Here is a 56,439-nt window from a genome sequence, read left to right as displayed (position 1 = left end):
TTCTCCATTTGATGCGTCAAGGTCCAGGTCATATTCCATATCATCGTTTCTGACATCAATCTCATATTTATATCCATTGGCTTCTCTCTCCAACTCCACACTCTCCACAACACCCTCATATTCTGCGAGCGCCTTGTCTTTGGCTTCTTCCACTGTAATAAGATCTGACTTCTCAGCCGGAGCGGGATCTGCCGAACTAAATCCGCCTGTCATCGCACCTGCACCAATCGCTCCACCTAAAATCACTGCGCTTGCCACTGTTCCTACTACTACTTTTTTCATACTTAACGCCTCCTGAAAATTTATTTTGTTTGTTCTTACCCCTATATTAGCCAGGCAAGATGAGAAGAAAGCTTGAGTAAGATTAGAAATTGATGAGAATATATGAGAAAATAAGATTCTAATAATTTCCACAATACAGTTTCATTCTTGTCATAAAGGGAATACAATTTGAAAAAAGAAGTTATATATTTTACGAGTAGCGGAGAGGACTTATAAAATGCTGAGAGATCAAGATTTACATACATTTTTATGTAATAAAGCAGAATCATTAACTGAAGAATGGTACGAATCGTTAGATAAGAGTAGAGACGGGGTATACGGATCGACTAATCCGGAGGCTATTCAAAAGATTAAGAGTCAGAACAGAGATTTTCACCTCCGTTTTTGTCACATTTTCAAACCGGACAATGAAGATTATTTTGAAGGTTTCCGGGATTGGATTGAAAGTATTGCTATAGATGAAGCCCATCAGACTACTCCTCTTGAAGATATCATTAGTGAGTTTTTCAGAACGCAGCAGCAATATATGAAAGTTATTGAAGAATTTGTCCTTAAATCTTCAGAAGAAACCTCTTACCAGCAAGTTATGGCATGGACTAATAAGGTTGTAGACTCCATTAATCAGATTATCCTGGAGTTTACTGTTCAGCATTCTAAAGCTGCAGAGCTGAGATTGCATGCACAACAGGAAATGATCATCGAAATGAGCGCTCCTGTTATTTCATTAACAAAAGAAATAGGGTTTCTGCCGCTAGTTGGTGAGATTAATACACACAGAGCACAAGTGGTTTTTGGAAAAACACTGACTCAAAGTGCCAACCAGCAGTTGAAAAAGTTATTTGTGGATTTATCAGGGGTTCCAATTATTGATACGATGGTTGCCCAGCAAATCTTTCAATTAATCAGCGGTTTGAAGCTGATTGGTGTACAGACGGCCCTGTCTGGCATCAGCCCGCAAATCGCACAGACAGCTGTTCAATTAGGATTGAACTTTAAAGATATTGAGATATACAGTACACTTTCACAAGCAATGAAGGCAGAAGAATTCAGCGGTCAATAATTCAAAAGGTCCGGAACCTCCCAATATGGAGGTTCCGGACCTTTTCTTATATTGTTCATTCACCATAATGGCTCCTGCTCATTCGATAGCCTGATTGTGTAAGGAATATAAAAAATATAAGCGATGATAAAAAGTACGACGAGCGTTATGGAAAGTATACTACTCACACCCAGCGACTCTAAAAGCGGCCGGACGAAGACAATGATAAACAGCGGGATCAGGTAAATGATATATATAGTCTTGCTCGACTTCGTTGAGACGTACTGCTTAGCACCGCAGTTCGGACATTTCTTGCTAGAAGCAAAACCAATCTTCATTGTTTCAAAAAAGCTCCATTTGTAATGACAGTTTTCACAGTTTGGCATGGATTGTCCCTCCAGACTTTTTAAAACCGTAATCTACTCAAAGGTGACTTCATCCAAAAACGCTACAGTCTCATATCCTTCCAGAAAACCTTCCAATGACTCGACCGACTCTTCATCAAGCTGATAAGTACGTGTACCTTCAGGAATCAGGCTCTGTATATATCCTTCACCCTGTTCAGTAATCCAAAGATGGTAATCAAGATTTTCTTCATCCTGTCTTAATGTATATCGTAAAAGAGGCGGCGTATTGATCACTGTACCCTGCTCAAGCACTTCAGCGCTTTCAGTCGCACTGACAAACGTGTCTATGTCACGCTCTTCCTTAATGAATTCTTCATTTCCAACTGGCTCGCTCTCATCCCAAAAGCGCAGCGTTACATCATTTGTGTTCTCAAGATCAGGATTTGAGCAGGCACTTAGTAATAGCAACACCAGCATAACAGTCAGCTTTTTCATTTACGTATCTCCCCCTCCAACCAAAAGTAAACGTTTTCATATTTTATCTAAGATTACCATAGTGGAATGATCAATATAAAGTGATTGTGCGTAGAGGACCCACCGCTTCTTATTTCATAAAGGTGATGTCTGATAGCAGAGAAAATGGCTGTTCTTGAAATAGAAGGACCATAAAACGTTGATGAAAGGAGATTTACAATTGGATTTTAAAATAGTTAAGCAATAAGTTTTTTGTCCTAAACACGTATAATAAATGTTTTTTGGTACGGGAGCTATATCAAAAAAATCATTCTTTTAAAAGTAAGAAACGTTTTTTTAACTGATCAGTTTTTTGTAGAGTTTGAAAAGTTCACTCTTGATCCAAAAGCGATCACAATAATTGCTACTAATCCTATGATGTTAATAATTGTTCTAATGGCTTCACTATCAACAAATAGATTAATAACAAATGAACCTGCTATTACAAATAAAAGAAGAAAAAATACACTTTTTTTCATAATTACCTCCTATTAAAACTTAAAGTATTTCACACAATTAGTCGTGAGGGGTCCACCTCGAGGTTACAATCCTATTATAAGGTAAATGTTATATTAAATGTATGATATATTAATGCAAAGATTCTCATATCTACAAAGAAGGAGCGAAACAAATAGGTGGCTTTAGTCTTCATTGCTATACCGTTACTCGGTGTATGTTGGTATGTCAATCTGATCATTACTTTAAAACGTTTAAAGCATAATCAGGATATTCATAATTACACAATCATCGGAGGATTGCTTACGTTTGCCTTTATATGCGCAGGAATGCTTGGAATCGCCAGCCTTCATTAAAAATTATAAAACATAGGGAGGTCACATGAAAAGACTCGCTATCATTACAGTCGGTAAAACACACAGTGGTAAAACTACTTTTGCAAGACAGCTTGAACAAAAGCTGACTAACTCTTTCGTGATGGATCAGGATACACATGCTGAATTTCTGAATACATATTATAAAAAGCTTCAGCCAAAGAAAGGTCCGAACATTTTAAAGCATGCTTTAACGAAATTAATCGTTGATTATGCAAAAGAATATACAGGATTTCATTTCATCGTGAGCAATTCAAATCGTGCTAAAAGTACAAGACAGTACTTGCTGAAAGAGATCTATCATAAGGAAGCGTTCACCCGGATCCTTGTTCACTTTGACCTTTCAGATGACATTCTGTATGAACGGGTAGAGAATAGCACGCGTGATACACATATATTCAGAGGACCCTATAAGACTTTTAAAGATGTGCTGATCAGACAGGAAAAAGAATCGGAACTGCCGGATATCGTAGACCCCGTTGAAGGTGAAGCCGACTACTTATTGATGGTCAAAGAGCCGGCTGATGTGGATCGTGTAATTGAAAAGATCGTGACTTTAGTAGAAGCATAACTAAAAAGTGGAGGATGATTACATTGATAAGAGTCCTGATTGGCTTGGTTGTGGGCATCGTCATTTCATTGCTTCTTTTCGATTACAATGGAAGTCAGTATCAGTTGAAGGGGGTGGGTGAAAGTGAATATAGACAGGTCAGTGAATTCGATTTTAACTTTCTCTTTCATTCACTTATCACGACCTCCCTTTGTATTGCCGGAACATTTTTGATCAGTAAGGTTTTTCAGCGGAGATCTTAACAGGAATAGCACCAGTTCGGTTACTCTGCTAAACCACAAGAATATAAGGGATGTTTTTTATGAAACTCTTCAGAGATATGTCAGAAAGCGAAGTGAAAAATTCAACACGCGGTTCAGTCTTTGGTTTCTATGTTTTTCTGTTCTTGCTTGCTTTGAATAATTTTTATTATTTGATTTTTGATGAGAATTTAATGACGTCGTTTTCAATATTTACGATAGGGATCATTCTGACGTTTGGTTATGAGTTTATTTTAAATAGAAGAAATACGAAGAAAACACAACAACAGCACAAAGAGTAGTTGTACGATCATTTAAAACTTATCTTTTGGGGACATGCACAGTCAATTCACGTTTAATTGATTGTGCATGTCCCCTTTTGTCTCACCAGACAGACCCACAAAATTTTTGACAAATATATTTTTTTGATTTATTGTATCTATATGAACATATGATCATATAGATATTATATGGAGGTAAGATCATGGATAAAAAAGATCATCATTTCTTATCAGATGAAACGGTTGAGGAAGCTTCGAGAACGTTTAAAGTACTTGCTGATCCCACCCGTATCAAAATACTGTATCTGTTGTCTCAGGAGGAGTGCTCTGTCACGCATATGACTGAAGTATTGAACATGTCTCAGTCTGCCGTATCGCATCAGCTGAGGACATTAAGAGGACTCAGGTTAGTAAAATCAAGACGGGAAGGGAATCATTTTTATTATAGTTGCAGCGATCAGCATGTAATTAACACGCTGAATCAGGTAATTACGCATATTGATTGTGAGTAAGGAGGTTACAAGGTGGCACATTCACATGACCACGGACATTTTGAAGAGTTGAGAGAAGGTAACAAAAAAGGACTGCTGATTGCATTATCCATTACAACATTTATCATGCTGCTTGAGTTTTTTGGCGGTTTACTGACTAACAGTCTGGCTCTATTAGCTGACTCAGGACACATGCTCAGTGACGCCAGTTCTCTTTTATTGAGTCTTGTTGCAATCTGGTTTGCCACGAAGAAAGCATCTGACAATAAAACGTATGGATTTTACCGCTTTGAGATTTTAGCAGCGCTGTTTAACGGTGTCACATTGTTTGTAATTTCAGGATTTATTTTAGTAGAGGCTTATGAACGGTTTCTTGAACCGCCAACTGTTGCGAGTGGTACGATGATGGGCATCGCGTTGATTGGTCTTCTGGCCAATTTATTGAGTGCATGGTTTTTAATGCGCAAAGGTGACGTTAAGGATAACGTCAATCTTCGCAGTGCCTACCTGCATGTGATTGGTGACGCACTTGGTTCTGTTGGGGCGATTGCAGCCGGTATCGTTATGCTGGTGTTTGACTGGTACCTGGCGGATCCGCTCATCTCAGTACTTGTCTCTCTGCTGATTCTGAAAAGCGCCTGGGGCATACTGAAGCAATCTGTTCATATCCTGATGGAAGGTGCCCCTTCTACCGTAGATACAGGAAAGTTAAAAGCTTCATTACAGAACATTGACGGCGTGATTGATGTTCATGACTTTCATATCTGGACGATCACTTCCGGATTGGATTCTTTCAGCTGTCACCTGACGATTCGTGATGAAGCGGATGAACAGCTGATTCTTCAACAGGCAATAGAGTTGATTCAGGAAAACCACCAGATCAGCCATTCGACGATTCAGGTTGAAAAATCAGGATTGTGTCATGGTGAGTTGCTGGTGTGAATAAGGTTGAAGATGCACAGTTTAGGTCATTGATTCCTTAATGATCAATCCTGTGCATCTCTTTTAGGTTCTATTAAGTAATTAACTTCTCAAACTAACAAAGAAAATGCTTCTTTACATTTCCCCCCGATCAAGTAATATGAAAGTATACAACATCTGTCAAACCACACAAGGTCATACAGCTATTACCTATAAATGAATTGTAAGGAGCGTTGCGAATGGCTGAAGTAAAGGAAAGTTCATTTATGCAAGAGGATGATAAAAAACCGAGGGTGAAAGTGGAACGAAAACCTGGCGAACCGACGCCTGCCTTTAAGGGAGCAAGCTGGGCAGCACTTGCAATCGGGCTGACTGCTTATCTGATCGGCCTTTTTAATGCAGCGATGGAGCTGAATGAAAAAGGTTACTATTTTGCTGTTTTAGTATTCGGCTTGTATGCAGCCGTTTCCTTGCAAAAGGCTGTCCGCGATAAGGAAGAGGACATTCCGGTTTCAGGGATTTATTACGGGCTCAGCTGGCTGGCTGTGATCATTGCAATCCTGCTGATGGCGATTGGCCTCTATAATGCAGGCAGTATTATTCTGAGCGAAAAAGGCTTTTACGGTATGGCTTTCGTACTCAGCCTGTTTGCTGCGATTACGATTCAGAAAAATATTCGTGATACGCAGCAGGCAAAGGACCGGGATTAATACTGAAAACTAATGTATTTTGCAAACCTTTTTTGGCGTTAATAGCTTCATCATATACGACTGCATTTTTAATGTGTTTTTAGCATGGCTGTGTTAAAACTGAGCATATAATAAAAAAGATCAGGTACGCGAACACCTGATCAATGCAGCTGACATCCGTTTGAAGAGCTGTTGGCCAGTTGGAAGGATAACTAAAAGAGTAACCATCTCATCTACTTTGGCCGTAGCGGAGGGTGGTTACTTTTTTGTATTGACGACAATTGCGATGATTGTCACCATTGCCGTTAAGCACGTGACTAAGAATATACCAAATTGAAGGAGCATATTCACGGCATCGAATTTTATTTCAATCTCTCTTCCAAATCCTCAACCAGCATTCCATACACAACACTGTCTGTCCATTCACCCTTGTTCCAGTAATCCTGAACAAAATGCGCTTCTTTCCTCATGCTTACCCGCTCACATAACCTGCCGGACGCCTCGTTTCTGGCATCAAGCGTCGCCTGAATGCGATGCACTTTATAGTCAATAAAAAGCTTCTGAAGTAGTCCTTTTAAAGCCTCAGTTGCAAACCCTTTACCTGAGGACTCCTGTGAAAATGTGTAGCCAACTTCTACGGTATCTTTCATTCCGGTATACCATACAGATAGATCCCCAATGACCCTGCCTTCATTCACGATCGCCAAACTTAATGCTTGGTCCTGTGTCAGCGAATGATTTGTAAGCTTTTTATTAAACTTTTCCTGCTTATTATCGTGTGTCCATGGTTCATGCAGAAGATATCTGCACGTTTCCTGATCACTGTAAATATTGAATACATCGTCCAGATCTTCATTCATAAATGGACGGATGGTCAATCGTTCTGTGTTAAATTCCACGTCTGTCCTCCTGCTTCATTCATCATAAAATGTCATATGCGGCTTTTCCTCTTTGTAATATCTCAAACGATCTTCCAGTGTTCCTGTATGAAATTCAAACTTATGCCCATCCGGATCCGTAAAGTAGATAGATTGCTTATCCCGCTCATCTCTTTCACGCCCGGATAAAATATTGACGTTGTGACTCATCAGATGATGATACAAATCATCTAATTCTTTTTCATCTACTGAAAAAGCAGTATGCGTCTAAGACTGTTTGATCTCTTCACGCGGAATATCCGCTTCCTCATTCAATGCAAGCCAAATTCCATTCAAATCAAAATAAGCTGTGCTTCTGCCCTTGACCAGAAGCTTTGCACCAAACACTTTTTGATAGAAATCAATTGATTTTTCAAGATCAGAGACTGAAAATAAAAGATGATTGATTCCTTTGATAGTCATCCGCTCACTCCAGAACTTATTTATCTTTCCACTTTTCTTTGAATTCCTCATAAACGGCAGACCAGTGATAAGGCTGTACTTCTGCCAGCGTTTTGAATGTTAAGCTTTGCGCTGGAATTGTCACTGCTACTTTCACTGCCGGGCCCCAGTAAAATAGTCTTTCCTGACAGATGCCGCAGGGGGAAAGAATTTTAAACGCTGATTCCCCGTCATCCCGGACTACACAGATCGAGTGTGTAACTTTTCTATTTAACTTATGAGCTTCTAAAATCGCACCTGTTTCTATACAGAGATTAGTCGAATCATTGATAATCTCCGGCGCCACACTGGTTAAGATCGTACCGTCGTCCAATCTGACCGCAGCAGCACCGCCCCAGCCTTCAGGATATCTTTCTTTTAGTACTTGAATTACTTCATCGTATAACGTCTGTTCAATGCTCAAGTGAATGCTCCTTTTCTATTGATAAAACCGACAACAATGATTAGCTGTGCTTTAGAAGCTTATAGTAAAAAACAGTCGGGTCCAGGCTTCCCTCAGCAGACATCGCATATAACGGTATTTCTCCGGCACAGGTGTAACCCATAGACAGATACAGCTGGTTGGATAGATCCCCTTTTCGAGTATCAAGAACAATGAGTGATCGATTACGTTTGAGGGCAGCTTCTTCAGCTTTGATCATTAACTTACGGCCGATCCCTTTGCCCTGGTAATCGGGGTGGACCATTAACTTTACAAGCTCAGCCCGATGAAGACCATTTGACTTTGTGCACAAATCCAACTGAACTGTCCCCACAATTGTCTGATCCATTTCAGCGATCATCAGTATGGTATCCGACTCGGAAAGCTGTTGCCAATATTGATTAGCTTCACGATCACCGAATGGAGGAATAAAGCCAATGGATGCCCCCTGTTTGACAACTTCAACAAGTAAGGATGATAGCTGGTTTATGGAGGTCTTGGTGACGGTGACTTCAGTGATGATCAAAGCATTTTTCAATTTAACCACCTCTTTATAATAGATGCTTAAGGTCCTTTGAAAAGTCGGCTTGATGCGATATAGTCAATCATTTCATTCGCTCAGCCGCTTCATCAGTTACGATTCCCTCACCAAATGAAAGGTCTTGATATTGTGTAACCCCATATTTCTTATATATGATTCTCATTTCTTTTATATCGTTTTCAGCAAAGCCTTTTGTTTTATCTACACGGATCACCAGGTGGATATCGTTCTCTGGCTGGAACCCATTTACCTCCACCAACTCCTCTTTTTCAACCGCTTGCTCACCCAGCATACCAATTTTTCCCTTCGTTGCGATAAAAGCTGCAGCCTGATCAGTATCAGCGATGGTTCCGTCTCTTTTGATCAATTCTATACGCTCTAACGTTGGTGTTCCAGTCCCTTCCCATTGCATTTCGTACCCGAGATAGATGGGACTGGTTTGATCAAGAAGTTCCTGACTGGCTGATGAATGACTCCCCAGCGTGAACGCTCCGCTGTTGCTGAAATAGTCAAATAGAAGCCACGCACTGATAGCAAGAATCAGCACAATAGATGTCATGGCAAGGGGTTTTTTCATAGTGTCGGTCTCCTTAATTTCTACGCTATTTAAATTCAGAGGCAATCTATCTAAAGATTACATAACTGTTTTTACCGGGCCAGCGTATAGGTTGTAGCCCCCCAATGGCTGGAACTTGTTCTTCTTGCACCATTCCATCCAGCTTTCTTAAGCTCTTTTCCAATCATCATGTTAAAAAAACCATGACCAACCAGTGTTACTTTATTCTTCTCATGAGCACATTCCATCAGCACCTTGGAAGCTTTTTCAGCTCTTCTTTTTGCATGTTGCAGAGATTCGCACTCATATGAATAACCACAAAACCATAACATCCTAAACATTACTGTCCATAGATTTGCATTCAATTTCAAACGACACAGAATGAAAAATGGAGCTGGCAATTCCACTTCACGAAATAAAGGATCTGGCATTACCAGTACTTCAGGGTTTAAAAGCTTTGCTGATTCAATGGCTCTTTTCAGATCACTTGTAAAAATAACCTCCGATGCATTGAATTGATTCAATGTATCAGAAGGATAAGTTTTTTCCTCAAGCACGCCGTGGTCGTTATATCGCTTCACCCATTCCTTAAACTCCAGGGCAGTTATCACCTTTTTTTCATTCCACAAAGACTTGCCGTGTCTAATCAATGTAATGTTCATTCTACCCTCCATTTATATTGAATATTAACTATTATCAGATTTTAAAAGATAAGACGTTAACTAATGCGCAATCTCAGGTCCCTTTATACGTTCACTATTGCTGCATATTGTTAACTTCATGGAAAAAACTCTATACAACTTCTCTAAATTATTCGAGCGGGAAAGGGTTGGTAGGAATTAAGCTTGTTGTATAAATGGCCTGGTTTACTTTTTCTTAATGCTGCTAATTTGAGCCTATCATTATAACAACTAATAATTACCTTTTATGTCTCACTTTCTTTTATCTTAAATTTAAAGGATATAAATAACAACATCCAAAAAATAAATCCTAATATAAATGGCGACATACTAAGAAAAGTTTTATAGAAAGCAGCCTCTATCGTCTCGTGCTTATCAAAAAAGATATTGGAAATGAAAACTAAAATGACCCCCAGCAGATTAATAAGCACAAAAATGCTGGATAATATTTTCATTTGATCGTACCCCCCTATTCTTTTCAAACCGCACGCAATCGATCGGATTTCTCTATCCCGGATTTGATCTTTTTGTTAGGCTTTGTCAAAGTTTAATGTTGATATTTTATAAAAATTGGAAACACTAGATTTATAAAATTCCGTTTTTTTATGTCTTATTCAACTAAAACCCACTATAATTTAACATCAGGTTCATTATTCTTCTTTATAGTAGTGACTACAATAACATTCACCAATACTCCCAATCCAAGGAAACCTGAGTAATAAATACTTTGTATTGCTGGTCCGAAACCTTTTTCAATTACATCAATTGCGGAAAGTAAAAGAGGCAAGAAAAAGGCTAAAATGGCTAAGAGTATTAGCGTAAGTATTGGTATATACCTTTTTGAGTAGCTAATTCTCATTGTCCAGTAAATTGAAATTACTATTATGGACAACGGCAAAATAAACGAGAAAATCAAATTCAAAACTGACGTACTCAAATAATCCCTCCTTAAAAAAGTGCATTTCATAAAATAACATCTTAAAATCAAATTAATTCTAAACCCTCTTGCTATCAGACGAAATCCTTCAAATATACGTTTCGCTTAAATCGATTAACCTGCCCTTTAGTTGAATAAAGAAACAACCTTCAGACAGCAAAATTAGCAATCTAAGTGCATCATATATTTCCAAATTTAGGATTAAATTAACTTTTATTATCACATCATTCATTGTGACTTCATGTCACTGATGATGGATACTCTCTAACACTTGAAACCACGCAGGATAATTGTTCAGATACTTGGTTGCCACTCCGTTAATTCGCTGTATCCAGCCTTTAGTTGTTGACATTTTGGATGTGATAAAGCCCCTTGGAGCGAATTTTCCCTTCAGATTTGAACCGATAAATACCCATCCCTTTTTCAGCAGCATAGGTTTTAAAGGCACGCCAAGCATCGGGGCATAATACATTCTCGTTGGAAAGTTTAGGACCAATGGCTTTGTCTAACTGCTCTTTTGTCAATCGACCTATTCCTTGCACTTGAGAGAAGATCATCTTTTTACGATCTCTTGCGGCCAATACACATACCTGCTCGTTGCTTATACCACGTTTCTTTGCGGAACCGCCTCGTTTGCGGGACTTTTTATCCTTAATCTTTCTTTGTCCTTTTTCAGAGTAAAGGAAATATGTCTCATCCATTTCAACGATACCTTGGAAACTTTATAGTTTTATTTGCTTTAATGCCGTTAGGAGCTTGTGCCTCCAATAAGATAATGTGATGTGAGTAAAGTCACCAATCAAATTGGCTGATTTACGAAGCGAATAACCTTCTATCATATATTCAATAAACTTCATCCAACGATTAAGATGACGGGTTCGATATAATGCCGTATTGGTGAGGTCAGTGAAAGTCATTCTACAAGATTTAAAGCGATAACGCTGTTTCTTCACTTCACCACCATCGACTATTGTAGAATACTTCCCAAACCGAACAATATGTTCTAATTTACACTTAGGACAACGATAGCCATCTTTATTTTTACGTTCCGAGATCTCCTATAGAACGCTTCCTTTTGAGGATGACGCAGTAAGAGCATCGATTAAATATTCTCGTAATCGATGTTTTTCTGCTGGGCTAAGTTTTTGAATGGATTTAAGGATATCGGTTGTTCTCACGGTCATCACCAACTCATATTTGATGGCTATATTACAGAACATTCGTTCCAAATACACAAACATCAACACCATAATTTAACAGAGCTTTTGTTTAAAACAATTCTCTGCCCGATATAAGCGGATAAATTTGGATTTAATCTAAGTATATCACATGCCAGTCACATCAAATATCCAGCCAGTCCTCCACACAAACGACCCTTTGAGCCGTTGCATCTAATCTTACTTTTTTACCAATCGCAATCGGATGCATCGGATGCGTGTGACTGATATCGAATTCCGCCAAAATCGGCAGCTCCCGTCCGTCCAGCTGCTCCATCAGAAGATCTAATGGACGTTTATTGGTGCCCAGATCATCGTATTGTTCATGTTTGCCGAGAATGATCCCGCCTACCTGATCAAAAACACCGTGTAATTTCAGCATGGCAAAATTCTTCTCAACGATAGAAGCAGTTTTCGTACTGTCTTCAATCAGCAGAATGTCTCCCTCTTTAACCTCCGGAAAATAAGGCGTTCCGATAAAGCCGTACATCGCGTTTAGATTCCCGCCGATTAAGCAGCCTTCAGCTATTCCCTCATGGCCCGTTACCAATTGATTTTCTATCAGCTTTTTTTCTGTCGTTTTCTCAAGCCAGTTTACATGCTCATCAGACCAGTAAGCAGGAATCGGGATGTCATACGGAGCCTGGTATTGCCCGGAGAAATAGTCTTCAAAATATTGATAGGTATCAAGCACAAGCGGTTCAAATTCTCCAAAGGAAGGAATGAGTGCCGGACCATAATAGGTGGTGATACCAGTTTTCGCATACAGCGCCAGCAACACAGCCGTTGCATCAGAGTAGCCTACAATGATTTTAGGGCTGGTACGGAACGCTTCATAATCCAGATAAGGCAGCATACTGTTTGAATTGGTTCCGCCAATCGTGGACATAATCATTTTAATATCCTTATTTCTTAACAGCTGATTGAATTCTTCCGCCCGCTCTTTCGGCGTACCTGAACGATATGCATCTGATTTGCCTGTCAGCGCTCCTTCAATGATCGTGTAGCCCTTTTCCTGCAGAAATGTTTTCGCGCGTTGAAATCTCTTATGTGCTGTAACTGTTCCAGGGGCTGACGGACTGAATATCCCGATCTGATCCCCTTTTTCCAAACGGTTATGCATATGACTCAAACTCCCTTATCACATAGTCTATATGTAGAAAATGAAGCCCGAATATGTTCATATCATGCGTTGCCACCAGTTCCCCGTTTCTTTCTTCTATCACAAAATACTCATGCAGCGGCAGTTTCAAGATGTACTTTCCGATTGCCAGATACGTCCCTGCATCCCCATGCCCATCACTGGTTAAGGAAAGTCGTCCATTTTCAGCAGACAGCTGCAGGATACCGTGCATTGAGGAAAATGGTAAAGGCAGCGCAATATTCATAAATGTTTCCTGACCTGACTTGTGATGAGAGTAAATGGCTGTAAATACCGTACCTTCTCCAATCATCCGCTTCCACACTCTCGGCTTGGCCCGTCCATCAAGCTGTTCATCCACCACCAGGATTTCTCCAGTCATTTCAACCTTTGAGGATGAATAAGGGAGATTAAGCTGGCCGATGGATCGGCTGATTAACTGCCACACCCATGCGAACGGGAGGAACCAGCCTGACCATTTTACAGAGGCGAATAGTTGAAATCTTTCAGTGTGTTCATAGAAATTAATGACTTGTGCAGACACTTCTTCTGGATTGACATACATGTTCATTTGATCGACCAGTCCCCTGTGAGGCGCTCCAGTCTCTTGAAGCTTCCCGCGGATTCGGCTGACAGGAAAATTGTAAGGCCGCTGCGTTGACTCAGGCACTTTTAACGCCCATCCAACAACAGTCAACGTACCAAACAGCAGACAGTTCAGAAACCCATGGACATCGAGCATATCCGGAATGTTCACGATCACCTGCCCTGATAGATTGCCATATGCATATGCGAGTGACCATAGAATCGTGATACATAGTGTAAGAAAAGGAATCCAGACGATTATCCTCTGAATCCCATGAAACTTCAGACGGAACAAATAATAGGTCAGCGCATAGATCGCCAGTACATAAAGCGAGACTGAAATGATTTCAACTGTGCGGGAGAATGTGATCCCAATAGCAACCGTAACTGGTCCCGTAGCAATCACAAGCGCACAGATCTGATACAGCTTTGTGATTTGAATCCGTCCGACCAGACCAACTGATACACTTAGCATGAAAGCAGAATAGTGGAAGTGAATCGCCGTCAGCCAAGTCAGCATCTCGCTGAATCCTGTGTTAATTCCGCTGACAGAAGCAAGAAACCATCCACCGCCAATCGCGAGATAGATCATGCCAAGATCAATGAGCCACTCAGGCAGGTTGGTGAATCCGCGGTTTAAAAAGCGCTCAAACCCTTTCCAGGCAACCCAGCATGTGACCAGAAAATAGATCGCTGCACAAATCACAGCTGCAAGATAAGGCAGATCCAGACTGATCAGTGTGACAGCCAGCATCCCAACAGCAATGATCACTTTTTCAAACGGACGAAGCTTTACAATCATATGTAATAGTGACGGCACAAAAATCAGCTGTGCAGCCGTCAGATAATAGTAGTAGTCAGCCTGTTTATTCATGGCGAGGCTGAAACAAAAAAGCAGAAGGCCAGTCAAAATCAGAGGGTTAATGAACGCTTTCTTTAAATTCTCCTGCATACATCATCACCCTCCCAAGTACAGCATTGTAAATTGATACATGAATCGTATAGACATCCTTTTGGTCATCGTAGCCCTCAAGGACAGTTACACGTCCTCTTAGGATTTTAGGTAGCGTAAATCCCGCTTTCCCAAGCATCACCTTCTGCACGCCGGACGTAATGATCAGAAAGCCTTCTTTTGTGACATCAAAATGCAGATCTGAATAGAAGAACGGAATGTCACCCAGAAAATCCTTTACTAACTTCTTTTCCAGATCCACTGTCATCCTGGCGTTAAATTTCCGCTCAGCGTTTTGAAAGTGAAAGGTTCTCTCCCACGCGACTTCCGCATCACCATCCGGATTTATCGCACAGCGGTTAGCAATGGAGAATGGGATCTCTTGCCCGCTCTCGGGAAACAGAAAGTTCGCCTTTGAAGCCAGGCAATAAAAAGGAGACAGCAATCTGCCGCCATTTTTAACCTGACTCATCACACCCGTGGCAAAAAAACGCTGATCTAAAGGCAATGTGTAGCGATGCTGCAGTTTTGGGTGCAACTTCTGAAACTTCTCTCCAAGCAATGTAGCATAAATCGTCATGCCGCTTTCCCCCTTTTTCTTCTGCAGATTTTCGCACTTGGCAGCTCTTTTGTAAGCAGTAACCCGATGATCGACAGCACCCACAGCGTCACATTCAGCGTGATCACGTTAAATGGAGCTGTTGCTGTAAACGGTGCTGCAATCACCGCGCTTAATGTGAGCAGAGGGAAGATGATGACCTGGAGCTTTAGCAAATGTTTTTGCAGCTTCGGGATGAGCCAGCAGCCGGCAAAAATCATTTCTGCGATGCCCACCCAGATCACTGCAGTGGAGGCTTGACCTTCAGATAAAGAAGAAAGCTGTGTCAGCATGCTGACTTCTAACGGTTGCTGCGTCAGCACTTTCGGTACCAGTCCCTGATAAAGCCAGACAAATGCGAATAAAAAACATATTGTATAAAAAGCAAAAAAACGCCTGTATTGCGTTCCCGGACGCTCACCTGATTCAATCCACCGCTTTAACACATCAAAGCTGAGCGCTGTTCCCCACCCAATCAGCGGACGGAACAGCCTGTCAAAAAGCTTTCCCACTCCGCCAAAGCGGACGTCATAATCATACTGCGTCAAAAAAGTGGTACGCCCTTCACCAGGGATATACTGCCAGTACCCCTTCCCTTCAGCAATCGGTGAAATCAGCTGATCTGTGCCAAAATGCAAAGCGGACGTCTTCTCTCCGCTCTCTTTCTCATGCGTCCCTTTACTCTCACCCCAGCCGGACACTTCAATACCCGGCAATACTTTTGTGGAATAAGTAAACGTCTCCACCGGTTCGCCCGGGGGCTTTTCATTATATGTAATCGAAGAAAACCGGACATCCCACTGCTCATGCAGATCCGGCTGCTGGGTATAGGTCCAGACTGGTTCAATGTTGTCGTGTATGTCTATTTCTACATAAATCGGTTTGTGTGGCATGATTTCACATCACTTTTAGTAGATTTGAAGATTAGTGGATATGTAATGATTTTACCATTTAGCAATGAGTGGAAAAATGGTAGAAATTTTATACAGTTGATCTGACAAACTCTCTAAACTTTTCTTCCTCTTCTACAAAAGGATTGTGGTTACTGCTTTCAAAAGTGGTAAATCTCACATCCGGGATTAAGTTTGCAATTTCCACACCATATTTATAAGGACATTGCGCATCGAATCTCCCAGCATAAATATAGCTTGGAATTGATACATGCACTAAGGAATCTCTTAAATCAAATGCAGGATTTTCAGTTCTGATAAAGTAGTCCAAACGTGCACCTACTGACTTACCGCTATTCGGTATTTCCAACGACTTCTTCAGTTTTTCTTCAGAATAAAAAGAGAGCCTGCTCCATTCATAACTTAATTGTTTCCGAGTATCTGTTGGTGTTGTTGGATCGTTTAACTGCTGAATAATTTGCATAACCCGATAATAATTTTGATTTTTACTGCAATAAATACAGTCTGCATCCGAGCTATATTCATTACTTGCAGACGCTCCTCCCGACACAATCTTTGTTAATGAAGACGCCGCTGATACAGCATATTTAAGCGCCAGCATTCCCCTGTAGAGTGTCCGGCAAAACCCCACTTTTCATACCCTAAAGCTCTTCTGATCGCTTCTAAATCCTTTACCGCGGTTTCCATACTATATTGCGATGCTGCTTTCGCTTTTACAGAATGACCACATCCACGCAGGTTGACCAGGTAAACCCGGTAGAATGCTGTAAATGGATTTGCAAACGTATTACCACGCTCATCATAAGCACTGTATAAATGAGTTACACATAATGGTTCACCAGTCCCTGATACAAACAATTCAAAAGTTCCTCTGGCTGTATCAACAAGCATTTTCTCCCACATATTTCTCATCCCCCTGACTGTTTCATGTAATTATTTCTTCCATTCACCTTCAAACACACTCATCTCCCACAAACTCCAGTACTCGTCACCCATTTTTCTTGCATCCCTAAGTAATCCCTCCTTCACAAAACCTGCCTTCTCATAACAGGCAATGGCTGAAGCGTTGAAGTCAAAGACACCAAGACTCACACGATGTAATGTCAGTTCGTCAAATGCTACTTTTAGAATTTCGTTCATCATTTGCTTTCCTGCTCCCTTACCCCGGACACTTTTATCTCCGACCAATACTTTCCCAACTCTCGCTGATCGGTTCGCCCGATCAATCCTGCCTAAAGAAATATGCCCGATTACTTTGCCGCTCTCTTTTTCAACCACACTGTAAACGAGAGAAGTGGAGTCCTTTCCATTTGCATGCTCTATGTATTTTTCTAATTGTTTTTCATCTAAAGGAAAGTTGAAATTCGGACCTCCCCACTGCATTAAAAATTCCTGGGTCTCGATCCAGTCGATTAGCTGTTGAAAGTCTGACCGTTCAAAATATTTTAGTTCAAGCATTTGCAGCACCTCTTCTATATTGTTTCATCCTTCTTACTGACAGGACGCGTCATGCATTCATTTTTTCTGAAATTGAACTTCCTGTAAAAATTCTGCGCATCCGATGTAGCTAAAGCAAAAGCCGTATATTTGATATCAGGATGATCAAGTATACAGTCCATGAGCCACTTCCCAAGCCCTTTTCCTCTATAGTCAGGATCCACCACGACATCCATGATCCATGAAAAAACAGTATAATCGGTGACAACTCTGGCAAATCCGATTTGTTTTCCTTCATCATACAACCCAAAAGACATTGAATGGTTCATACTTTTTTCAATCTCTTTCTTTGTTCTGTTTGAAGCCCAATAAGTATTTAACAGGAGCTGATAAATACGATCGGTATTCATTAACGTAACGTCATCACTTACAGAATAACTTTGCTTAGACCATTCCAACCTGATTCCTCCTGACTGATTATATAAACGGGCTGTCCGCTATCAATTTTGAAGATTCACTACCCCTATCATAACATCCTTCCTGTTATAATTTGGGTATATCAACTATCAGATTTGTCATACAGTTAGTGACTCATGAGGAGGGCGTAAACATGATTGAAAATGAACATTTATCTTTATCAAGCGCACAATTCCATCATTTTAAAGAGCGTGCTGAAAAAGGTTTGGCTCAATTATCAGATGAAGAACTCTACTGGAGACTGAATGAAGCATCCAATAGTATTGCTATGATCATGAAGCATATCAGTGGAAATATGCACTCTCACTGGAAGGACTTTTTATCATCTGACGGTGAAAAAGCTTTTAGAGATCGAGATATGGAGTTTGTAATTACTGATCAGGACACGAAAAAAGTATTAATGAATAGATGGGAAAGCGGATGGACGCTGCTTTTTGATACGCTTGAAAGTCTAAATGAAGATGATCTCCAAAAAGTCGTCGCTCTAAGAAAACAGCCGATGAGCGTGCTGCAGGCGATTCAAACTGAAATTGCGCATATCAGCTACCATACAGGACAAATCTTATTTCTCGGCAAGCAGATGAAAGATCACGACTGGACAGTATTGAGTATTCCAAAGAATGGATCAGAGGCGTTTAATCGGAAGGTGAAGATGGAGAATGAACAGAAGAACACCAAATGATTGATAGCTTTAATATGCTGCTAGTCTGCATGTTAAGTAAACGCCTTCATGATATAATCCATTTGTAAGTTTTTATGCAGTAAAACATATTTTATGTTGTTTGTATGATTAGTAAAGAGGCAGGTGGACGAATATGATTTTGAATACACACATTACCGGTGACGGAGAACCTTTGATACTGATTCATTCAGGAGGGATGACGGGGCTTACCGAGTACCAGGAACAGAGCGAATATTTTTCAGTAAGAAACTTTAAAGTCATTAGGCCTGATTTGAGAGGGCACGGAAAGTCTCCTGGGGAACTTGATCACTACTTCAATCGATGTGTACAGGATTTAAGTGATACGCTGGAATCTCTAAATGTTGAACAATGTCATATCGCAGGGGTTTCTATAGGCGGCATTGCAGCTTTAATGTTCGCGAAAGCTCATCCGGGTAAGGTAAAGTCTCTCAGTTTTTCCGGAGTGCTTCCTTCAGTGCCTGTCAATTGGACAGAACTCTCAAATGAAGAAGCTGCATCATATGATCAATTGTTTGATAACCAGGAGGCTGTAACGTTTTTAAACGACATTCATGGCGACAATGATTGGAAGGCCACACTTCAATCTTTTACCGCTGAAGATTTTTACCCTTTTGATGAGACAGGAGATGTTTCAAGTCTTAAAACTCCAACATTATGCGTTGTTGGTGATCAACAGGAGCTTGAAGTCTCAGCTGCTTTAACTTATAAGCAACTAAATCAGAATATCAACATATCAGTTATTCCTTTTTCCGGACATTTGGTACATAGAGAACAACCAGACTTATATTCTGAAGTGTTACATACGTTTATTAAAAATATTTAATATTTTTATATGAAGTGATGGTTCAAATGCTTGGACGAAAAGATAAACCACCCTGCGCCGTCGGAAGCAAAAGGGTGGTTCTCTCAAATAACATTTAAATGACAACCACCACACTGACGGCAGAGGCTGCAGAATAGAAGAGTTAGCGCTCTTCTCTTATTATAACCATCTTCCCTTAATACGTTAACAGAGTCATCACAAAAAACACAGCTGACAAAAGTTACTTCCTTAAATATTCTGTCTCAACGCTTACCTCTTCAATTTCCCCATCCACACGCTGAATAAAATAAGCCTGCGCATGTTTTCTGGAACTGACAGAAGCAGATAGAGTTTCATCAATGAAGTGCAGCGCTACACCGTCATCAACTGCGTAACCCTCTTTTATTTCCCCTTCCAGTATCAATTCATAGTAAGAGGGCTTTCTCTTAATTTCTCCATCAAAATGAGGACAGTTACTGCCACTCAGCAAGCCTAGCCCGTTGATTTTATAGAGCGGCGCATTCAATGGGTCAGTCAGCCCCTCTTCAAACCAGCAGACCGAACCCGCACTGATTCCTGCAAGAATAACCCCCTGTTCGTACGCTTTCTTCAAAATTACATCCAGTCCCCATTCTTTCCACAAAGCAAGCATGTTCCGGGTGCTGCCTCCACCGACGTAAATGATATCCTGATCAAGCACAAATTGTTCCAGGTCATTGAATGCCGGCTGAAACAGGGATAAGTGAGTTGGATGGCACGCAAGCGTTTTAAACGCTTCGTAAAATCTATGTATATAGTTATCCTGATCTCCGCTTGCAGTTGGAACAAAACATACTTTTGGAGCTACTGTTTCGGCTTGATCTAATATGTACTGATCCAGCAGAAGATTCTCCGGCTCCATCGAAAAACCTCCGCCGCCTAACGCTATAATTTGTCTCATTTATCGCTCTCCTTTGGTTATTAGTAGACCTCATATGAATCTGATATGAATGCTAACAAGCTTCCGCTGAACCACCACTTAACACTATTATTCAACTTTCAGTATTCATCATCCTCTTTATCAAATGGATTTTAATTACTACTTCAAAAACAGTTGAACTATTCTTTCACCTGTTTTATAGTGTGTATATAGACATACACACTTATACACTAAAAAAAGGAAAGGAGCTTATGCAGATGGATACTATGCGTAAAGCATTCTGGCTGGCAAAGCTCGAATTGGATGTATCAAAAAAACATTATTTACTTCTGCTTTTGATTGCAGGCATCTACACTTTTTTCTTTTATCTGACGATGCCTCCTTACCTTGAAGAAAATATCTTTCTGTTGGATGCTTTTCTTATTATTTACGTCGGCTCCCTCGCTTTTTCGATTAAACCGAAAAACTTTCAATATCAGAAATTAGATGACGGATTATATGCTTCACCCTATTTTGCGATGCTGAATCAGCTTCCTATCAAACGTAATGTACTTGTGGCAAGCCGCTTTATATTACCTTACCTTTCTATTTTTATAGGGATCACAATCGTTCTGGTTGGCACCTATATTTTCTCAACAGACCTTCGGGAAGCCATTGAGCCGCTGCCTATGATTGCACTGATCATCACCTGGCTTTGTATCAGTTTTTCTATTGGCGGGATCTTCCCTGCCAGTGATCCAGGTGATCAGATTAAACGGTTTACGTTTTTCTGGTCGTATATGATCATCATCGTGTTTTTTGTTGGCATGTATCTGATTTTTCAAGTATGGCTTGATACAGGTTTTTTCAAATGGACGATCCAGATGGCTAATGATTTCACTATTCTTTCAATCATTGTGTCTATTCTTATTGCATGTCTTGTCACGTGGTACTGGTTCAATCATGCTAAGAAGCAAATCCAAAAAAATGATTACTTACAATAAAGGAGGGCTGACATGAATCTTCCAATTCGGCTTTCCAAGTCTTCCCGGGAACCGATCTATCATCAGATCGAAAACCAGATCAAAGCACTGATTGCAAGCGGACAGCTGGCAACCGGAGACCCCCTTCCTTCTATCAGGTTATTGGCAAAGGAGCTCGAGATCAGCTCCATTACAATCAGAAGAGCCTATCAGAACCTTGAGTATAGTGGATTCATCCAGACCTCTCAGGGAAAGGGAACATTTGTCGCAGAGGTGGATCCTGCTATGAAAACATCAATGGCCAGTCAGGCAGTTGAAGATGCAATTTCGAAAGCAATCTCTATAGCACGACAACATGAATGTTCAGATGAGGACATCGTTCGCATGGTCAAAACGCTGCTTCAAAAGGAGGAAAACCAATGACTTTCCCATTAACGATCAGGAATATCGAAAAATCCATTGACGAATTTCATTTGAACATTCAGGACCTTACCTTTGAAGAAGGAACCATTAGTGCGATAGTCGGGACAAATGGTGCCGGAAAAAGTACCTTTTTCAAAATGCTGATGAACCTTGTCAAACAGGACAACGGAGAGATTGAGGTGTTTGGTCATTCTGTCAGGGGCGAAGATGACGCATGGAAACAGCAGATCGCTTATCAGGCTCAGACAATGATTGGCTGTGATGCTTTCACAGGCGAACAGCTGCGTAACCTGATGGCAGAAGTCTATCCGTCATGGGACGAATCGCTGTTCAGAAGATTCTCCGAAAAGCTGAACATTCCACTGAATAAGAAAGTTCAGAAGCTGTCTCCCGGTGTGAAGACGAAGTTAAATCTTGCATTAAACTTTGGAAAAAATACTCCCATTCTCATGCTGGATGAGCCGACAGCTGCGATGGACATTCCGTCGAGAAATTATTTTATTCAGTTTTTACTTGAGCTGATGGAAAGAGGAGACAGAACGGTGCTGATTGCATCGCATCAGGCAGACGATATTAAAAAGCTTGCTGACTACCTTGTATTCATTAACAAAGGATCTGTTACACGTCTGCTTGAAAAAGATTCGCTCGTATCATCTTACCGGTTGTTCTGGCTGAAGGAAGAGCCGCAAGTAAGCCGCATACCTGGTGAGATTAAGCGTACCTATAAGAAGGTTATTTTATCAAATCACCCGGAAGCTACGATGGCCTATCTTTCTAAAAACGGGCTGGTCATTGTTGATGAGCAAGTACCTGAGCTTGAGGATATTATTCAGGAAATTTTAATGGAAGGGGAAATGATTAATGTCTGAAATTGCGCTTACCGTCCAAAGTCTTCAGAAGTCATTTAAAGATCAGCAGGTGCTTCACGACGTTTCATTCAATGTAAGAAAGGGAGAAATCACAGCCCTCCTCGGTCCAAACGGTGCCGGAAAATCAACGACCATCAGAAGTATTATGGGCATTCTCTATCCGGATCACGGAACGATCAAATTCCACGGTGAGAAGGAGGGCCAGATTCCAAAGCATAAAATCGGCTACCTGCCGGAGGAACGCGGTCTGTATAAGAACGTGAAGATTATGGATATTCTGCTCTACTTTGCAGAGCTCAAGGACTATCCGCAGAAAAAGGCAAAAGAGCGTGCATTGTCTTATCTGAAAAAGTTCGGCCTTGAGGGAAAAGATAAAGTTTCAATTGAAGAGCTCTCAAAAGGAATGGGTCAGAAAGTTCAGTTCATCGCATCTATCATCCATGAACCGGAGCTGTTGATTTTAGATGAACCGTTCTCAGGACTTGATCCTGTCAGTCAGGAAGTATTCAAGGAAGAGATCAGAGAGCTTGCCAGAAATGGAACGGCCATTCTTCTCTCAGCCCACCAGATGAATCTAGTTGAGGAAATGGCAGACCGCTTGATCATGATTCATAAAGGCAGAGAAGTGATCAGCGGGACAATGGATGAAGTAAAAAGAGAGTACGCAAGCTTCAAGTGCACAATTCACGGTCTAAATGATGAGAATAAACTGAAGACGATTCCTTATGTGACCAGGGTTGAGCAGCAGGATAACGTATCTGTTCTGTTTCTGGATCAGAACCTGAAAGCGGCAGAATGGATCCGCAAGCTGCCTTCAGACATTCAGATCGAGGAATTCAGACTGGATCGGATTTCGCTTCATGAAATCTTTATTGACGTTGCCTCAGATCGGACACTTGCAGCAGAGGAGGAAGAAAAATATGCGTAACAGTTTAAAAGTCGCCCGCTGGGAATTCAAACGGAATGTCAAAAATAAATCGTTCATTATTTCACTCCTGTTAACACCGGTGCTTTTCATTCTATTCGCTACCCTCCCGACACTGTTATCAGGATCAGGTGATGACGCAGAACCGGTCAATGTCTCTGTGTCAGATCCGTCCGGCATATGGGCAGAACAAATTGAGCCTTACCTCAGCAATGCTGACCTGAACTGGGAGACCAGCGTTGTAACTGCTTCTCCTGATGAATGGAGAGACGGGTTGGATGAGGATGAAAGCGCGGTGTATCTTGCGCTTGATGAAGCTGCTCTAAGTGAGGGGCAGATCACCTATTACACTACGGAGGATACACCTGACTCATTTGCAGGTGAGGTCCAGCTTCTTGCAGCACCACTACAGCAGCTGAATCTGCAAAATGCCGGGCTATCAGCAGAACAGATGGCTGCTGTGACGAACGGGATTCAGTTTAATGCAGAAGAACTGTCAGACTCAGAGCAGGCTGCTGATACAGGGGTTAATGAACTCGCGCGTATCATTCCGGGTGCATTCGCCGGGCTGATTTTATTCTCTATCGTGATGACAGGGATGATGATCTTCCAGAGTGCTTCACAGGAAAAGAAGGAAAAAGTATCTGAAATTGTTCTTTCATCACTGACACCAAGTGACTTGATGCAGGGAAAAATCATCGGCTACTTTTGGCTTGGTATGCTTCAAGTTGGGGTATGGCTGCTGATTGCACTGCCATTTGTGATCTGGAGGTTCAATGACTTCCCTATTATGGAATACCTATTCGTACCGGAGCTCGCGCTGCTGATTGTCATCGCACTGATTGGTTACCTGTTATTCGCCGCTCTCTTTGTCGGACTTGGTGCAACTGTTGAAGACATCAGCTCGACAAGTAACTTCCAGGGCATGATTATGATGCTGCCATTTTCTCCGCTGATTCTGATCGGACCTATTCTATCCGATCCAAATGGACTTGCAGCACAGGTTGGTACCTATATTCCATTTACCTCCCCTGCTGTTATGATCATGCGATTATCATTACTTGAAGAATGGCCTTGGGTTGAAATCGGTATTGCACTGGCGATTCTAGTTCTATCCGTGTGGCTTGTAATGAAGCTTGCCGGAAAAATCTTTGAAGTCGGCATCCTGTTATACGGGAAAAATGCTTCAATGGGCGAGATTATGAAGTGGGTTCGTTCGTAGTTGGTTAAAAGCAGTGGAGAGGCTGAGCCAGCCGCGCTGAAAGGAGAATGATGATGACTGAAGAAGCAAAACAATTAACCACAGAACAGGAATGGACAAACGCTTTTCAGGTTATGAAGCAGCTCCGTACACACCTTAATCTAAATACCTACCTGAAATTAGTACGTGAAGCACACGAAAAAGATCGTTATGAAATGCATGCGTTATATGATAACGGTGAAATCGTCTCTGTGATTGGCTTCAAGCCAATGATTACACTGTATTACGGCCGGTTCATCTGGGTATGTGATTTGGTGACTGATCAAAGTCAGCGATCAAATGGTTATGGCGAAAAGCTGATCACCTATGTTCATGAATGGGCAAAGGATAAAAATTATGAAAGTGTGGCCCTGTCTTCAGGACTGCAGCGTGAGGATGCCCATCGCTTTTATGAGGAGAGATTGAATTACGATAGAGTGAGTTATGTGTTTAAAAAGAACCTGAAGGAATAAAAGTAAGGGAAGTAACACGCGATTCCTTCAATAGGTGAATCACGTGTTACTTCCCTTCTTTATAGCTACGCAAAACTCCCCGACACAAGGCTTTTACGCCGATACACACTCAACACAATCCCAATCAAAAAGGCATTAAACAGCGTTGGCATCAGCCCGTAGCTGATAAAAGGCAGTGAGATTGATGTGAGTGGCAGCAGTCCAAGCATCATGGCAATATTATAGACGAACTGAACAATGAAAAGCGTCATGCTTCCCGTGAGAAGCAGTTTGCCAAATGAACTGTTCATATGGCGGGAAATCATGATCATTCTTATAGCGAAAAGCGATAGAATCAAAACAAGAATGAATGCAAAGGCATAACCATAATAAAATGTCATACTGGCAAATACATAGTCCGTGTGTGCATATGGAATGAACTCAAATCCTCCGGTCGTACCAAACCAGCCCGCTGATGAGAAGATCTCTTCCAGACGAAGATACATAAAGCCTGCCGCATCTGCGTACTTTTCAGGGCTCAAATAACCCATCAGTCTGTGCATTTGATATGCGTCTGCTGCCAAAAAGAATGGCACACCTCCTGAGGCGGTTAACACGAATGGAACAGCCGTCATCAGCATCACTTTTTTCTTACTGAATTGACTCCACCATAACATGACAAATACCATGACTGTATAGATCAAGGCAATTGAAAGGTTCGGGATAGAAAAGAATAGATAGAATGAGAAGATAAACAATAATACCATCTGCCAAATTCTCACCTTAGGATTATTTAAAAAAGATGCCCAGGCAAGAAAAAAGAAAGGGAGTGCCATCAAGCTTTCAATCGTAATGATTCCAAATGCTATGTAGGACTGTCCATGGATCATCGTCGTCGGAAAATACCTTAGGGTAAGTAGAAGAAATGAACCAAGTATATAAAACACCCACCCAAACCGCTCGATCTTCCGGTAATCAAACAGCATAATACCAACAGCTGCCACAACACCAAACAGCACAATGATGATCTTCTGCACCAGAAAAGCTTCTGTATAATCCAGCGTGATAATAGGTAAGAAGCCAAGTCCCATCGCAGCTGCGAGCAATGCAATCAGCATCCAGTCCACCTTCGGCTTATGCAGCCTGTTCAGCTCCTGGCCAAGCTTGACGGGGCTGCCCATCTGTTCGACCGCCTTCTCTTCTGCTGTGTCATCACTTAACCCTTTTTCCTGCCAGAAGCCCTTTGCCTTTTTCAGGTGGAACGTCAATTCTGTTGTGACAAAGTTCCTGGCTTCCTTTGATTTAATATGATTGGTGACTTCTTTTAAAAAGTGATCTCCTTTATTTTTCACTGCCCTCTCACTCCTGTGTCAGTTCTTTCAGTCCAAATTGTTTGTTGCCAGCAGCTTTCTCTGATTTTTGCAGCACCTTTTTACCCTTATTGGTCAGCTGATAATATTTCGCGCCGTCATGATCCCAGCCGGAATGAATCAGGTGGTCCTGTTCCAGGCGGTGCAGCAGCGTATACAGTGCACCTTCATTTCTATCAAAAGACTGGATGCCTCTCCCGCGCAACAGCTGAGACAAATCATAGCCTGTCTTTTCGCTGCCGAGAAGCTGTAAGACTGCTAACAGAATATCTTCTTCACGTTCATGAGATTGGGTGATTTTTTCGTGTACCCTTTTACGAAGCTGATCGGAAAAATCCAACTGTTTAAAGGTGGTCTGTTTCATAGATTTCCGCAGCCCTTTTAACCGGTCTTCCATATCGTTATTCCTCCAATCCTTCCTTCAGAAGTTCCTTTGCCCTTCTGAGTCTTGTTTTCACTGTATTTTCTTTTACATCAATTAACTGTCCGATTTCTTTCATTGATAATTCCTCAAAGTAAAACAGGTAGATCACTTCGCGGTATTGAACGGGTAAGTTCATCACCGCTGCAGCAAGCACATGATCCTCTTCATTCCGGATCACAGCCTGTTCTATATCGTCACTCCGGACACCTGTGAATTCCACTTCTTTTTCTGTGACGATCACCTTTTTGTGATACCAGCTCTTCATGTAGTCCTTGCAATGGTTAATCGCAATTCTCCATAACCATGTGCGCAGCTTCGCATGTCCTTTGTATGTATGAAGAGACTGATAACACTTCACGAATATATCCTGTGTCAGGTCCTCAGCAATTTCTTTGTTATGTACGTATGAATACACAAGCTGCAGAATCTCCTGCCCATATCGGTTCATGATCTCATCAATCATGGCCGCTTTGTCTTCTGTCTCAAACACCTCTGCTATACATTCATCCACTTCAGTGCCCCCTTTCACATTAATAGACGACGTGGTGTGTTAAAAAGTTTTTGAGTTAATAAAAATAGAGACGCAAATGCTGAAACCACTCACTAAAAGAATGATTGAGCATTTACGTCCTTTAAGTCCCTAATCGTTTTTCAGATTGCTTATCTCAATAGAAATATACAGTAAAAGCCCAAAGCTGCCACTGATAAAAATATTACTCTCTTCCATTAAGTTAGCGAAATCTAATGCTATCCCTGCCAGAATGCTGATCACTATAAACAAAAAGATTTTCATTTTGAGCCCCTTTAACTAAATGTAACTAATGCCTGCTTCATAGATGATACTGGTATACTCAATCAATCCTCTTTCTAAAAATTTCTTTAACAAAAGCTTCTTTATGATCCGTGTATTCTGTGATTCCTGCTGATGAATGCTTCAGGTAGTTTAACTTAAAATCTTCATACTGTTTTCGTGCTGTCTCATTTGCATTCAGATAATCTCTGAAGAAGATTAAGTTGTTCCAAAGTTCACTTTCAAATTCCACCAGGTGAATATAGTGCGTTTTTTTCTGATAGGTTGTATCAGTGAATTTCGCAAAGACAATCTCTCCTGGTCTTTCTACTTTCAGCCGTAAAAACCCGATCTCTTTAAAACCACTAATGATCGCTTCATCAAAATCCTGCAGGTTATCCACGCCTGCTGCGATATCTAAAATAGGCTTTGCTGCCATGCCCTCAATCGCCGTGCTCCCAATGTGTTCAACGCGATTCCCTTCAATAGGCGTGTGTGCTGCTATGTCTTTTTTGACTCTCTCAAACTCTTCTTTCCATTCCGGCGTGTAATCCACTAATCTTACTTCATTTCTTTTTAGACCTAACTTCATACAGTCATCTCCTTAGAAATGTAGTTTTGTATCACTCACTCTTCTTCCGCTAACTCCTTAATCCGCTCTAAAGCCTTCGGTAGCCGAATCCCAAACGTCTCTTCCTGTTCTTTTGGAATATCAGTTTTTATAACCAGAAGCGTACCACCGTTTTCTTCTGTAAGAGTATAGCTCTCCCTACCGCCAGTCCACTCCTGCTCCCGTTCCTGCTGTCCGATTTCTTTTGTGTCAGCGCTGTGCCTGAATGATACATACTCATGAGGACGCAGCTCCTCTACCAAACTTATTACACCATAGCCATTTACAGACGAGATGAATTCGACCGTATGTCCTTCTTGCAGGAGACCCTTCATATAAGTACCTTCATCAATCAGATCAGCCCAATTCCGGAATGTCTCATCATCCCAGAGAACCTTCCAGACACGTTCTCTTGAAGCATAAATATGGATTAAAAAGTGCGTTTCTTTCATTGTGTGATCTTCCTCTCTGCAAAAGATATAAGGTGCTTCTCGGATATAAATGCTGATTAATCAACTCTCACTTTCCTGCTCTCCTTTTCGACTTTTAACGAATTTTTAGATTTATGTCCTCAAGTTGACGGGTATGATGACGGAAATGCATGCCGATCAAATCGTACCATTCCTGGGCATTTAACCAACCGAATCCTCCGTGTCTTATTTTATATTCCGGATTCGATTCAGCGGCCGTTCCCCTTAAACGTTTCATTCTTGCAGAAAGCTCATTCAATCTGATCAAAAGAAATTCTTTGCTATCAGTATTACTCGGAGGTGTATTTAATTCATCTGGAAGTTTTATTTTTATTGGCGGAAAGCCGCCTCTTGTAAAGAGTTGTGCACCAAAATCGGTTTTTCCTGAATTTTGTTTTGTTTTCAATGTTGCACAGGCTTCTACCCGATCCAGATATTCATGTGCCACCACAATCACATGATCATACACCTGATTAACTGACCAGGCTCCAGCAGCTGGCTGATACCTTAATTGTTCAGGAGAGTATTTTTTAAGATCCGTTTTATACGTTTCAATCAGTGTTAATCCACTCATATAAACCGCTCCTTTTACCGGCACTTATATAAAGCAACTGATGTACATTATAAAATGCATTATAGACAACTCTTTTGTAACAGCTTCTGATCAATAAACTGCATCAGTTTTTCTGATGTGTCTTCTTTACCGGAACATTTATATATGTCGTGATGATGATTGATAATATAATGCGCTGCCGCAGCGGAATACAAAGATTCAGATGAATTTGCTACCATCAAGTCAGCATCAGATGTATGCATTCTCTGTTTGGCTCTATCCAAAAGCGTTATGTAATCAGCATCGCTTTCAAGCTTGAAGCCGACTAGCAGGACGTGTGGATCCCATTCTTTAATTTGCTTTAAAATCTTAGGCGCTTTTTTAAAATGAATGATTGGCGGATTGTCACTTGATAATTTTCCCTGCTGTGACAAAACCTCACCGTCCTGACCAATCATTTTATCTACGATCCAATCAGACCCGGCAGCCGCCATAATGACCACGTCTATTTTTTCATTTAAAATGATCTTCTTCATCTTTTCCTGAAGATCCATAATCCCTTCAAAACTTTCACATGTAACTTCAGCATCCGGCTTGTCTGCGAAATAGCCGTGAAGATAGGTAACATTCGCTCCCTGTGATAAGGCTTCTTCAGCAATCATTTTCCCAATCGTCCCTTTAGCCAGGTTTGTATGCCCCCTGACTTGATCCCATTTCTCCAGACAGCCCCCGCTGGTGATAAGTACATTTTTATTGAACATTTAACTTCCACCTCAAAACATATAACTGTATTTCGCACCAATTTGTATCAAACAACCGATTTAGATAATCGATTCATATACCATATTAATAGAATGGTGGTTACTATGACTAAAACGAACAGGACCTGACCAGCTATGCTGCCGAAAAATGCAAAGCCGAGTGGAAAAACAAGCATCAATATGCCAAGAATCATAAGATACAATCCCGTTGCTCCAGCCAATTTATTTTTATCCCCTTTAAAAGTTTCTTCGTTAAACCCGGCAATCAAAGTCAGTTCTTTCTTTTTCCCAATCTGATAACTGAAAAAGAAGAGAATCCCACTTACAAAAAAGCAAACGATCATACCACCTGCAAACACTCGTGAACCTCCCTCATCAAAACAACGGAACAACCAGCGCACCGACTAAGATACCCGCCACAAATATCAACCCATACAGCAATTTTCTATTCATCTCATCTCACCGCTTCCTTCATATTGTCCTGTCACACTCTTCAAACGGTCCATCACTGCTTCCAAATCAACATCCCGCCCCAGATGCTCAGGGCTCCACTCAATGTACACATCAGGCTCAATGCCGCGTCCTGTCTGGTAATGATCAGGGTTCTGATACACGAGCTTTGAAGTTGGATATCCCAGGACAAAGCCTTCTCCAAGATTTAGCGAAGCGACATTGCTGTAATCGTTAATTCCCATGGTAGACCGGCCTATTACCGTAACTTTTTCTGACCACTTGACCGTTTCCACAAATGAATCCCCGGAGCTTCTACAGTAAATATCAGATAAGACAAAAATGTGTTCAGGCCTTTCATAACCGCTTATTTTATCTACCTTCATCACCTGTTCAAAAGGAAACCGCTGAAATCCGCTGTCCCGTTTCTCCTGCCATTGTTCCACAAAGAAACTTAAAATCTTCCGCGTCTCTTCTTCCTCAACTGCATTAAGCGCTTCATTTAATTCCGCAAGCTGATTTTGTGCCGTTCTTTCCGTGCAATTAAACAGCATTTCCGGACTCATCTCAGACGGATCTATTTCTTCAGTTCCAAAGATAAATGGAAAAAAAGGATAATAGGATGAATCACTGCCACCGTAATTCACTCTTACATCAAAAATCAATGCCTTAGCAGACTCATAGGCTTCTGCATGCTTTTTGAATAACTGATATACAGCATCCGGATCCGCAAAATCAGTCAGCTTGATCAGGTGAATCCCAGGTTCAATTTCTTTTGAAGAATATTCAGGTGTATACACAGGTTTTTTCTTTCTATGTATCTCATATACTGTCCGTTCACCTGAGCTATGTTCCACTTCTATTACTCCAGCCAAAAGCAGCACTGGATTCCAGTCCTGCCGCGCTTCTTTTTCCTGATAAAGCTTCCTTGCATATATATCAGCTGCCTCAGGAATACGCTTCCCATCTACTGAAATGATTTTATCCCCTGCTTGAAAACGCGTATCCTCAGACTCGGTGATGTACAGGAACCCCCTATATCTTCTCACTCGCAAGCCAGCCCACTCAGCGGGACTACCATTCCGATCAGCCACAGTAAATGAAACGTGTCTGTCTCTGAAATCCAGCAAATAATCCTTCACAATGGCTGTAAAGGCAGCGCGCGACTCCGGAGTAGCAGGATCAAGCGTCTCTATCTTCTTTCTGAATAATTCAGGCTGGTCCCACCCTTTTTTATCAAGAAAGCCGGAATAGTCATGGTGCATGACATCAACAATCTTTTCGAACATATCTATATACATATCGCTCCCCTTTTCGATTTTGGCTGTAAATTATGTCATACTATTCTTACTATTATAACTGAAATACTTTTGCATTTGAGGGGCTAAATGGAAATTACATTCATCATCAGTGGAGATTAAGGGGGAGTATCATGTACAGCGGTCAAGACTTTGAGGACCTCCCAACCGGGTCACGAATAAGCTATGAACATTTTTGTTCTGTTTGATTCTCCTGCCCCCACCCCTTATACTGTACCTAACTCACAAGAAGGGATGATGGATGGCAGATGATTAACTAATTCTATTTTACACGTCAAAATGTATACGCATTTTTACGAAAAAATAGGATCAGTCTGCACATAACTATCCCTTTACGATAAAGGCTTATTTATGCATACACACTTATCCTTCCGCCGCTGCGGGAGGATTTTTTGACAAAGATGCGTGTACATTCAACCCATCTGAAATGGAGGTTGCATGTATGCCGATTGAATTAAAACATATACATTTTAGCTATGATTTACTGGACCAGCCCCTCTTTGACGATGTGTCATTCACGCTTGATGACAAGTGGCGGCTCGGGCTTGCAGGTCGCAACGGCCGCGGGAAAACCACACTGCTCAGGCTCCTGATGGGTCAGTTGGTTTATGAAGGAGAGATGGTGACAGACCTTGAGTTTGTCTACTTCCCTCTTCCAATCCGCAGCCCTGAAAGTCCTGTCTTCACTGCGATTGATGAGGTCATGCCACTTGAAGTATGGAAGCTTGAGCGGGAATGCCAGCTGTTGGGGATGGATAAAGCGATTGTCTGGGAACCGTTCTCCCAGCTCTCAGGCGGGGAACAGACGCGCGTTATGCTTGCAGCCCTGTTCTGTGACGAAAACCGGTTTGCACTGCTTGATGAACCGACCAATCATCTTGACCTGCAGGGGCGTAAGCAGCTTGCCCGTTACCTGCAAAAGAAACAGGGCTATATCGTCGTCAGTCATGACAGACATTTTTTAGATACAGTCATTGATCATACGCTCGTTATTGAACGCAGCCAGGTGGCACTCTACCATGGAAATTTTTCAACGTATGAAGAACAGAAGGAACGGCAGGATCAGTTCGAGTTGGATCAGAATAAGTCCTTAAAATCCGAGATCGCACGCATTGAACAATCTGCAAAAGAGAAAGTTGACTGGGGGAAGCAGCGCGAGAAGCCGTCCGGCAATGACCCGTTTGGAAATGCGATTGCCAAGCGGATGATGAAGCGCGGTAAAGCGATCGAACAGCGAACCAATGCTAAAATCGAAGAAAAGAAAAAGCTGCTTAAAAACATCGAGAAAATCAGTGACTTAACGATCAATTGTGTCAGCAGCCACAGAAATCCGGTGCTGCGGGTAAAGGATTTCACACTGAGTTTCGGGGTTGAGCCACTATTTGAGCCAATCACCTTTGAACTCTTTCAGGGTGAGCAGCTCGCGATCACCGGGCCAAACGGTTCCGGCAAAACCACCCTGCTCAACTATCTGCAGGGCATGACAAAAGATGTGATTGTCAGCGGAGAGGTGCTGATTCCTCATGGCCTGACAACAAGCACCGTCTCACAGACCGCCTCACACACCGGTACACTAAAGGACTTTTCTGAAAAACATGGAATTGACTACACCCTCTTCCTTAACAACCTGAGGATTCTCGGATTTACCCGGGATGTGTTCAATGTACCAATCGAAGAAATGAGTGAAGGCCAGAAAAAGAAAGTCGAGCTCGCCAAATCACTCGGCACTGAAGCCGAATGCTACCTTTGGGACGAGCCGCTTAATTACCTGGATGTCTATAACCAGAAGCAGATTGAAAAAATGATTGAGGATCACCAGCCAACGCTGTTGTTTGTGGAGCATGATCATGTATTTGTGGAGCGTGTGGCGACGAAGGTTGTTAAATTGAAGTAATTAAATAGGGACGTAAATGCCCGGCCATTTCTTGATTGGCTTGCAGCTTTACGTCCCAGTAATTTGTTTAGTGTGATGTCATTGTTCGAAATTCTCTGTCCAGAATCATATACAAAACACTGCTCTCAAAGAAACCAGAGCAGCTCCTATTCTTTCACAGCTTCATTGTACCCTCTCCCTTTCTATCCTGAACGTTAAGGACTGGAGAGAATTTCTTATCGTTTATATCCAATTCGCTCACTTCTTTACTAATCCTTGTAGGAACGATTAGTCCTGCAAGGCCGATTACAGCGAATAAGATAAAGCTGAAGGGATAAGAAATGCCATCGATGGTTCCGCCTGCTACAAATGATCCGATAGATTGACCTGCCCCTAGAAATAAGAATGATAGGCCGACGCCCATTGACGGGAAGTTCGTGAAGATCCGCGTTGCCCAAACGATAAATATCCCTGTCATAAAAATGTACGTGATCCCAAAAAAGATAGCCGAGCCGTAAATGGCCGCACCAACTGGTATCGTAATAACGGCAAGAGCAACCATCATAAACGTAACGGTCAGGCGGTAGGATAAGCCAAGGCCAAATTTATTAATAAAACCTCCTGCAGCTGCTCCAACCATACCTGCAGCCCCCATCAAAATCCAAAAAACCACACTTTCAACATCGCTCATTGTATGAACATCAGTTAGATAGCTTCTTGAAAACGTCCAGAATATTGAAGAACTGATTCCTGTAATAAATGATGCTAAAAGCAGGAACTTCGCTTTCTTTATAGAAGGAAGCCACTTTGGCTGCTCTATCCCGTCAGTCTGAGAAGACTTGGACGGTATCTTTCTTGTATTCCAAACAGTCACAACGAAAGCAATCACGGCGAAAAGAATAAATGAAAACCTCCAGTGCGCTGTAAAGAAAAGAGCAATCGGCCCGGAAACAATCAGACCAAAGCTTGTTCCGCTATTCATCCATGTATTCCCTCTGTCTTTATCTTTATCCTTTAAGGAGTTTCCAGCTACTTGAGCATATGCCGGTGAAGCCCACCCGCTGCCAAGCCCTGCAATAAACGTACTCAACGCCAGAATAAGAAAATTGGGGGAAAACGCTATTCCCGACAAACCCAATATTGCACTCCATCCAGCGAATTGTATGACGCGTACTTGACCCCATTTCCGAATGAAATAGGAAGAAGTGATTAAAGCCAACGTATAAGAAGCATAGGCTGTTGAGCCAATAAAGCCTGCGTTATTCTCCGAAAGACTTAACGTTTCAGATATATCGGGCAGAAACAGCCCAAAGCTGAACCGGGCAAACGCAAAAGTGACACCAATCATTGCTAAACCGGGCAATACAAATTTCCACATAAATAAAATTCACTCCTTTTTAGATAGAACGATCATTATATTTTTAAGCAAAAAATAAAGTAAGCTGGTATGAATTCAGCTTACTCTTAAAAAGCCTTTTTTATCAGAATATATAGCTCATCAGCCGCCGCTTCTAACCCGACTACTTCCGCTAATGACGTAGCTCCCTCAAACAGCAAGGCTAACTGGGTGGCCTCCTTTTGAGCAAAACCATGCTTCTGTAAGAATGAAATAATTGACTCTTTATGTCCAATCGCCTGATTGACTATTGCTTCATTTTCAAAAGCATACTCCTCCTTTGCTCTTAAAAACATACATCCATTCGTCGATTCAGTACCAAGCCACTTAATATGTGATTGGCCCAAAATAAGCGCAAAAGATGATTTATCAGTCGTATTTCCCTCTTCTACAGCTGTATTCAAAAATGAAAAATAACGCTTTTCACGGGCAGACAGCACTTCTAAAATTAAATCTTCTTTCGAATCGAAGTGATTATACAACGTCATCAAAGCAACACCAGCCTCACTTACTACACGCTTAAGGCCAACACCGTGAAACCCATTCTCATAAAACAATCCATCTGCACACTCCAACAAATCCTGCTTTTTCTTACTCATACACACCAGCCTTAGATAGAATGATCACTCTAAAAGTAACATAGAAGATGATGTAGAGCAAGCCAGCCATTTTGATTGGAAGTCGTTCAGATTGAAAGAATGATTCGTTACTGCTATAGTTCACCTCAACTATAACAACAGAGAGGCTGAGTTCCTCCTGTTATTTATCAGACGTATCCAGAAGCTAACAAGATTACTTTTTTACCTAAGATCATTTAGTAGAGAGAAGGATGTTTCCAATGAAATTAAGTGTACTTGATCAAGCGCCTGTGACGAAGGGCCATACAGCAGTTGATGCACTCAGAAAATCCGAGGAACTGGCAATATTAGCTGATGAACTCGGCTACCACCGCATGTGGATGGCAGAACACCATGGGTTAGAATCCCATGTCAGCTCTGCACCTGAAATCATTGCAGCAAGACTTGCATCAAAAACAGAAAATATCAGAATTGGCACCGGTGGCGTGATGATGATGCATTACTCACCATTAAAACTAGCAGAAGTCTTCAAGACGCTGAGTGCATTTTCACCAGGCAGAATCGACTTCGGCGTCGGCCGAGCACCTGGTGGTGACAGCGGTGCCATGTATGCACTATCAGAGGGACGAAGACCTTTACTCGATAACATGTATGAAAAGTTTAAAATTGCCATGCAGCTGATCAATGATGAGGTCCCTGAAGGCAAATTGAATGGCTCAACCCCTGCAGTACCTGGTCATGTCACATTACCGGAAGCCTGGATGCTGGGATCAAGCGGAAACAGCGCGGTTGAAACAGCGAAGTTAGGTGCCGGGTATTCATTTGCACAGTTTTTTAATGGCCAGTTGAGCACAGACATCCTCGATGCATATCGATACCATTTCAGACCTTCAGCACTGATGGAAAAGCCTGAAATCAATGTGTGCTATATGGTCACAGCGGCGGAGACGCAAGAAGAAGCAGAATACGAAGCACTGCCGCAGGACATTGCCGGGCTATGGCTTTCTCAGGGTAAAATCGCTCAGCCGCTTACGCCGGAAGAAGCCAAAGACTACCCGCTAACAGAAATGGACAAAATCAAGATCCAGCATCGCCGTCCACTTCATATCGTCGGTGCAGCCAAAGATGTGGCTGACAGGCTGAAAGCAGAGCAGGAAAAGTACGGTTTCGATGAAGCCATGATCGTCAGTATCCCCCATTCTCAGGAAGCACGATTGAATGTTTATAGATTGCTTGCAAAGGAATTATTGTAAGGCAATGCTATTAAAGCGCTGAAGCAGATTTGCTTCAGCGTTTTATTTATTTAGATTACTATTTAATTAGGATGTAATAGAATTTTGAAACAATCGTTGTTAGAAGTACGTAAGATAGATATAAAGGAATTTCTTGTCACCTGCCAGTTATTGAATTTAAAAGTAGAAAGGAGTTTTTTGATGGAGCGTCAGGAAGTGATCCGGCTCGAACATGTAACGAAAAGATTTGGGGATAAGCTTGTTTTGGAGGATATTGACCTCTCCGTTTATGAAGGAGATATTATCGGATACATCGGGCCGAATGGAGCCGGTAAAAGTACGACGGTGAAAATGATGCTCGGCCTTGTGGATGGATACGAGGGCAATATTTTGATCTTCGGTGAAAACCTGAAAGATCAGGACCATACATATAAAAAAAGGATTGGATACGTCCCGGAAAATGCTGAGCTCTATGATTCACTGACCGCACAGGAATACCTCGCATTTATTGCAGGACTTTACGGTCTTGAAGAGGATCTGGCCCGTGAAAAAGCGCATCGTTTGATGATGAAGTTTGAGATCGATCACGTCATGAATGCGAGGCTGTCCTCTTTTTCTAAAGGGATGCGGCAAAAGGTGCTGATTATTTCGAGCCTGCTGCACAATCCGGATGTCTTATTTCTCGATGAACCGCTGAGCGGACTGGATGCGAACAGTATGCTGATTGTGAGGGAGATTCTGGCTCAGCTGTCGGCACAGGGAAAAACGATTTTTTACTCTTCTCATATCATGGACATTGTCGAAAAGATCAGCAACCGGATTGTGTTGATTTCAAATGGTCATATAGCTGCTGACGGGACCTTTGATGAGCTGAAGGAGCAGAATCAGAAAGGATCTCTTCAGGATATATTCAATAGTCTTACCGGTTTTAGTCAGCATAAAGAAATAGCAGAGGATTTCGTTGCGATCGTTCAGGAGGAACCGGCATGAACAATTTCGCCACGCTCAGACTGCTGGACCGTTTCGCTCCTTTATTCAGACGCGCGGGAATCGATTATTCGATGCTCCGGCTGATTCTAGGCCTAAAACTGACAATGGACACAAGAAGAGTGCCGACTGTCTTTGCCCAGTCGAAGATCAAGGAAGGAAAAAACTACTTCATCCGCTCACTGTGGATCTATGCGCTATATGGACTTGCGGTGATTCCGTTTTTGTTTGTTGATAACTATTTCTTTCAGCTGAGCATTATTTTCGGTATTCTCATGTTTATTTTAATGACCTCGATGATCTCTGATTTTTCATCTGTTCTGCTTGATGTCAGAGACCGCAATATGATGATGACAAAGCCGGTGGATCAGCGTACGATCAGTACGGCCAAAATGCTTCATATTACGATGTATATGTCTCTGTTAACGATTGCTACGACTGGTATTCCATTGGTTGTCTCACTCTTTGTAAATGGTTTCGGATTTTTCCTGCTGTTTCTGGCAGAACTGATCCTGCTGAACTTTCTTATCCTGATGATGACTGCACTCGTTTACTTTGCTATTTTGCAATTTTTCGATGGGGAGAAATTAAAAAATATCATTAACTTCATGCAAATTGCTTTAACACTTGGTATCTTCATTGGTTATCAGCTCGTGGCACGCTCTTTTCAATTGACCAGCCTCGACTGGACCTTTACCCCGGCCTGGTGGCAGCTTTTCACCCCGCCCGTATGGTTTGGTGCCCTGCACGAAGCGGTTTTGACTGGAGAGCGGAGCTTCTTTGTCCTCGTGCTGGCAGTGTTAGCTGTGATTATCCCGGTGATCGCCATGATACTTTATGTCAAAATGATCCCGGTCTTCGAATCCTCTCTTCATAAGCTTTCTACAGTTGAGCAGGGTAAAGAGAAGCGGACAAATCGATTGAAGCAGGCATTTCTTCGCTTCATTGCACCTGATCAGGAGGAGAGAAATTTTATGAACTTCTCTTTTGCAATGATGAAGAGTGAACGTGAATTCAAGCTGAAGGTCTATCCTCAGGTCGGATTTACCTTTGTGATTCCGTTTCTGTTTATGTACACGAACATTGAAAATGGATCTTTTGAAGCGCTTAGAGAAGGCAGCTCTTATTATTTGTTTTATTTTACGCTGCTGGTGATTCCGACCGTTCTTTCAATGGTGAAATACTCCGGGGCATATAAAGGGTCCTGGATTTATGCGGCAATGCCTTTAAGAGATCGTGTGTTAATTGACAGAGGACTGACGAAGAGTGTACTGGTGATGTTTTATTTACCGGTTATGCTGATTTTAGCACCTGTTTTCATCTGGATTTTCTCCGGGAGAATCTGGCTCGACCTTCTCGTGATCGTTGCGACTGCCATACTTTATGCAGCGATCTGTACACTTGTACTAAACGGAAAAAGCTTACCGTTCAGTCAGCCTTTTTCAGTCGCGCAGCATCAGGAGGGCATCAAAGCATTCATGATGATGCTGGTGATCGGCGGTTTCTGCCTGATCCACGTCCTGTTTAACAACTGGACAATTGGTCTCGAGATTTATCTCGGTATTCTGTTGGTCGCTATTCTGATTGTGTGGACACTTGGGTTCAGGAGGATTCGATTGAGTAAGTGAAAACGTGTCAGGAGCAATTTCCACAAGTTTGATATGGAAGTTGCTCCTGACACAGAATTATTATTGATCCAGCTCAAAATATTCACTCAGCGAGCATATCCGCCCTTCCTGATCCCACTTATGATATTCTTCAAAAACGGCCTGAATATCATCTTTAAAACGGACCTCCACCAAATGTTTTATGTACAGATAGCTTCTCCAGTAATCGAACATGATGCTTGATAAGCTGGATGTGTAAGAGCCGCTGCCAAACTCATCGATAGACCGGTCACCGTATTCTTCTGAGAACGCCTCCACTAACTCTTCTTCGACCGCTGTGATTTCATCAAATTCCTTCTCACTTAAAAGGAACTTTCGAGGCAAATATTCGCACATGCCTTCTTCAAACCAAATGCTGTCCTCACGCTCATCGTCAAAATCCTCAAGAAACAAATCAGAGTGATGTGTTAATTCATGCCCTAATATTTGCAGGATGTGATTCTCTGAAAGTTCTTTATAAAAACGCTCGATATGAGGAAGGTCCTTACCGTCCAATTGCTCAACAAAAAGTTTTCTCCAGGCTGCTACGTCAGGTGTGATGTAAATTGTATTTTTATTGGTAAACGCAGGGATTGGAATCTCAGAAAATACAGTGGTTGCAGCTTCTGCCGACGTCCATATAATTCCTTTTGGCTGATCCATTAGCAAGTACTCTTTTTCCAATATGTATTGATATTCCTCCAGCCGCTTGCTGAAGCGCTGGATGATATCTTTGTGAGTTTCATATTCCTTTATGTCTTCAAAAGCATAGATGTGTTTCATCATGAACAACCTTTCTTATTAAATGTTTCTTAATCAGCTAAAAAACACTAAGGAACGTGAACACTAAATCGCAATTCCTCTGCCATTCACATTCACGCCCCGTATGCCTGCAATTTATCCTTCTGCAAGCATACGTTTCTTTGATATCCGGGTCGCGATAAACACGAACAGGCTCATTAAAATAGAAAGAATTGCTCCGAAAAATAGGATCATCATCCCCGCCAGTCCAACCCATCCGCTCGTAACTGAGAGAACCAGATTATTAATCAGCAAAGCAGATACAAAGGTTAAAGCAGTTATATGATATGGTTTAATTTTCTTCCATACTAATAGAAGCAGGAGAATGAAAAAGACTGAGACAGCAGCATACATCAGCGCTTCATTGAGTGCAAAACCGAACCGTGACTGCCCGGCATCAGATCCTGTCCCCGGATTCGCTGTCTCTACAAATGCAACGATTGTTAAGGCGATTCCAGCAAACAATGCAAAGCCATAGATAACCCAATTTGTTTTAGTGATATCAGAACGAGTCATTGGATCTCCTCCTTAAATTGGTAATTATAGTATACCAACAACACGTCAGAGATGCCAAATTGACTGAAAACTTCACATTGTAAAAAATGGTATTATAGGTATATAAATTTGGCAGCAGCGGATTAGCCGGCATGTTATGAGGAGTGAGCACATGGAAGTTGTTTTTAGTTTATTGATTTTAAGTATTGCCCTAATCCTTCTAGGCATGAAGAAACGTGGAGACAGAACGATTACAGTCAAAAAGCTCGTATTAGGACTGGTTGCTACTATAGTAGTCATTAATGTTATCTTGTTTGTGATTTTGTAATGGAGGGAGGATGATAATGGCCAGACACATTGCAGTGTTTATCGTTGTTACTTTAGTGTTAATTACGGTCACGATACCTGGAACAATCGAAGAATTTAACGATAGCTTATTTAATCAGATTTACTACTCATTTATGATTGTTGCTGCTGGAGTATATTATATTTTATTTACGTGGAAAATCAGACAGTTACGCAGGGATGATAAAGGTTGAGAAGCTCAAAGCTTAAGATTCACCCCCGCCCCTTCACACCTAAAGAAAATACTTAAAGTATCTATGACGGGAGTTTGTTATGCAAAAAATCCTTTCTTTACTTGTTCCTATACTAGCCCTTCTGTTTTTAATAGGAACTTTTTTTCTTCAATATGAATTTTTATTTGTAACACGTATTATTTTAATTGTTTTTTCAATACTGTATATCGTAATTGATATAAAACGGGATTATTTCATAGAAAACAAACAGGTTTTTGTTTTTATTAGCATGATGAGCATGATCTCTGTAGCAGTAAGTGTTCTATTGGACCTAACTGTGGAAGATAGCGTTTTTAATAGTCGTGATTTCTTTATCCCTTTATATGTTTTCGTTCTTATCGTGATCATGTATAAAGATTTATACGATACAAAGAAAAAATAGGATGCTTGTATTAAATTCAATACATATTTCCAGGGGGCTTATTAAATGGAAACCTTGCACGCCTGGCAACCCATTACATCAATGAAAGGTCGTAATCTTGCAGATTTGGGATTTTTTGAAGTGATACCTCACTTTGAATACTTGAAAATTAAATTTGATGATGTAAAAGGGAACAAATTTGAAGTGATATATGATCAGACCATTTCTCCAGTAGAGTATTATGTGTGGTCATACAGATTCTCAACCGAATACGGTAGATTTGATTTAATCAGCAAGCAAGTTGACCTGTCAGATGTGGTTGATGAAGATTCCTTATACTTTTACAAAGTTTCCAATTCTGAATACATCAAGTGGTTTGATCAAAACCCTCTGATCAACAGTCACACCAATCCTAAATTGGAACATCACCTCTATATGAATGGTAGTCAGGTCTTTGAGGTTTTATCGGATTACGAACCAAAATTTTTGAAAATCATATAATTTTTTATGATTAAAAACAGGGACGTAAACCCCGAATCATTCTGTCTAATGATTCGAGATATACGTCCCTGCCTATTTTTTTATGTCGTTCTAATCATTTTCTGTGATAAGAAATAAGCAATCGTTGCGATCAATAAAATTGCCAGAAAGTGAATCGCCGGAGACCCGCCAAACGCGACTTCCCCGCTTGTACTTATGATGCCCATTGATAGATCAGGAACATAGAGAGCTGTTAAAACCAGTCCTGATATGATTTGATAGCTTATGTATAAGATAGCTAAGCTTAAAATAAAGACTGCATACTTCTTCATACGCCACACCCCTTTTTACTATCTACGGGCTCTTAAGTAAAAAAGTTTCGTTTTGCTTCTTAACAGCTTCCTCCTCCTGAAATGACTTATTTCACTTTCATCAACTTCAATGTCATTTTCAGAAGGGGGAATAACTGATCATCAGCTGATGATTAGTGTGATGTGCTTCGATTGTTAAAAGTCTTTTTTTACAGCCTGGTTCACTACCAGGTTCGCGGTAATGAATCCGATCACACCGAGCAAAATCGGTATGGCTGTAATTGAAAAAAGGTTTGTGTCATCTGTGTTCACTGAAGATGACAGCAGTGCGACGATGAAGATAGATGAAGTGATCGTAGCAGGCACCGAATATTTTCTCATGCCGAAGAACAGCGGAATCAAAGACAGTCCAACACAAGCGACTGCCAGCAACACTAGGTGGAGCATATAGTCAGAAGACAGTGTGTATCCAAGTTCAAGTGGTGTAAACATATAAAAACGATTGAATACCGAGAAGCTGTAGTAGACGATCAACACTGAAGCAATGATGAAGAAAAAAGTAAACAGGCTAATGATGATCAGCTTGGCCATCAGTAATTTTCTCCGACTAACCGGATACATAAACAGCAGTGTAATCGTCTTATTCTTGAATTCTTCAATAATAATATGAGACATCAGCACTGCTGCATAAATCACAAATGCTGCGATGACAAGGAGTTCGATCAGCATCTGAACATCATCAATACTTGTCAGAAATTCAGTGACTGCTTCCGGCTCGATACTGATGAGCATCATCATACTGACAATAGCTGTATTGATAAGTAAAAAGCTCAAAGCAACACTCTTTATGTTCATTCTTCTCAGTTCAAGTTTAATTAAGTTCAGCATGAGAACGGTCTCCTTCTATCAGCTGCAGGAAGTAATCTTCAAGAGGCTGCTTTTTATAATTGATAGAAGCGATTTCAACCTGGTTTTGAACCATTGATTGAATAACATCGTTCTGTGACACATGATGATCATAGATATGAATGATGCCTTTATCTTCCTTGACACGGAAGTTGCTCACCTGTAATTTATTCTCGAGCACGAAGGCCGCTTTCGGATAATCACGAACAACAAGCTCCAGGTGATTCGCATGGGTATTACGAATCTCTTCCATAGAAGCTTCTTTAATTAATTTCCCTTTGCGGATGACACCGATCGTATCTGCAATCTGTTCGATTTCCGCCAGATTATGACTCGAGATAAGCAGCGTAAGACCGTATTGCCTGCTAAGTTTTATAAATATTTCACGCAGCTCATGCATGCCGCCGGGATCGAGGCCATTTACCGGTTCATCTAAAATGAGAATCTCAGGCTTGGTAATGATTGCCCGCGCAAGGCCGAGACGCTGCTTCATACCCAGCGAAAAGTCTTTCACCGGCTTATTTTCTATATTCACTAAATTAACAAGCTCCAGCGTTTCTTTAATCGCCTTTTTGTCGTAATAGCCCATATATTCACAATGGAGCTCCAGGTTTTTTCTGGCCGTAAGTTTTTCATAAAAGATCGGGTATTCGATCATGCTGCCTATCCTCTTTAACAATTCATAAGATGTAGCATGCACTTTTTCACCCAGTATTTCAATTTCCCCTCCAGTCGGTTTTACCAGATTGGTCATCATTTTCATGATCGTCGTTTTACCTGCACCATTCGGGCCCAGAAAACCATATATTTCTCCGTGACGTATGTTCATACTTACTTCAGAAACGACCTCTTCGCCACGATAAGCTTTTGTCAGCTGATGTGTTCTAAGAATATAAGTCATGCAGCAATCTCCTCTCTTATCTCTTAGATTCACTTTATCAGAGGATCCTGTCATTCCACTTACTAAATCCTTACGAAATTCTTAAGTTTCATTCGTGCTTGAATGTTACTGTAAATACGGTCTTTTTAAATGGAACACTTGTGAATGCAATGCTGCCGTTCATTCGTTCTACCAGTCTTTTGGCAATGGTTAATCCAAGCCCGCTGCCTTCAGCTGAGGAGCTTCTTGCATCTTCAAGTGTATATAAGCGCTCAAAGATCCTGTTGACATCTTTTTCGTTTATTCCTCTGCCCCTGTCCCATATGTCAATCATGATATGGCCTTCTGCCTGTCGAAGTGCAAGGCCCAGTATGTTACCTTCTTTCCCATAACGGATTGCATTGGACAATAAATTCTCCAGAACCCGCGTAAGCGCATCTCCATCAGCATTGATCAAAATCGGTTCTTCCGGTATATCAACGGATACTTCAAAGCCGGTGGCGGTTAAGGTGTCATAATAGCCGAGTATGGCTTTACGGCACACTTCACTTACATCTGTTGTCTTCATATCAATTGGCCAATCATTCGATTCCAGCTTTGCAAGGTCAAAAAACTTACTGATTAAGTGTCCAACTTCCATTACCTTGCCATTAACCTTTGCCAGCAGTTTTTCGCGTTCTTCAAGCGTATAGTTCTGATCATGCTGAATGGTCTCGATATAGCCTAAGATCACTGTTAATGGGGTCTTGAGATCATGAGAAATGTTAGAGAGCATACGATTCATTGAGGTTCTCATCCGGGTGCCATCAGCAATATATTCCTGATGATAGTCAAGTAGTGAATTGATACTGACCAGCAAATCACGCAGGGCCGTTTCATTCGTAGTGACAAGCACCCTTTCAGACGATTGCTTTTCAATAATGTCGTTGATTTTTGTTGATAAATAAGGGAGGTCTTCAGTCACTGTTTTTTTAATTTTGTAGTAGCGGTAACTGACAAATATTAATAAAAGTAACAGGACAGCGCATACATACGTCATGTTTCAACCTCAATCTTGTAGCCGATTCCCCAGATTGTCTTGATGTAGGTTGGCGAAGAAGGATTGTCTTCTATTTTCCCTCTCAGACGCCTGATATGGACGTTGATCACGTTATCGTCTCCGTAATATGCTTCTTTCCAGACACTTTCAAATAACTGTCCCTTCGTAAAAACCCGATTTGGATTTGTCGCGAGCAAGCTTAAAATCTGGAATTCTTTGGCTGTCAGGTTTACAACTTCCCCATTCTTTACTACGGAAAAGTTTGACATGTTCATCTCTACATCACCAATCCTGACCGTTTGCTCTGCCTGGTCTGTTGCCGTCTGGCTATATTGCTTTGACCGGCGCAGTGCGGCTTTGACACGGGCTGTCATCTCAATTAATGAAAAAGGCTTGGCAATATAATCATCCGCTCCAAACCCAAGCCCCAGTGCCTTATCCAGATCACTGCCTTTTGCAGACATAATTAAAATCGGCAGCATGCTGTCTTTTCGCATCTCCTGCAAAATATCGAGCCCGTTTGCAGTTGGCAGCATCAAGTCTAAAATAACTAAATCATACGTTCTTTTCGAAAACAGACTCAGTGCCTCATCACCGTCGAATGCTGATGTAACAGCATAACCTTCCCTTTCCATGTGATTGAGTACCATGTCATGAATCTGCTGATCGTCCTCTATCAGCAAAATCGTTTCATTCATCTTCACCACTTCTTCCTCTGTTGTTCATGTAGCCTGCTAGATGTTTAAGTCAAATAGGATTATACCTTAAAAGTTCAATTCACCTATACCTTATAAACCGGCCGATTTAAATCACGACTCGTATCAGAAGATTTTTGATTCTGATACTCCAGTCTTAATTTCAACCTGAGCAGTCGGGGCCTATTGTACCTTTGAATCAAACAGAACGGCATTTGAATAAACAAGTTAATGATCGAACAACTAAAGGCCATAACAACATAATCACCCGGGTTGACCAGCACACAGGCGAACCCTGCTACAGCCATACCCAAATGACCAATTTCCGAGTATTTCGTTTCTAAAATAAATTGATCAACATATTTCAAACTAAGTTCCTTATCGAGGTTTTTCTTTTCAAAATGCCATACTTTTCCCCATTCAGGAAGCCGGTCCTTCCATTTATTTAAACGAAGTATTTTATATAACTTTTTCTCAAATGGGTGTTCTTTAAAGAACCATTGATTTTTTATATATAAGGATTCTGGAATGAGTCTGACTAAGTAAGCCACTCCAAAACAGCATACTAACCAGAATGAAGTATTGATGACAATCATCCACAATGTAAACCAGTTCATTGATTCACCATCTTCCTGATTCATTCTTATGAATTTCATAATTCTCTGCCCAATGCCTTCAAGCGTTTCATCCCGTAAAAAATGAAAGTTTTCTTATTATAAGAAAAGTGAACCTGTTTGGCATCCAGGAGTTATATGATCTGGAACTTACACATCGATTTGAGGCTGTTTTTTTTCGACGCCTTTATATCCACATAATCATGTCGCGGTGCCCCGGTAGAACTGAACAATTCGCCATGCTCTGTTATTCAATATGATGTTGGAATGGCGATGGCTGTTCTATAAACCTATACTCAACTCCAAATTCAGACTATCAAACAATTGTATCAAGACACTATTAATAATGAATAAAAAGAATAGTGGGATTCCGGTCTTCTTTTCATTGAAGAATATTCATTTTTTTCTCTGTTCAAATTTATTCCAAAAATAAAGAGCACCCCAAAAACATAATCCCAAGAGTGGTACAAAGGGTTTTTGTTCAGTTGGAAGGTAGATAACAAGCAGCACCCCGATAATTATAAATGGAATTGCAAGTATCCAATACTTTTTTTATTAGACACCATGGCTTTGATACCTCCTTGCAATGCAGTGAGAAGGGTCAACGATGATTATGTCCCCTCTCATTACTCTGCTTCACGTCATAAATAAGTTATTTAATCACTTAACTCTGTTTTTAATAGAGCCAGATTCTGCTCATAAAAGGATCTATTCTTCTCAATTCCTCGTCTCTGGCACCATCCGATACTGTTAAAGGCATCAGTGAAACGGTAAAATTTCAGCACGTGATCAAGATCAATCAGCGGACGGATGCTGCGATAACCATCCTGATACGCTTGATAGAGTGACGGATCCAGACTCAAAAAATCCCGGTGAATTTTTGAAAAATCCATTTCTGTCGCACCAAAGCGGACACTTTCAAAGTCAATAGAACCGATGATCTGGTCATTCTTAACTAAAATATTTGCCGGACGAAAATCCATATGGATAAAAGCAGGTCCATCCGGGGCAGGAAGCTCTTTTTTCATGTCCATATATTTTTGAATCGACCGCTCATATAAGGACGGTTCAATCACTTTAATCGTATCCTCTGCAAAACCGTAAAACATCCGGTCCACAAACTCAGACCAGTTTGGAAATTCATTGTCGATATGTAAGAGGTCCATCCCTGGAGGCGGCTGAATGGCGTGCAGTGATGCATGATACACACCTGTTTCATATGCAAGCGAAGTTGAAATCTTTGGCGTGAGAGGCTCACCCTTCAATTCTGATAATAGCAGCGCCCCCGCCGTCTCATCGTCTCCCTCCCAGACATCAAGCAGGCGCGGAACTGAAACCCGGTCTTCAAGAATGCTGTAGGCCTTTACCTCTCTGTGAAACTTTAACTTATTGAACGGGATCTTTATGTAGACAATTTCTCCATGTGTGAGAAGGATCCTGTATACCGTTGAACTATGCGAGTCAGCTACGTCATTAATTGATTGTGTGGACAAGCCAAAGTGTTTGATGATTTTAGTTAATGTCATGTTGGATAATTCCTTTCATTGAAGGGTGGGACATACAAGCTGGGACAGACCCCAACTTCCACATTTTACATCCAATTCACACCCCATAAGCTCTGAATCAAAGCCATATAGAGAACCATGATGATACTGAGTCCGATGAACAGTCCGATCATCACTCTATAGCGGTCTGTTTTTCGAAAAGCCATGATCAGTATGAACAACACAGCTGCTGTCACAGCGTAAAACACAAAAAACATGGCATATATCGTGAACGGCCCTACATACAAACTAAGGACGATCAGCTGCAGCAAAAAGGCCGCGATGGCTCCTGCTGCCCACTTTAACGACCCTTTCGCCGCTGCAGTATTCCAAAGCGCAAAGATCAGTAACGCAGCAATAAGCACGTAATAGCTCCATTCAAACACCCAGAAAAGACGCTCTGCATCAACAGCGAAACTATACCCCATGACAAATAGCGGAATCATCAAAAGCAACAGCCAGGCATTTGTTTGAATTCTTTTTGCTTCAGTCATATCGATTCTCCCTCCCGATCACTCCGTCTTTTCCACAATCACTTCCCCATTCTCATCAAGCAGCGGCGTTAATCCTCCGCTCTGACCCATCCAAGTATTCATATAGTGCACACCCGTTTTCTTATCAACTAAAATAGTGACCCTTCCATAATCAGGTATGCTTTGATAGGACTTCACCATGAAACGATCTTCTTCCTGACGGTGGTTACCACGAAAAATCATTCTATAACACCTCTTTGTATGTCATTATCAGTTTATTCCTAATATTACCTGTAATACTGTCTGTCTACAAGCTGTCCAAATGAAAAATTGGCTGGCATGAGTCCGGGTCACTACCGTCTTCATACCAGCCAATCGGCTACTCTCTATTTTTGAGGAATTAATTCTAACCATTTGTTTTATTGAAAAAGATACCCCAGAAAATCTTCTAGCTTTTGTATATCTGTCAAATTTTCATTGCACGCCTGACTATCTTTACAAATATAGTTGCCTCTACTAGTGTAAGTCTCTTTTCCGCTTTTAACCTTTGTCATGAATAAAGCAACTTCACCCAGGTGGTTACAAATACTGCAAATGCCCTTGTTATTGCTGTTCGCAAAGTGGCCTGAAACGCCCTTTAACTTCCCCTGATATTCTACGATCAAATACTGTTTATGGGCCCGTGTATCAAACCATCCAAGGTAAGATAACCGCTGAAAGTCCAGCGTATCCAGATCCGGCATCTGAAGCTTTTTCGCTTTCGGAAATAGCTTCTCTACTTTTTTCTTAGACAATGTCTGAAACGGGATCACATAATCATGTTTCAACTCACCCAGAAAAGTCCGCGCTTCAGACTCGCTTTCCACTTCAGTCATACGGTTCAAAAGCGCTTCCTGCTCCTCAGTCAGATCAGGAATCATCTCCCTGACTTTTGCCATCGAATGAAGCCTGACTCCGTCCCGGGTATCCTTGTGATGCACAGTGTTTTGAGTGTGAATAATAAAGTAGACCTGCCGAGCAATAAAATTATATTGGTCATTTCGAATAAACATTTGTTCCGTTTTTTTAGCTGTATCCATTTCCATCCGCTCCTTATCTTTACAATCATTAGATAAGTACAAAGCCTGAATAGAAAGATACATTGATTGGCGATTAATATAGAACCCTTAACCCCACACAAAGTATCGCCTACTTAATCAGGCTTTGCATGAGTAGGTGCCAATTCTGACGCCTGCATATTTCTTGCGGTTGTCATCAGGTATCACCTCCGAATAGTTAAAGAATATACATAAAACGGCATTCATGCAACATCCTGTCTTTGAGGGCTTTTTACTTTTCAATAATTAGATTTCCTGAACTTTCTATAGAAACTACATAACAGTGTTTTCGAACTAAGCACTTCTGTTATCCGTTATCTTCTTAAGTTCTTTGATTTCTCTTATGAGTCATTATTTTAATTGTTCATTTTCATGGATAAACGTTGAATTAACCTTCACCCGTATTGATATTCTCAATGTCAATCAACCAATGATTCCTGAACATCAGTGTTCTTTCTATCCCTGCAAGAGCTGCTGCCAGTCCGATTGTTAAGTTGGTCCCGACTGATAATGTAACAGGAGATTTAAATATTCCGATATTTTCTGCGATCCATGGAATATCAGAGAAGGATTCCATTAATTGGACCAGTCCTAAAGTGGTTGAAATTAATAAGGCGATTACAGCGATCAGACCAACTAATGCGCTGGTGTTTGGAAATCGTTTGTGAAACCATAATCTTAATCCCCTAACTGAACGTCTATCTGGATAAACAGAATAAGTAGCTTCCTGGTCAGACACATAACGAATGCCATTGATACCAATTGAATTTTTATTAACTTTAATGACACCCCCGTTCACAGGCAGGACTGCCGGAAGCTTTGAATAGGAAACATGCCTGCCTTCTTTATATAAATCAACCCTGGGCTCTTCAGTGAAGTACTTTGATTTGATTGCATACTTTGTTGTTTCACCTTCAGTTTTGTTGGTGACTTCCACATGGAATAATGAATGAGTAAACACATTCCAGAGCCGGTACTTTTTTAAAAGGTGACCGTCTCCTGCTTTCACTTTTTTCATCTTTCTTTTATGTTTCATTTTCTTAATAGAACCGTACATCCCTCTAAAACCCCTTCCTTTTATTAATCACGTCACAACTCTTATAAGGTTTTTTGCGTTTCCTACACTACATTTACTGATCGTTTGGTTTTAATATTGATCAGTCAATCAGTTTTTAGATAAAAAAATATACACTTTAAGTATTCACTCTTAACGAGAGTAAAACAGGCATACACTCGTTAAGAGGACTTATTTAATCATTTTAAATATGTTTTCTTTCACTTTGACACTGTATTCTTCAAACCTTGGATCATCTTCAATTTGTGGCAATGACATTGAGAGTGATACCGCTCCCCTTATGATCATTGCAACCACTTTAGTATCAAATTCATTAAATTCTTTAGCTTTTTGTCCTTCAGACAGGATCTTTTCTAACAAAAGATTCAACTCATCTTCAGGAGTTATTTCCCCCTTGAAATAAGGCACATTGTCTGGTGTACGGACATTAAACACAATTTCGAGCAATGCTGTGGTATTCTCACGCTTTATACCTCGATATGCGATGCCTTGATCTATGAACGCCATCAACTGATCAGTGTAAGTCTTCTCATTTTCTACTTTTTCTTTAATAAAGGCTTTTTCCTGTTCAACCAGATAAAGCAAAGTGTGGTTCATTAAATCTTCTTTGCCGGAGAAATGGTACGACAGAAGCCCTGTGCTGGTTTTTGCCTTATCGGCTATTTTGGAAAGACTTGTGTTTACGTAACCATACTCCCTTAATGCATCAATAGCAGCATTTATAATTTGTTCCTTACGTGCATCAGCAATTAAATATTGTTTGTTTTTCATTCGAATCCTACCTTCAATATTTGACTGGTTATTTTTTATTTTGATTGATTGATCAGTTTTATCTTAAAATGGTTTTATATTTTTGTCAAATTCAGATCTATGGGGCTAAATTAATGGAGCGTTGTATTTAGACTTTTATACATAGGTGCTATAGAGTTATCTATCAGCAAAAAAATGTGGTGATGCACGATTTCAGCGCATCACCACCATCTATTTATCTTCAGTTACTGAAACAGACCCAGACTTCTCTCTAAAACTCAATCTTCATCGCTTCACCCATCAGTTTCGGCAGGTCAGTGTTGTCTAGCAGGCCTGAGAATTTATGTGCCTGCGCACCATAAGCATATACTGGTACATCTGTTCCAGTGTGTGCTGATGTTGTCCAGCCGACAAGCGCCCGATCACTGATGATGCTGTTGATCGCAGCGGCAGCGTTGTCCGCCTCTGTAATCAATGCAGCTTCTTCTTCCGTCAATTCAATGTTTGCATATTCTTTCAATACATCAGCAGCATTCGAACGATCTTCATTCAGCGCTGCAGCCATTGTGTCCCCGGTTGCCTCCACATCGTGAAGGACGTCAATATTCAGGTCATACTCTCCATTTGCACCAACAGACATACCGCCTGTTTCGTGGTCTCCCGCGACAACGACGAGTGTGTTTTTATCTTTCTTAGCGTACTCGATGGCTGCTGCTACCGCTTCGTCAAATGCCTTTGTATCGTTCATTGCCCATGCTGCATCATGAGCATGCCCTGCCCAGTCAATCTGGGATCCTTCGACCATCAGGAAGAAACCGTCTTTGTCCTGTTCGAGTGAATGAATTGCCGCATCAGTCATGTCAGCAAGACTCGGCTGATCCGTGTCGCCGCGCTCAAGCTCCGGTGCCATCGCATCATCTGCGAAAAGTCCGAGCAGCTTTCCATTTTCGGCAGAAGCAAGCTCTTCGGCATTGGTTACATACTCATAGCCATCTGATTCAGCTGAGTCAATCAGGTTCAGCTCGGGCTGTTTTCCTCCTTCTGATACAGGAAGGAAATAATCACGCCCTCCACCAAGAATGACATCTACTCCATTTTCGAAGTACTGAGGAGCAATTAACGCCTGATCTCCACGGGACTCAACGCTTGATCCGAAAACTGCCGGTGTCGCGTGTGTGATAGTTGAAGTAGCCACAAGCCCTGTAGATTTCCCCGCTTCTTCAGCCGCGTCCAGGATTGAATCCACCTGCTCTCCATCCGGCGTTACACCAACCATTCCATTATTTGTTTTCACACCAGTCGCCATCGCAGTACCCGCTGCAGCCGAGTCCGTTACCTCCGTATCTGCTGAATACGTCTGCATCAGCCCTTTTACATAAGGATCAAATGAAGATTCTTCCCCTTTGAACCAGCGGTAATTCGTCGCATAAGAGGCATTGTAACCATCCGGAATCATATAAATCACATTATGTACTTTTCCATTTCCCTGACCTGCCCAATCCGGCTTACCAGACGCCGTCGATTCTCCGTCCTGCATGCCAATCGCTATCCCCGATAAAACAAGTCCTCCCGAAAGCGCAAGTAAAGCTGTTCTCTTCAACATATCCCTGTCTCCTTTCAAAATAGCTTACGGTTAGAAGATTAACAGGGGATTGTAAAGAGACAATGACAGGATTGTAAATGCTGATAAAAACGGAACTAATATACTTATAGTTGGAATAAAAAGTAATATAGATAGAGAGACTGGCGACTGGAACAAATCCTTCTTCATTTCTTGATTATGACAGGTACAGCAAATTCAGATAAATAGCAGTGTTTTAGTCAAACGTGGAAACCACGCTGATAAGGACATAACCGTGCATACTATCGGACGACTCGCTCTCTATTATATTATGTTCCTTTTCATCTCGCGTCTCCACACCAGCCAGACAGTTAGCACAGTTGCAATAAGAAACACGCCGGTTGCGACAGGTGTCAGAACCTGAGGTCTAAAGACGTTAATCATGTCATGAATAAGGTACCGTGATACGCCTGCAATCATGATAAAGATGACGGGTATTTGAACGCCAATTAGCACAATCGTATTTGGTGCCATCGTTGATATCGCCAGTGATAGACCGGATAATAGAAGTGAAAAGAAAAAGATCATCCCAATCGACAAAACGATATACTGCAGGAACGTCATATCATACCAGTGAGTAAACCAGCCAAAGGAAGACAGCGGCAGACCGAAATGAGTTTGAGTACCGTTTGTCCAGTAGAGTGCCATATAAAATAAAGTGAGTGCTACAGACAAGACAGTGGCAGCGGTCATGCCTGCCCACCATTTGACTTTATAGGTTGCCCGCCCCTCCTTTGATGTATATTGCAAAGGTACCAGTTTTGCACGGGTATCTCTCACATATACAAGAGACAGCAGGATCGCAACACTTATCCAGACGATGATTGCCAGATTGGTTTTGTAATTTTTGAAGTCCATCGTCACAACATCAGAGTAGAAGCTGTAGGTTTCATTTTCGAGCAGGCGTTGAAATACTTCCTGGCGGGCTCCTGTCGTCTGAGCAATGTCTCCTTCGAGAGACTCTTCCCTGGACTCATATCCTTCTATCAGGCTTTCCCATGCCTGCAACTCCCATAGAATGTCCTTTACTTCATAGAATTTGAGATTTGAACTATAGTCTGCCAATTCACCCTGATTTAGTTCGATTTGCCGAAAATCCTGATAGTTGCTGATGCCCAATTCTTTTGCTTCCGGGTCGGAGGCAAATATTTTGTCGGCCACTCTTACCCTCTCTTCATAGAGCCTCTTTATGTCCTGATATTCTTCCTCATTGATTTGTGCCCCGTAGAGCGGGATCAGTTGTTTTTCAATCGCATAGAGATCTTTTGCAGGTCGTCCATTTGGAAAATATTCGAGCCTAGAGTCTAACAGTAAATAAAATAGAAGGAAGTTTACGATCCCCAGCAGAAGAATCAGCTTCCATGAAAATATTTTTTTCAATTCAAACCAAAACAAACGCACCTTAAGACACATCCTTTTTCAAAAATCTTTGATACGAGGTAAGTGAAACAATGATCGCAATAACGGCCCAGATGAGCAGACTCCATAGTTCAAAATACTGAACCATCGTAAGAGTCGTTCCGCCTGAAAAATACATATGAGGGTTCAACAGCAGTAAAGTCAGATTTAATGTAGCCAAAAACTTCAGGAACGGAAATGCATTGAAAAGCGCCGGATATAAAAACAGACCGATCAGCAATGCCATACAGATAATCCAGGTAAAATAGCTGTTTTTCACATAGAAGCTGATGGTGAATGTCAGGATACTCACGATGACAACAACGATCCATTCTATTCCGACTGCAAGCAGGAAGTATTGCCAGATCGTTAATTCCCACCAGGTGATATAAGGCAGCTTATATTCCCAGTTCAATCCGCTGCTGACAACCGAGTTCCAGACACCTGAAAAATCATACACGATAAAGTACAGGCCGAATGCAGCAGTGACAAGAATGAAAAAGGTAAGAGATGCCAGTACAAGACTTGCCGAAAATTTATGCTTCATCAGCGAGCGGCCTTTTTTTGTTGGATAAAGCACTTGCTGTGTGCGCTGATCCACTTCATAGTTCGCAATTAGTGCTGTCATGAGAGCAACAATGAGCACACTTTGAACCGCTATATTTTTCAGTAATGTTCGGTACATTTCACTATGTATTCGATAATCCCCGGCGAAAAACCATTGTTTGTACTCATTCGTTGCAATGATCTCTTCGTATCTCTTCTCCCACTCGCTGAATTCTTGCTCCATATAATTTGAAAATGAACTGTTCTTATCTAACCCCGTATAAAGATCTTTTCTCAGTTCATCCATATTCACACTTGTATACCGTTCTTCGAGTGATGTCCCAAGTGATTCGTACATGGATAAAGTCGACAACCTGTCTACTAACTGCCTGTCATCTGCTGACAATTCATTGTAGGTTTCATATGTCATGTTAGTCAGATAATCACGTGCTCCGTCTGTTCCACCTAAGCTTGCCGCTTCGTCATCCAGGTCCTGATTCAATTGAGACAGGCTGTCAGCTGTGATCGTAAGTCCGTATATATCAATCAGTTCGTTAACAAGATTGATTTCATCTTTTGCATGCGACTGACTGATGATCTGAAAGGTGTTCAATCCGATACAACTCAGAATTAAGACCAGAACAATAGGTGACAGAAGCGCTTTTTTCATTTCATACCAGGTCATCCGCATGCCGTCACCCCTTCATGCTTTCACTCGCATACTTAACGAGAAATACATCTTCAAGCTCAGGTACGACTGACGACCAGTCTGCTTTTGGCGGCTGCTCTGTATAGAAGCGCACGATCATCCGGCCCTGCTCCTGCTTTTCTTCAAGTGTCAGATAGTCTTTTCGGAACGACGGAAATTCATCAAACGACATAGTCGTTTCGAAAATGTGCCCCTGCAGGCTTTGGCAAATCGTTGCGATATCACCTTTGTATAGAAGTGTCTGATCACGGATCATCACAATTTCATTCGCAATAGA

General features: G+C 41.4%; 67 protein-coding genes and 3 pseudogenes (2 of these 70 running past the window's edge). 21 read left to right on the top strand and 49 right to left on the bottom strand.

What is annotated here, in order from left to right; translation table 11 throughout:
• Nucleotides 1-282, bottom strand: partial view of a PepSY domain-containing protein gene (locus JOD21_RS06320; protein ID WP_204728800.1) — the 5' portion only. 306 nt of this gene lie to the left of the window's left edge; the window shows 282 of its 588 coding nt (coding positions 1-282); the start codon lies at nt 280-282; its stop codon lies off the left edge, out of view.
• A 217-nt stretch (nt 283-499) separates the two neighbouring features.
• On the opposite strand from JOD21_RS06320, the gene JOD21_RS06315 reads away from it, so the two are divergent.
• Nucleotides 500-1,342: an STAS domain-containing protein gene (locus JOD21_RS06315; protein ID WP_204728799.1), complete on the top strand. Its 843-nt coding sequence runs from the start codon at nt 500-502 to the stop codon at nt 1,340-1,342.
• Nucleotides 1,343-1,401: 59 nt separating this feature from the next.
• Here JOD21_RS06315 and JOD21_RS06310 read toward each other — a convergent pair whose 3' ends face one another.
• The 3 genes from JOD21_RS06310 to JOD21_RS06300 form a co-directional block, all read right to left on the bottom strand.
• Nucleotides 1,402-1,707, bottom strand: coding sequence for a TIGR04104 family putative zinc finger protein (locus JOD21_RS06310; protein ID WP_204728798.1), 306 nt, complete (start codon nt 1,705-1,707; stop codon nt 1,402-1,404).
• A 33-nt stretch (nt 1,708-1,740) separates the two neighbouring features.
• On the bottom strand, nt 1,741-2,163 hold the full coding sequence (locus tag JOD21_RS06305; RefSeq protein ID WP_204728797.1) for a YhfM domain-containing protein: 423 nt from the start codon (nt 2,161-2,163) through the stop codon (nt 1,741-1,743).
• 323 nt (nt 2,164-2,486) lie between these two features.
• Nucleotides 2,487-2,660 (bottom strand): hypothetical protein, encoded by a 174-nt coding sequence (locus JOD21_RS06300; RefSeq protein WP_204728796.1) that lies wholly within the window; start codon nt 2,658-2,660, stop codon nt 2,487-2,489.
• Between the two features lie 358 nt (nt 2,661-3,018).
• Here JOD21_RS06300 and JOD21_RS06295 point away from each other — a divergent pair, with 358 nt between their 5' ends.
• The 4 genes from JOD21_RS06295 (at nt 3,019) to yiaA (ending at nt 6,224) form a co-directional block, all read left to right on the top strand.
• A complete protein-coding gene (locus JOD21_RS06295; protein WP_204728795.1) occupies nt 3,019-3,582 on the top strand; it encodes an AAA family ATPase in 564 nt (187 codons plus the stop codon).
• Nucleotides 3,583-4,305: 723 nt separating this feature from the next.
• Nucleotides 4,306-4,614: an ArsR/SmtB family transcription factor gene (locus tag JOD21_RS06290; RefSeq protein WP_204728794.1), complete on the top strand. Its 309-nt coding sequence runs from the start codon at nt 4,306-4,308 to the stop codon at nt 4,612-4,614.
• A 12-nt stretch (nt 4,615-4,626) separates the two neighbouring features.
• Nucleotides 4,627-5,535 (top strand): cation diffusion facilitator family transporter, encoded by a 909-nt coding sequence (locus JOD21_RS06285; protein WP_204728793.1) that lies wholly within the window; start codon nt 4,627-4,629, stop codon nt 5,533-5,535.
• A 218-nt stretch (nt 5,536-5,753) separates the two neighbouring features.
• Nucleotides 5,754-6,224: an inner membrane protein YiaA gene (yiaA, locus tag JOD21_RS06280; RefSeq protein ID WP_204728792.1), complete on the top strand. Its 471-nt coding sequence runs from the start codon at nt 5,754-5,756 to the stop codon at nt 6,222-6,224.
• 341 nt (nt 6,225-6,565) lie between these two features.
• On the opposite strand, the gene JOD21_RS06275 is transcribed toward yiaA, so the two are convergent.
• The 15 genes and pseudogenes from JOD21_RS06275 to JOD21_RS06205 form a co-directional block, all read right to left on the bottom strand.
• Nucleotides 6,566-7,102 carry a GNAT family N-acetyltransferase gene (locus JOD21_RS06275; RefSeq protein WP_204728791.1) on the bottom strand — a complete coding sequence of 179 codons (537 nt, stop codon included), beginning with the start codon at nt 7,100-7,102 and terminating at the stop codon, nt 6,566-6,568.
• 15 nt (nt 7,103-7,117) lie between these two features.
• A pseudogene (gene fosB / locus JOD21_RS06270) lies at nt 7,118-7,543 on the bottom strand (metallothiol transferase FosB).
• 16 nt (nt 7,544-7,559) lie between these two features.
• Nucleotides 7,560-7,985 carry a cytidine deaminase gene (locus JOD21_RS06265; RefSeq protein ID WP_204728790.1) on the bottom strand — a complete coding sequence of 142 codons (426 nt, stop codon included), beginning with the start codon at nt 7,983-7,985 and terminating at the stop codon, nt 7,560-7,562.
• 40 nt (nt 7,986-8,025) lie between these two features.
• Nucleotides 8,026-8,541 carry a GNAT family N-acetyltransferase gene (locus JOD21_RS06260; protein ID WP_204728789.1) on the bottom strand — a complete coding sequence of 172 codons (516 nt, stop codon included), beginning with the start codon at nt 8,539-8,541 and terminating at the stop codon, nt 8,026-8,028.
• A gap of 67 nt (nt 8,542-8,608) precedes the next feature.
• A complete protein-coding gene (locus tag JOD21_RS06255) occupies nt 8,609-9,121 on the bottom strand; it encodes a hypothetical protein (protein ID WP_204728788.1) in 513 nt (170 codons plus the stop codon).
• A 71-nt stretch (nt 9,122-9,192) separates the two neighbouring features.
• On the bottom strand, nt 9,193-9,762 hold the full coding sequence (locus JOD21_RS06250; RefSeq protein ID WP_204728787.1) for a phosphoglycerate mutase family protein: 570 nt from the start codon (nt 9,760-9,762) through the stop codon (nt 9,193-9,195).
• A 646-nt stretch (nt 9,763-10,408) separates the two neighbouring features.
• Entirely contained in the window at nt 10,409-10,717 is a 309-nt protein-coding gene (locus JOD21_RS06245; protein ID WP_204728786.1) for a hypothetical protein, read from the bottom strand.
• A gap of 88 nt (nt 10,718-10,805) precedes the next feature.
• Nucleotides 10,806-11,901, bottom strand: a pseudogene (locus tag JOD21_RS06240) (IS1595 family transposase).
• 157 nt (nt 11,902-12,058) lie between these two features.
• The gene (locus JOD21_RS06235) at nt 12,059-13,057 is read right to left on the bottom strand and encodes a S66 family peptidase (RefSeq protein WP_204728785.1); all 999 of its coding nucleotides are present in this window, start codon (nt 13,055-13,057) and stop codon (nt 12,059-12,061) included.
• Nucleotides 13,050-14,612, bottom strand: a complete 1,563-nt coding sequence (locus JOD21_RS06230) for a YndJ family protein (protein ID WP_204728784.1) — start codon at nt 14,610-14,612, stop codon at nt 13,050-13,052. Before JOD21_RS06230 ends, JOD21_RS06235 begins: the two co-directional genes overlap by 8 nt.
• Entirely contained in the window at nt 14,581-15,192 is a 612-nt protein-coding gene (locus JOD21_RS06225; RefSeq protein WP_204728783.1) for a DUF4166 domain-containing protein, read from the bottom strand. Before JOD21_RS06225 ends, JOD21_RS06230 begins: the two co-directional genes overlap by 32 nt.
• On the bottom strand, nt 15,189-16,103 hold the full coding sequence (locus JOD21_RS06220; protein WP_204728782.1) for a DoxX-like family protein: 915 nt from the start codon (nt 16,101-16,103) through the stop codon (nt 15,189-15,191). Before JOD21_RS06220 ends, JOD21_RS06225 begins: the two co-directional genes overlap by 4 nt.
• Before the next feature lie 88 nt (nt 16,104-16,191).
• Nucleotides 16,192-17,024: pseudogene (locus tag JOD21_RS06215) on the bottom strand (alpha/beta fold hydrolase).
• Between the two features lie 30 nt (nt 17,025-17,054).
• Nucleotides 17,055-17,579 carry a GNAT family N-acetyltransferase gene (locus JOD21_RS06210; protein ID WP_204728781.1) on the bottom strand — a complete coding sequence of 175 codons (525 nt, stop codon included), beginning with the start codon at nt 17,577-17,579 and terminating at the stop codon, nt 17,055-17,057.
• A gap of 14 nt (nt 17,580-17,593) precedes the next feature.
• Nucleotides 17,594-18,016: a GNAT family N-acetyltransferase gene (locus JOD21_RS06205; RefSeq protein WP_204728780.1), complete on the bottom strand. Its 423-nt coding sequence runs from the start codon at nt 18,014-18,016 to the stop codon at nt 17,594-17,596.
• Nucleotides 18,017-18,168: 152 nt separating this feature from the next.
• On the opposite strand from JOD21_RS06205, the gene JOD21_RS06200 reads away from it, so the two are divergent.
• Together JOD21_RS06200 and JOD21_RS06195 are read left to right on the top strand one after the other, a co-directional pair.
• Nucleotides 18,169-18,717 (top strand): DUF1572 family protein, encoded by a 549-nt coding sequence (locus JOD21_RS06200; protein WP_204728779.1) that lies wholly within the window; start codon nt 18,169-18,171, stop codon nt 18,715-18,717.
• 133 nt (nt 18,718-18,850) lie between these two features.
• Complete coding sequence (locus tag JOD21_RS06195; protein WP_204728778.1) at nt 18,851-19,561, top strand: alpha/beta fold hydrolase; 711 nt, start codon at nt 18,851-18,853, stop codon at nt 19,559-19,561.
• A gap of 220 nt (nt 19,562-19,781) precedes the next feature.
• On the opposite strand, the gene JOD21_RS06190 is transcribed toward JOD21_RS06195, so the two are convergent.
• Entirely contained in the window at nt 19,782-20,480 is a 699-nt protein-coding gene (locus tag JOD21_RS06190; RefSeq protein ID WP_204728777.1) for a Type 1 glutamine amidotransferase-like domain-containing protein, read from the bottom strand.
• Between the two features lie 236 nt (nt 20,481-20,716).
• Between JOD21_RS06190 and JOD21_RS06185 the strand changes: the two genes are divergently transcribed.
• The 6 genes from JOD21_RS06185 to JOD21_RS06160 are packed head-to-tail and all read left to right on the top strand — an operon-like array spanning nt 20,717 to nt 25,351.
• Nucleotides 20,717-21,442 carry a hypothetical protein gene (locus JOD21_RS06185; protein WP_204728776.1) on the top strand — a complete coding sequence of 242 codons (726 nt, stop codon included), beginning with the start codon at nt 20,717-20,719 and terminating at the stop codon, nt 21,440-21,442.
• 12 nt (nt 21,443-21,454) lie between these two features.
• On the top strand, nt 21,455-21,844 hold the full coding sequence (locus tag JOD21_RS06180) for a GntR family transcriptional regulator (RefSeq protein ID WP_204728775.1): 390 nt from the start codon (nt 21,455-21,457) through the stop codon (nt 21,842-21,844).
• Complete coding sequence (locus tag JOD21_RS06175; RefSeq protein WP_204728774.1) at nt 21,841-22,713, top strand: ATP-binding cassette domain-containing protein; 873 nt, start codon at nt 21,841-21,843, stop codon at nt 22,711-22,713. The genes JOD21_RS06180 and JOD21_RS06175 overlap by 4 nt, the downstream gene beginning before the upstream one ends.
• Nucleotides 22,706-23,641 carry an ABC transporter ATP-binding protein gene (locus JOD21_RS06170; protein WP_204728773.1) on the top strand — a complete coding sequence of 312 codons (936 nt, stop codon included), beginning with the start codon at nt 22,706-22,708 and terminating at the stop codon, nt 23,639-23,641. Before JOD21_RS06175 ends, JOD21_RS06170 begins: the two co-directional genes overlap by 8 nt.
• Complete coding sequence (locus JOD21_RS06165; protein ID WP_204728772.1) at nt 23,634-24,860, top strand: ABC transporter permease; 1,227 nt, start codon at nt 23,634-23,636, stop codon at nt 24,858-24,860. Before JOD21_RS06170 ends, JOD21_RS06165 begins: the two co-directional genes overlap by 8 nt.
• 50 nt (nt 24,861-24,910) lie before the next feature.
• Nucleotides 24,911-25,351 carry a GNAT family N-acetyltransferase gene (locus tag JOD21_RS06160; protein ID WP_204728771.1) on the top strand — a complete coding sequence of 147 codons (441 nt, stop codon included), beginning with the start codon at nt 24,911-24,913 and terminating at the stop codon, nt 25,349-25,351.
• Between the two features lie 65 nt (nt 25,352-25,416).
• Here JOD21_RS06160 and JOD21_RS06155 read toward each other — a convergent pair whose 3' ends face one another.
• From JOD21_RS06155 to JOD21_RS06115, 9 genes are all read right to left on the bottom strand, one after another.
• Nucleotides 25,417-26,682 carry an FtsW/RodA/SpoVE family cell cycle protein gene (locus tag JOD21_RS06155; RefSeq protein WP_204728770.1) on the bottom strand — a complete coding sequence of 422 codons (1,266 nt, stop codon included), beginning with the start codon at nt 26,680-26,682 and terminating at the stop codon, nt 25,417-25,419.
• Between the two features lie 7 nt (nt 26,683-26,689).
• Nucleotides 26,690-27,097 (bottom strand): PadR family transcriptional regulator, encoded by a 408-nt coding sequence (locus JOD21_RS06150; RefSeq protein WP_204728769.1) that lies wholly within the window; start codon nt 27,095-27,097, stop codon nt 26,690-26,692.
• A gap of 4 nt (nt 27,098-27,101) precedes the next feature.
• Nucleotides 27,102-27,635, bottom strand: coding sequence for a sigma-70 family RNA polymerase sigma factor (locus JOD21_RS06145; RefSeq protein ID WP_204728768.1), 534 nt, complete (start codon nt 27,633-27,635; stop codon nt 27,102-27,104).
• 340 nt (nt 27,636-27,975) lie between these two features.
• A complete protein-coding gene (locus JOD21_RS06140) occupies nt 27,976-28,506 on the bottom strand; it encodes a GrpB family protein (protein WP_204728767.1) in 531 nt (176 codons plus the stop codon).
• A gap of 35 nt (nt 28,507-28,541) precedes the next feature.
• Complete coding sequence (locus JOD21_RS06135) at nt 28,542-28,976, bottom strand: SRPBCC domain-containing protein (RefSeq protein ID WP_204728766.1); 435 nt, start codon at nt 28,974-28,976, stop codon at nt 28,542-28,544.
• A 94-nt stretch (nt 28,977-29,070) separates the two neighbouring features.
• Nucleotides 29,071-29,568 carry a DinB family protein gene (locus tag JOD21_RS06130; RefSeq protein WP_204728765.1) on the bottom strand — a complete coding sequence of 166 codons (498 nt, stop codon included), beginning with the start codon at nt 29,566-29,568 and terminating at the stop codon, nt 29,071-29,073.
• A 59-nt stretch (nt 29,569-29,627) separates the two neighbouring features.
• Nucleotides 29,628-30,308 carry a phosphopantothenoylcysteine decarboxylase domain-containing protein gene (locus JOD21_RS06125; RefSeq protein ID WP_204728764.1) on the bottom strand — a complete coding sequence of 227 codons (681 nt, stop codon included), beginning with the start codon at nt 30,306-30,308 and terminating at the stop codon, nt 29,628-29,630.
• Between the two features lie 47 nt (nt 30,309-30,355).
• Nucleotides 30,356-30,667 (bottom strand): DUF3784 domain-containing protein, encoded by a 312-nt coding sequence (locus JOD21_RS06120; RefSeq protein WP_204728763.1) that lies wholly within the window; start codon nt 30,665-30,667, stop codon nt 30,356-30,358.
• A 90-nt stretch (nt 30,668-30,757) separates the two neighbouring features.
• Complete coding sequence (locus tag JOD21_RS06115; RefSeq protein WP_204728762.1) at nt 30,758-32,059, bottom strand: S41 family peptidase; 1,302 nt, start codon at nt 32,057-32,059, stop codon at nt 30,758-30,760.
• A 445-nt stretch (nt 32,060-32,504) separates the two neighbouring features.
• Between JOD21_RS06115 and abc-f the strand changes: the two genes are divergently transcribed.
• Nucleotides 32,505-33,971, top strand: a complete 1,467-nt coding sequence (abc-f, locus tag JOD21_RS06110) for a ribosomal protection-like ABC-F family protein (protein WP_380269431.1) — start codon at nt 32,505-32,507, stop codon at nt 33,969-33,971.
• A gap of 154 nt (nt 33,972-34,125) precedes the next feature.
• Here the strand turns inward: abc-f and JOD21_RS06105 are convergent, their stop codons facing one another.
• Nucleotides 34,126-35,328: an MFS transporter gene (locus tag JOD21_RS06105; RefSeq protein WP_204728760.1), complete on the bottom strand. Its 1,203-nt coding sequence runs from the start codon at nt 35,326-35,328 to the stop codon at nt 34,126-34,128.
• A gap of 86 nt (nt 35,329-35,414) precedes the next feature.
• Complete coding sequence (locus JOD21_RS06100; protein WP_204728759.1) at nt 35,415-35,945, bottom strand: TetR/AcrR family transcriptional regulator; 531 nt, start codon at nt 35,943-35,945, stop codon at nt 35,415-35,417.
• A 239-nt stretch (nt 35,946-36,184) separates the two neighbouring features.
• Between JOD21_RS06100 and JOD21_RS06095 the strand changes: the two genes are divergently transcribed.
• The 3 genes from JOD21_RS06095 (at nt 36,185) to JOD21_RS06085 (ending at nt 39,771) form a co-directional block, all read left to right on the top strand.
• A complete protein-coding gene (locus tag JOD21_RS06095; protein ID WP_204728758.1) occupies nt 36,185-37,177 on the top strand; it encodes an LLM class flavin-dependent oxidoreductase in 993 nt (330 codons plus the stop codon).
• Nucleotides 37,178-37,357: 180 nt separating this feature from the next.
• A complete protein-coding gene (locus JOD21_RS06090) occupies nt 37,358-38,146 on the top strand; it encodes an ABC transporter ATP-binding protein (protein ID WP_204728757.1) in 789 nt (262 codons plus the stop codon).
• Nucleotides 38,143-39,771, top strand: coding sequence for a hypothetical protein (locus JOD21_RS06085; RefSeq protein ID WP_204728756.1), 1,629 nt, complete (start codon nt 38,143-38,145; stop codon nt 39,769-39,771). The genes JOD21_RS06090 and JOD21_RS06085 overlap by 4 nt, the downstream gene beginning before the upstream one ends.
• A gap of 60 nt (nt 39,772-39,831) precedes the next feature.
• On the opposite strand, the gene JOD21_RS06080 is transcribed toward JOD21_RS06085, so the two are convergent.
• Both JOD21_RS06080 and JOD21_RS06075 read right to left on the bottom strand, forming a co-directional pair.
• The gene (locus JOD21_RS06080; protein WP_239581455.1) at nt 39,832-40,575 is read right to left on the bottom strand and encodes a hypothetical protein; all 744 of its coding nucleotides are present in this window, start codon (nt 40,573-40,575) and stop codon (nt 39,832-39,834) included.
• A gap of 111 nt (nt 40,576-40,686) precedes the next feature.
• Nucleotides 40,687-41,106: a hypothetical protein gene (locus JOD21_RS06075; protein ID WP_204728755.1), complete on the bottom strand. Its 420-nt coding sequence runs from the start codon at nt 41,104-41,106 to the stop codon at nt 40,687-40,689.
• Nucleotides 41,107-41,257: 151 nt separating this feature from the next.
• Between JOD21_RS06075 and JOD21_RS06070 the strand changes: the two genes are divergently transcribed.
• The 4 genes from JOD21_RS06070 to JOD21_RS06055 all read left to right on the top strand — a co-directional run bounded on the left by JOD21_RS06070 (nt 41,258) and on the right by JOD21_RS06055 (nt 42,525).
• Nucleotides 41,258-41,413, top strand: coding sequence for a hypothetical protein (locus JOD21_RS06070; protein WP_204728754.1), 156 nt, complete (start codon nt 41,258-41,260; stop codon nt 41,411-41,413).
• A gap of 16 nt (nt 41,414-41,429) precedes the next feature.
• The gene (locus tag JOD21_RS06065; RefSeq protein WP_204728753.1) at nt 41,430-41,624 is read left to right on the top strand and encodes a hypothetical protein; all 195 of its coding nucleotides are present in this window, start codon (nt 41,430-41,432) and stop codon (nt 41,622-41,624) included.
• A 79-nt stretch (nt 41,625-41,703) separates the two neighbouring features.
• Nucleotides 41,704-42,045, top strand: coding sequence for a hypothetical protein (locus tag JOD21_RS06060; protein WP_204728752.1), 342 nt, complete (start codon nt 41,704-41,706; stop codon nt 42,043-42,045).
• Between the two features lie 45 nt (nt 42,046-42,090).
• The gene (locus JOD21_RS06055; protein ID WP_204728751.1) at nt 42,091-42,525 is read left to right on the top strand and encodes a hypothetical protein; all 435 of its coding nucleotides are present in this window, start codon (nt 42,091-42,093) and stop codon (nt 42,523-42,525) included.
• 80 nt (nt 42,526-42,605) lie between these two features.
• Here JOD21_RS06055 and JOD21_RS06050 read toward each other — a convergent pair whose 3' ends face one another.
• From JOD21_RS06050 to JOD21_RS05975, 16 genes are all read right to left on the bottom strand, one after another.
• Nucleotides 42,606-42,836 (bottom strand): hypothetical protein, encoded by a 231-nt coding sequence (locus tag JOD21_RS06050; protein ID WP_204728750.1) that lies wholly within the window; start codon nt 42,834-42,836, stop codon nt 42,606-42,608.
• A gap of 174 nt (nt 42,837-43,010) precedes the next feature.
• On the bottom strand, nt 43,011-43,703 hold the full coding sequence (locus JOD21_RS06045; RefSeq protein WP_204728749.1) for an ABC transporter permease: 693 nt from the start codon (nt 43,701-43,703) through the stop codon (nt 43,011-43,013).
• Entirely contained in the window at nt 43,687-44,622 is a 936-nt protein-coding gene (locus JOD21_RS06040; RefSeq protein ID WP_204728748.1) for an ABC transporter ATP-binding protein, read from the bottom strand. Before JOD21_RS06040 ends, JOD21_RS06045 begins: the two co-directional genes overlap by 17 nt.
• Nucleotides 44,623-44,710: 88 nt before the next feature.
• Nucleotides 44,711-45,640: a sensor histidine kinase gene (locus JOD21_RS06035; protein WP_204728747.1), complete on the bottom strand. Its 930-nt coding sequence runs from the start codon at nt 45,638-45,640 to the stop codon at nt 44,711-44,713.
• Nucleotides 45,637-46,338, bottom strand: a complete 702-nt coding sequence (locus JOD21_RS06030; protein ID WP_275579573.1) for a response regulator transcription factor — start codon at nt 46,336-46,338, stop codon at nt 45,637-45,639. Before JOD21_RS06030 ends, JOD21_RS06035 begins: the two co-directional genes overlap by 4 nt.
• An 83-nt stretch (nt 46,339-46,421) precedes the next feature.
• Nucleotides 46,422-46,991, bottom strand: a complete 570-nt coding sequence (locus JOD21_RS06025; RefSeq protein WP_239581454.1) for a glycosyl-4,4'-diaponeurosporenoate acyltransferase CrtO family protein — start codon at nt 46,989-46,991, stop codon at nt 46,422-46,424.
• 614 nt (nt 46,992-47,605) lie between these two features.
• Nucleotides 47,606-48,475, bottom strand: coding sequence for a phosphotransferase family protein (locus tag JOD21_RS06020; RefSeq protein ID WP_204728746.1), 870 nt, complete (start codon nt 48,473-48,475; stop codon nt 47,606-47,608).
• 65 nt (nt 48,476-48,540) lie between these two features.
• Nucleotides 48,541-48,987, bottom strand: a complete 447-nt coding sequence (locus JOD21_RS06015) for a hypothetical protein (protein ID WP_204728745.1) — start codon at nt 48,985-48,987, stop codon at nt 48,541-48,543.
• Between the two features lie 18 nt (nt 48,988-49,005).
• Nucleotides 49,006-49,209, bottom strand: a complete 204-nt coding sequence (locus JOD21_RS06010) for a DUF6440 family protein (RefSeq protein ID WP_204728965.1) — start codon at nt 49,207-49,209, stop codon at nt 49,006-49,008.
• A 176-nt stretch (nt 49,210-49,385) separates the two neighbouring features.
• The gene (locus JOD21_RS06005) at nt 49,386-50,045 is read right to left on the bottom strand and encodes a FusB/FusC family EF-G-binding protein (RefSeq protein ID WP_204728744.1); all 660 of its coding nucleotides are present in this window, start codon (nt 50,043-50,045) and stop codon (nt 49,386-49,388) included.
• 406 nt (nt 50,046-50,451) lie between these two features.
• On the bottom strand, nt 50,452-51,120 hold the full coding sequence (locus tag JOD21_RS06000) for a hypothetical protein (protein WP_204728743.1): 669 nt from the start codon (nt 51,118-51,120) through the stop codon (nt 50,452-50,454).
• Nucleotides 51,121-51,309: 189 nt separating this feature from the next.
• Nucleotides 51,310-51,909 carry a TetR/AcrR family transcriptional regulator gene (locus JOD21_RS05995; protein WP_204728742.1) on the bottom strand — a complete coding sequence of 200 codons (600 nt, stop codon included), beginning with the start codon at nt 51,907-51,909 and terminating at the stop codon, nt 51,310-51,312.
• A gap of 250 nt (nt 51,910-52,159) precedes the next feature.
• Nucleotides 52,160-53,491 (bottom strand): alkaline phosphatase, encoded by a 1,332-nt coding sequence (locus JOD21_RS05990; RefSeq protein ID WP_204728741.1) that lies wholly within the window; start codon nt 53,489-53,491, stop codon nt 52,160-52,162.
• Between the two features lie 282 nt (nt 53,492-53,773).
• Nucleotides 53,774-54,910: a hypothetical protein gene (locus JOD21_RS05985; protein WP_204728740.1), complete on the bottom strand. Its 1,137-nt coding sequence runs from the start codon at nt 54,908-54,910 to the stop codon at nt 53,774-53,776.
• Between the two features lies 1 nt (nt 54,911).
• Nucleotides 54,912-56,144, bottom strand: a complete 1,233-nt coding sequence (locus JOD21_RS05980) for a hypothetical protein (protein WP_204728739.1) — start codon at nt 56,142-56,144, stop codon at nt 54,912-54,914.
• A gap of 4 nt (nt 56,145-56,148) precedes the next feature.
• Nucleotides 56,149-56,439 carry the end of an ABC transporter ATP-binding protein gene (locus JOD21_RS05975; protein ID WP_204728738.1) on the bottom strand. The gene runs 582 nt beyond the window's last position, so only the last 291 of its 873 coding nucleotides appear in the window; its start codon lies off the right edge, out of view; it ends in the stop codon at nt 56,149-56,151.

Origin of the sequence: Jeotgalibacillus terrae (assembly GCF_016908195.1) — a bacterium.
GTDB classification, from domain to species: Bacteria; Bacillota; Bacilli; order Bacillales; family Jeotgalibacillaceae; genus Jeotgalibacillus; species Jeotgalibacillus terrae.
This window is presented reverse-complemented; position numbering and strand designations above follow the sequence as displayed.

Bases quoted from the DNA above. Each gene is read 5' to 3' on its own strand.
- abc-f (WP_380269431.1), top strand. From the start codon at position 32,505: ATGGAGGTTGCATGTATGCCGATTGAATTAAAACATATACATTTTAGC.
- JOD21_RS06050 (WP_204728750.1), bottom strand. From the start codon at position 42,836: ATGAAGAAGTATGCAGTCTTTATTTTAAGCTTAGCTATCTTATACATA.
- JOD21_RS06040 (WP_204728748.1), bottom strand. From the start codon at position 44,622: ATGACTTATATTCTTAGAACACATCAGCTGACAAAAGCTTATCGTGGC.
- JOD21_RS06310 (WP_204728798.1), bottom strand. From the start codon at position 1,707: ATGCCAAACTGTGAAAACTGTCATTACAAATGGAGCTTTTTTGAAACA.
- JOD21_RS06305 (WP_204728797.1), bottom strand. From the start codon at position 2,163: ATGAAAAAGCTGACTGTTATGCTGGTGTTGCTATTACTAAGTGCCTGC.
- JOD21_RS06165 (WP_204728772.1), top strand. From the start codon at position 23,634: ATGCGTAACAGTTTAAAAGTCGCCCGCTGGGAATTCAAACGGAATGTC.
- JOD21_RS06065 (WP_204728753.1), top strand. From the start codon at position 41,430: ATGGCCAGACACATTGCAGTGTTTATCGTTGTTACTTTAGTGTTAATT.
- JOD21_RS06220 (WP_204728782.1), bottom strand. From the start codon at position 16,103: ATGCCACACAAACCGATTTATGTAGAAATAGACATACACGACAACATT.
- JOD21_RS06290 (WP_204728794.1), top strand. From the start codon at position 4,306: ATGGATAAAAAAGATCATCATTTCTTATCAGATGAAACGGTTGAGGAA.
- JOD21_RS06210 (WP_204728781.1), bottom strand. From the start codon at position 17,579: ATGCTTGAACTAAAATATTTTGAACGGTCAGACTTTCAACAGCTAATC.
- JOD21_RS06070 (WP_204728754.1), top strand. From the start codon at position 41,258: ATGGAAGTTGTTTTTAGTTTATTGATTTTAAGTATTGCCCTAATCCTT.
- JOD21_RS06130 (WP_204728765.1), bottom strand. From the start codon at position 29,568: ATGAGTGGATTAACACTGATTGAAACGTATAAAACGGATCTTAAAAAA.
- JOD21_RS06080 (WP_239581455.1), bottom strand. From the start codon at position 40,575: ATGATGAAACACATCTATGCTTTTGAAGACATAAAGGAATATGAAACT.
- JOD21_RS06200 (WP_204728779.1), top strand. From the start codon at position 18,169: ATGATTGAAAATGAACATTTATCTTTATCAAGCGCACAATTCCATCAT.
- JOD21_RS06000 (WP_204728743.1), bottom strand. From the start codon at position 51,120: ATGTACGGTTCTATTAAGAAAATGAAACATAAAAGAAAGATGAAAAAA.
- JOD21_RS06075 (WP_204728755.1), bottom strand. From the start codon at position 41,106: ATGACTCGTTCTGATATCACTAAAACAAATTGGGTTATCTATGGCTTT.
- JOD21_RS06255 (WP_204728788.1), bottom strand. From the start codon at position 9,121: ATGAAAAAACCCCTTGCCATGACATCTATTGTGCTGATTCTTGCTATC.
- JOD21_RS06115 (WP_204728762.1), bottom strand. From the start codon at position 32,059: ATGTATATAGATATGTTCGAAAAGATTGTTGATGTCATGCACCATGAC.
- JOD21_RS06020 (WP_204728746.1), bottom strand. From the start codon at position 48,475: ATGACATTAACTAAAATCATCAAACACTTTGGCTTGTCCACACAATCA.
- JOD21_RS06060 (WP_204728752.1), top strand. From the start codon at position 41,704: ATGCAAAAAATCCTTTCTTTACTTGTTCCTATACTAGCCCTTCTGTTT.
- JOD21_RS06250 (WP_204728787.1), bottom strand. From the start codon at position 9,762: ATGAACATTACATTGATTAGACACGGCAAGTCTTTGTGGAATGAAAAA.
- JOD21_RS06195 (WP_204728778.1), top strand. From the start codon at position 18,851: ATGATTTTGAATACACACATTACCGGTGACGGAGAACCTTTGATACTG.
- JOD21_RS06140 (WP_204728767.1), bottom strand. From the start codon at position 28,506: ATGAAGTTAGGTCTAAAAAGAAATGAAGTAAGATTAGTGGATTACACG.
- JOD21_RS06300 (WP_204728796.1), bottom strand. From the start codon at position 2,660: ATGAAAAAAAGTGTATTTTTTCTTCTTTTATTTGTAATAGCAGGTTCA.
- JOD21_RS06160 (WP_204728771.1), top strand. From the start codon at position 24,911: ATGATGACTGAAGAAGCAAAACAATTAACCACAGAACAGGAATGGACA.
- JOD21_RS06095 (WP_204728758.1), top strand. From the start codon at position 36,185: ATGAAATTAAGTGTACTTGATCAAGCGCCTGTGACGAAGGGCCATACA.
- JOD21_RS06045 (WP_204728749.1), bottom strand. From the start codon at position 43,703: ATGCTGAACTTAATTAAACTTGAACTGAGAAGAATGAACATAAAGAGT.
- JOD21_RS06005 (WP_204728744.1), bottom strand. From the start codon at position 50,045: ATGGATACAGCTAAAAAAACGGAACAAATGTTTATTCGAAATGACCAA.
- JOD21_RS06015 (WP_204728745.1), bottom strand. From the start codon at position 48,987: ATGACTGAAGCAAAAAGAATTCAAACAAATGCCTGGCTGTTGCTTTTG.
- JOD21_RS06180 (WP_204728775.1), top strand. From the start codon at position 21,455: ATGAATCTTCCAATTCGGCTTTCCAAGTCTTCCCGGGAACCGATCTAT.
- JOD21_RS06010 (WP_204728965.1), bottom strand. From the start codon at position 49,209: ATGATTTTTCGTGGTAACCACCGTCAGGAAGAAGATCGTTTCATGGTG.
- JOD21_RS06185 (WP_204728776.1), top strand. From the start codon at position 20,717: ATGGATACTATGCGTAAAGCATTCTGGCTGGCAAAGCTCGAATTGGAT.
- JOD21_RS06190 (WP_204728777.1), bottom strand. From the start codon at position 20,480: ATGAGACAAATTATAGCGTTAGGCGGCGGAGGTTTTTCGATGGAGCCG.
- JOD21_RS06150 (WP_204728769.1), bottom strand. From the start codon at position 27,097: ATGGAAGACCGGTTAAAAGGGCTGCGGAAATCTATGAAACAGACCACC.
- JOD21_RS06235 (WP_204728785.1), bottom strand. From the start codon at position 13,057: ATGCATAACCGTTTGGAAAAAGGGGATCAGATCGGGATATTCAGTCCG.
- JOD21_RS06135 (WP_204728766.1), bottom strand. From the start codon at position 28,976: ATGAAAGAAACGCACTTTTTAATCCATATTTATGCTTCAAGAGAACGT.
- JOD21_RS06225 (WP_204728783.1), bottom strand. From the start codon at position 15,192: ATGACGATTTATGCTACATTGCTTGGAGAGAAGTTTCAGAAGTTGCAC.
- JOD21_RS06175 (WP_204728774.1), top strand. From the start codon at position 21,841: ATGACTTTCCCATTAACGATCAGGAATATCGAAAAATCCATTGACGAA.
- JOD21_RS06035 (WP_204728747.1), bottom strand. From the start codon at position 45,640: ATGACGTATGTATGCGCTGTCCTGTTACTTTTATTAATATTTGTCAGT.
- JOD21_RS05995 (WP_204728742.1), bottom strand. From the start codon at position 51,909: ATGAAAAACAAACAATATTTAATTGCTGATGCACGTAAGGAACAAATT.
- JOD21_RS06100 (WP_204728759.1), bottom strand. From the start codon at position 35,945: ATGAGTAAGAAAAAGCAGGATTTGTTGGAGTGTGCAGATGGATTGTTT.
- JOD21_RS06055 (WP_204728751.1), top strand. From the start codon at position 42,091: ATGGAAACCTTGCACGCCTGGCAACCCATTACATCAATGAAAGGTCGT.
- JOD21_RS06025 (WP_239581454.1), bottom strand. From the start codon at position 46,991: ATGAAATTCATAAGAATGAATCAGGAAGATGGTGAATCAATGAACTGG.
- JOD21_RS06295 (WP_204728795.1), top strand. From the start codon at position 3,019: ATGAAAAGACTCGCTATCATTACAGTCGGTAAAACACACAGTGGTAAA.
- JOD21_RS06105 (WP_204728760.1), bottom strand. From the start codon at position 35,328: ATGTGGAAATTTGTATTGCCCGGTTTAGCAATGATTGGTGTCACTTTT.
- JOD21_RS06230 (WP_204728784.1), bottom strand. From the start codon at position 14,612: ATGCAGGAGAATTTAAAGAAAGCGTTCATTAACCCTCTGATTTTGACT.
- JOD21_RS06125 (WP_204728764.1), bottom strand. From the start codon at position 30,308: ATGTTCAATAAAAATGTACTTATCACCAGCGGGGGCTGTCTGGAGAAA.
- JOD21_RS05980 (WP_204728739.1), bottom strand. From the start codon at position 56,144: ATGCGGATGACCTGGTATGAAATGAAAAAAGCGCTTCTGTCACCTATT.
- JOD21_RS05990 (WP_204728741.1), bottom strand. From the start codon at position 53,491: ATGTTGAAGAGAACAGCTTTACTTGCGCTTTCGGGAGGACTTGTTTTA.
- JOD21_RS06085 (WP_204728756.1), top strand. From the start codon at position 38,143: ATGAACAATTTCGCCACGCTCAGACTGCTGGACCGTTTCGCTCCTTTA.
- yiaA (WP_204728792.1), top strand. From the start codon at position 5,754: ATGGCTGAAGTAAAGGAAAGTTCATTTATGCAAGAGGATGATAAAAAA.
- JOD21_RS06090 (WP_204728757.1), top strand. From the start codon at position 37,358: ATGGAGCGTCAGGAAGTGATCCGGCTCGAACATGTAACGAAAAGATTT.
- JOD21_RS06030 (WP_275579573.1), bottom strand. From the start codon at position 46,338: ATGAATGAAACGATTTTGCTGATAGAGGACGATCAGCAGATTCATGAC.
- JOD21_RS06315 (WP_204728799.1), top strand. From the start codon at position 500: ATGCTGAGAGATCAAGATTTACATACATTTTTATGTAATAAAGCAGAA.
- JOD21_RS06170 (WP_204728773.1), top strand. From the start codon at position 22,706: ATGTCTGAAATTGCGCTTACCGTCCAAAGTCTTCAGAAGTCATTTAAA.